The 56,147-nt window shown below is 69.8% G+C and carries 54 protein-coding genes, 2 tRNA genes and 1 rRNA gene (1 of these 57 running past the window's edge); 31 read left to right on the top strand and 26 right to left on the bottom strand.

Annotated features, from left to right (window positions below; all coding sequences use genetic code 11):
• Both ACLQ23_RS10990 and ACLQ23_RS10985 read right to left on the bottom strand, forming a co-directional pair.
• Nucleotides 1-333 carry the 5' portion of a helix-turn-helix domain-containing protein gene (locus ACLQ23_RS10990; protein ID WP_355587163.1) on the bottom strand. Its footprint begins 174 nt before the window's first position, so 333 of the gene's 507 nt are visible here — the first part of the coding sequence; its start codon is at nt 331-333; the stop codon falls past the left edge of the window.
• 46 nt (nt 334-379) lie between these two features.
• The gene (locus ACLQ23_RS10985; protein ID WP_355587160.1) at nt 380-535 is read right to left on the bottom strand and encodes a hypothetical protein; all 156 of its coding nucleotides are present in this window, start codon (nt 533-535) and stop codon (nt 380-382) included.
• 143 nt (nt 536-678) lie between these two features.
• On the opposite strand from ACLQ23_RS10985, the gene ACLQ23_RS10980 reads away from it, so the two are divergent.
• Nucleotides 679-1,221: a YbhB/YbcL family Raf kinase inhibitor-like protein gene (locus ACLQ23_RS10980; RefSeq protein ID WP_355587158.1), complete on the top strand. Its 543-nt coding sequence runs from the start codon at nt 679-681 to the stop codon at nt 1,219-1,221.
• 111 nt (nt 1,222-1,332) lie between these two features.
• On the opposite strand, the gene ACLQ23_RS10975 is transcribed toward ACLQ23_RS10980, so the two are convergent.
• Complete coding sequence (locus ACLQ23_RS10975) at nt 1,333-2,043, bottom strand: class I SAM-dependent methyltransferase (RefSeq protein ID WP_425880619.1); 711 nt, start codon at nt 2,041-2,043, stop codon at nt 1,333-1,335.
• 212 nt (nt 2,044-2,255) lie between these two features.
• On the opposite strand from ACLQ23_RS10975, the gene ACLQ23_RS10970 reads away from it, so the two are divergent.
• Nucleotides 2,256-4,130 (top strand): hypothetical protein, encoded by a 1,875-nt coding sequence (locus ACLQ23_RS10970; protein WP_355587153.1) that lies wholly within the window; start codon nt 2,256-2,258, stop codon nt 4,128-4,130.
• A 30-nt stretch (nt 4,131-4,160) separates the two neighbouring features.
• On the opposite strand, the gene ACLQ23_RS10965 is transcribed toward ACLQ23_RS10970, so the two are convergent.
• Entirely contained in the window at nt 4,161-4,943 is a 783-nt protein-coding gene (locus tag ACLQ23_RS10965; protein ID WP_355588415.1) for an IucA/IucC family C-terminal-domain containing protein, read from the bottom strand.
• Nucleotides 4,944-5,266: 323 nt separating this feature from the next.
• Between ACLQ23_RS10965 and ACLQ23_RS10960 the strand changes: the two genes are divergently transcribed.
• Nucleotides 5,267-6,796 (top strand): peptide deformylase, encoded by a 1,530-nt coding sequence (locus tag ACLQ23_RS10960; protein ID WP_355587150.1) that lies wholly within the window; start codon nt 5,267-5,269, stop codon nt 6,794-6,796.
• Between the two features lie 106 nt (nt 6,797-6,902).
• Here the strand turns inward: ACLQ23_RS10960 and ACLQ23_RS10955 are convergent, their stop codons facing one another.
• On the bottom strand, nt 6,903-8,018 hold the full coding sequence (locus ACLQ23_RS10955) for a globin domain-containing protein (RefSeq protein ID WP_355587148.1): 1,116 nt from the start codon (nt 8,016-8,018) through the stop codon (nt 6,903-6,905).
• A gap of 145 nt (nt 8,019-8,163) precedes the next feature.
• On the opposite strand from ACLQ23_RS10955, the gene ACLQ23_RS10950 reads away from it, so the two are divergent.
• Complete coding sequence (locus ACLQ23_RS10950; RefSeq protein WP_425880618.1) at nt 8,164-8,934, top strand: CPBP family intramembrane glutamic endopeptidase; 771 nt, start codon at nt 8,164-8,166, stop codon at nt 8,932-8,934.
• On the opposite strand, the gene ACLQ23_RS10945 is transcribed toward ACLQ23_RS10950, so the two are convergent.
• The gene (locus tag ACLQ23_RS10945) at nt 8,895-9,614 is read right to left on the bottom strand and encodes a hypothetical protein (RefSeq protein WP_425880617.1); all 720 of its coding nucleotides are present in this window, start codon (nt 9,612-9,614) and stop codon (nt 8,895-8,897) included. The two genes, ACLQ23_RS10950 and ACLQ23_RS10945, sit on opposite strands and share 40 nt — an antisense overlap.
• 163 nt (nt 9,615-9,777) lie before the next feature.
• Here ACLQ23_RS10945 and ACLQ23_RS10940 point away from each other — a divergent pair, with 163 nt between their 5' ends.
• From ACLQ23_RS10940 to ACLQ23_RS10930, 3 genes are all read left to right on the top strand, one after another.
• Nucleotides 9,778-10,416: a hypothetical protein gene (locus tag ACLQ23_RS10940; protein ID WP_425880616.1), complete on the top strand. Its 639-nt coding sequence runs from the start codon at nt 9,778-9,780 to the stop codon at nt 10,414-10,416.
• Nucleotides 10,417-10,868: 452 nt separating this feature from the next.
• Nucleotides 10,869-10,959: transfer RNA gene (locus ACLQ23_RS10935), tRNA-Ser, on the top strand.
• A gap of 35 nt (nt 10,960-10,994) precedes the next feature.
• A tRNA-Arg gene (locus tag ACLQ23_RS10930) sits at nt 10,995-11,067 on the top strand.
• Between the two features lie 526 nt (nt 11,068-11,593).
• Here ACLQ23_RS10930 and ACLQ23_RS10925 read toward each other — a convergent pair.
• On the bottom strand, nt 11,594-14,482 hold the full coding sequence (locus ACLQ23_RS10925) for a WD40 repeat domain-containing protein (protein WP_425880615.1): 2,889 nt from the start codon (nt 14,480-14,482) through the stop codon (nt 11,594-11,596).
• Nucleotides 14,483-14,935: 453 nt separating this feature from the next.
• On the opposite strand from ACLQ23_RS10925, the gene ACLQ23_RS10920 reads away from it, so the two are divergent.
• The 4 genes from ACLQ23_RS10920 (at nt 14,936) to bla (ending at nt 21,055) form a co-directional block, all read left to right on the top strand.
• Entirely contained in the window at nt 14,936-16,108 is a 1,173-nt protein-coding gene (locus tag ACLQ23_RS10920) for an SWIM zinc finger family protein (RefSeq protein ID WP_425880614.1), read from the top strand.
• Nucleotides 16,105-18,696 (top strand): DUF6493 family protein, encoded by a 2,592-nt coding sequence (locus tag ACLQ23_RS10915; RefSeq protein ID WP_425735010.1) that lies wholly within the window; start codon nt 16,105-16,107, stop codon nt 18,694-18,696. Before ACLQ23_RS10920 ends, ACLQ23_RS10915 begins: the two co-directional genes overlap by 4 nt.
• Before the next feature lie 651 nt (nt 18,697-19,347).
• Complete coding sequence (locus tag ACLQ23_RS10910) at nt 19,348-19,974, top strand: hypothetical protein (RefSeq protein WP_425735011.1); 627 nt, start codon at nt 19,348-19,350, stop codon at nt 19,972-19,974.
• 169 nt (nt 19,975-20,143) lie between these two features.
• Nucleotides 20,144-21,055, top strand: coding sequence for a class A beta-lactamase (bla, locus tag ACLQ23_RS10905; RefSeq protein WP_425735028.1), 912 nt, complete (start codon nt 20,144-20,146; stop codon nt 21,053-21,055).
• A 17-nt stretch (nt 21,056-21,072) separates the two neighbouring features.
• Here bla and ACLQ23_RS10900 read toward each other — a convergent pair whose 3' ends face one another.
• The 3 genes from ACLQ23_RS10900 to ACLQ23_RS10890 form a co-directional block, all read right to left on the bottom strand.
• Complete coding sequence (locus tag ACLQ23_RS10900; RefSeq protein ID WP_355587123.1) at nt 21,073-21,993, bottom strand: serine hydrolase; 921 nt, start codon at nt 21,991-21,993, stop codon at nt 21,073-21,075.
• Nucleotides 21,990-22,907: a LysR family transcriptional regulator gene (locus ACLQ23_RS10895; protein ID WP_355587120.1), complete on the bottom strand. Its 918-nt coding sequence runs from the start codon at nt 22,905-22,907 to the stop codon at nt 21,990-21,992. The genes ACLQ23_RS10900 and ACLQ23_RS10895 overlap by 4 nt, the downstream gene beginning before the upstream one ends.
• Nucleotides 22,908-22,993: 86 nt before the next feature.
• Entirely contained in the window at nt 22,994-23,404 is a 411-nt protein-coding gene (locus tag ACLQ23_RS10890; protein WP_355587117.1) for a RidA family protein, read from the bottom strand.
• A gap of 79 nt (nt 23,405-23,483) precedes the next feature.
• Between ACLQ23_RS10890 and ACLQ23_RS10885 the strand changes: the two genes are divergently transcribed.
• Nucleotides 23,484-23,861 carry a winged helix-turn-helix transcriptional regulator gene (locus ACLQ23_RS10885; RefSeq protein ID WP_355587115.1) on the top strand — a complete coding sequence of 126 codons (378 nt, stop codon included), beginning with the start codon at nt 23,484-23,486 and terminating at the stop codon, nt 23,859-23,861.
• Between the two features lie 59 nt (nt 23,862-23,920).
• Here ACLQ23_RS10885 and ACLQ23_RS10880 read toward each other — a convergent pair whose 3' ends face one another.
• Both ACLQ23_RS10880 and ACLQ23_RS10875 read right to left on the bottom strand, forming a co-directional pair.
• Entirely contained in the window at nt 23,921-24,928 is a 1,008-nt protein-coding gene (locus ACLQ23_RS10880) for a hemolysin family protein (RefSeq protein ID WP_355587112.1), read from the bottom strand.
• The gene (locus tag ACLQ23_RS10875; RefSeq protein ID WP_355587110.1) at nt 24,925-26,229 is read right to left on the bottom strand and encodes a hemolysin family protein; all 1,305 of its coding nucleotides are present in this window, start codon (nt 26,227-26,229) and stop codon (nt 24,925-24,927) included. The genes ACLQ23_RS10880 and ACLQ23_RS10875 overlap by 4 nt, the downstream gene beginning before the upstream one ends.
• Before the next feature lie 491 nt (nt 26,230-26,720).
• On the opposite strand from ACLQ23_RS10875, the gene ACLQ23_RS10870 reads away from it, so the two are divergent.
• Nucleotides 26,721-27,683 carry a DUF1996 domain-containing protein gene (locus ACLQ23_RS10870; RefSeq protein WP_355587107.1) on the top strand — a complete coding sequence of 321 codons (963 nt, stop codon included), beginning with the start codon at nt 26,721-26,723 and terminating at the stop codon, nt 27,681-27,683.
• A gap of 22 nt (nt 27,684-27,705) precedes the next feature.
• Here ACLQ23_RS10870 and ACLQ23_RS10865 read toward each other — a convergent pair whose 3' ends face one another.
• Nucleotides 27,706-28,149, bottom strand: a complete 444-nt coding sequence (locus tag ACLQ23_RS10865; protein WP_425880613.1) for a DUF4333 domain-containing protein — start codon at nt 28,147-28,149, stop codon at nt 27,706-27,708.
• Nucleotides 28,150-28,166: 17 nt separating this feature from the next.
• Nucleotides 28,167-28,856 (bottom strand): hypothetical protein, encoded by a 690-nt coding sequence (locus tag ACLQ23_RS10860; RefSeq protein ID WP_425880612.1) that lies wholly within the window; start codon nt 28,854-28,856, stop codon nt 28,167-28,169.
• Nucleotides 28,857-29,088: 232 nt separating this feature from the next.
• Here ACLQ23_RS10860 and ACLQ23_RS10855 point away from each other — a divergent pair, with 232 nt between their 5' ends.
• Both ACLQ23_RS10855 and ACLQ23_RS10850 read left to right on the top strand, forming a co-directional pair.
• On the top strand, nt 29,089-29,385 hold the full coding sequence (locus tag ACLQ23_RS10855) for a WXG100 family type VII secretion target (protein ID WP_425880611.1): 297 nt from the start codon (nt 29,089-29,091) through the stop codon (nt 29,383-29,385).
• A 90-nt stretch (nt 29,386-29,475) separates the two neighbouring features.
• On the top strand, nt 29,476-33,858 hold the full coding sequence (locus ACLQ23_RS10850; protein ID WP_425880610.1) for an FtsK/SpoIIIE domain-containing protein: 4,383 nt from the start codon (nt 29,476-29,478) through the stop codon (nt 33,856-33,858).
• A gap of 99 nt (nt 33,859-33,957) precedes the next feature.
• Here the strand turns inward: ACLQ23_RS10850 and ACLQ23_RS10845 are convergent, their stop codons facing one another.
• Both ACLQ23_RS10845 and ACLQ23_RS10840 read right to left on the bottom strand, forming a co-directional pair.
• The gene (locus tag ACLQ23_RS10845) at nt 33,958-34,605 is read right to left on the bottom strand and encodes a hypothetical protein (RefSeq protein WP_425880609.1); all 648 of its coding nucleotides are present in this window, start codon (nt 34,603-34,605) and stop codon (nt 33,958-33,960) included.
• Between the two features lie 20 nt (nt 34,606-34,625).
• On the bottom strand, nt 34,626-34,928 hold the full coding sequence (locus ACLQ23_RS10840; protein ID WP_425880608.1) for a hypothetical protein: 303 nt from the start codon (nt 34,926-34,928) through the stop codon (nt 34,626-34,628).
• Between the two features lie 202 nt (nt 34,929-35,130).
• Here ACLQ23_RS10840 and ACLQ23_RS10835 point away from each other — a divergent pair, with 202 nt between their 5' ends.
• From ACLQ23_RS10835 to ACLQ23_RS10810, 6 genes are all read left to right on the top strand, one after another.
• Nucleotides 35,131-37,002: a putative T7SS-secreted protein gene (locus ACLQ23_RS10835; protein ID WP_425880607.1), complete on the top strand. Its 1,872-nt coding sequence runs from the start codon at nt 35,131-35,133 to the stop codon at nt 37,000-37,002.
• A 144-nt stretch (nt 37,003-37,146) separates the two neighbouring features.
• Nucleotides 37,147-37,707, top strand: coding sequence for a type VII secretion system-associated protein (locus tag ACLQ23_RS10830; protein WP_425880606.1), 561 nt, complete (start codon nt 37,147-37,149; stop codon nt 37,705-37,707).
• Between the two features lie 77 nt (nt 37,708-37,784).
• The gene (locus ACLQ23_RS10825; RefSeq protein WP_355631165.1) at nt 37,785-39,119 is read left to right on the top strand and encodes a hypothetical protein; all 1,335 of its coding nucleotides are present in this window, start codon (nt 37,785-37,787) and stop codon (nt 39,117-39,119) included.
• Nucleotides 39,120-39,161: 42 nt separating this feature from the next.
• Nucleotides 39,162-39,764 (top strand): hypothetical protein, encoded by a 603-nt coding sequence (locus ACLQ23_RS10820; protein WP_355587098.1) that lies wholly within the window; start codon nt 39,162-39,164, stop codon nt 39,762-39,764.
• A 161-nt stretch (nt 39,765-39,925) separates the two neighbouring features.
• Entirely contained in the window at nt 39,926-40,426 is a 501-nt protein-coding gene (locus ACLQ23_RS10815; protein ID WP_425880681.1) for a sigma-70 family RNA polymerase sigma factor, read from the top strand.
• A complete protein-coding gene (locus ACLQ23_RS10810) occupies nt 40,423-41,157 on the top strand; it encodes an anti-sigma factor (RefSeq protein WP_355587093.1) in 735 nt (244 codons plus the stop codon). The genes ACLQ23_RS10815 and ACLQ23_RS10810 overlap by 4 nt, the downstream gene beginning before the upstream one ends.
• A 133-nt stretch (nt 41,158-41,290) precedes the next feature.
• Here the strand turns inward: ACLQ23_RS10810 and ACLQ23_RS10805 are convergent, their stop codons facing one another.
• Entirely contained in the window at nt 41,291-42,283 is a 993-nt protein-coding gene (locus ACLQ23_RS10805) for a hypothetical protein (RefSeq protein ID WP_355587091.1), read from the bottom strand.
• A 153-nt stretch (nt 42,284-42,436) separates the two neighbouring features.
• Here ACLQ23_RS10805 and ACLQ23_RS10800 point away from each other — a divergent pair, with 153 nt between their 5' ends.
• The 3 genes from ACLQ23_RS10800 to ACLQ23_RS10790 all read left to right on the top strand — a co-directional run bounded on the left by ACLQ23_RS10800 (nt 42,437) and on the right by ACLQ23_RS10790 (nt 44,241).
• Entirely contained in the window at nt 42,437-42,985 is a 549-nt protein-coding gene (locus ACLQ23_RS10800) for a carboxymuconolactone decarboxylase family protein (protein WP_355588413.1), read from the top strand.
• 67 nt (nt 42,986-43,052) lie between these two features.
• On the top strand, nt 43,053-43,601 hold the full coding sequence (locus ACLQ23_RS10795) for a carboxymuconolactone decarboxylase family protein (RefSeq protein WP_355587088.1): 549 nt from the start codon (nt 43,053-43,055) through the stop codon (nt 43,599-43,601).
• A 94-nt stretch (nt 43,602-43,695) separates the two neighbouring features.
• On the top strand, nt 43,696-44,241 hold the full coding sequence (locus tag ACLQ23_RS10790; RefSeq protein ID WP_355588411.1) for a DUF3592 domain-containing protein: 546 nt from the start codon (nt 43,696-43,698) through the stop codon (nt 44,239-44,241).
• Between the two features lie 461 nt (nt 44,242-44,702).
• Here ACLQ23_RS10790 and ACLQ23_RS10785 read toward each other — a convergent pair whose 3' ends face one another.
• Complete coding sequence (locus ACLQ23_RS10785) at nt 44,703-44,933, bottom strand: hypothetical protein (protein WP_355587087.1); 231 nt, start codon at nt 44,931-44,933, stop codon at nt 44,703-44,705.
• A 132-nt stretch (nt 44,934-45,065) separates the two neighbouring features.
• On the opposite strand from ACLQ23_RS10785, the gene ACLQ23_RS10780 reads away from it, so the two are divergent.
• Nucleotides 45,066-46,121 carry an arabinan endo-1,5-alpha-L-arabinosidase gene (locus ACLQ23_RS10780; protein WP_355587085.1) on the top strand — a complete coding sequence of 352 codons (1,056 nt, stop codon included), beginning with the start codon at nt 45,066-45,068 and terminating at the stop codon, nt 46,119-46,121.
• A 46-nt stretch (nt 46,122-46,167) separates the two neighbouring features.
• Here ACLQ23_RS10780 and ACLQ23_RS10775 read toward each other — a convergent pair whose 3' ends face one another.
• Together ACLQ23_RS10775 and ACLQ23_RS10770 are read right to left on the bottom strand one after the other, a co-directional pair.
• Entirely contained in the window at nt 46,168-46,749 is a 582-nt protein-coding gene (locus ACLQ23_RS10775) for a dihydrofolate reductase family protein (RefSeq protein ID WP_425880605.1), read from the bottom strand.
• 119 nt (nt 46,750-46,868) lie between these two features.
• Nucleotides 46,869-47,435: a hypothetical protein gene (locus tag ACLQ23_RS10770; RefSeq protein WP_425880604.1), complete on the bottom strand. Its 567-nt coding sequence runs from the start codon at nt 47,433-47,435 to the stop codon at nt 46,869-46,871.
• Between the two features lie 276 nt (nt 47,436-47,711).
• On the opposite strand from ACLQ23_RS10770, the gene ACLQ23_RS10765 reads away from it, so the two are divergent.
• From ACLQ23_RS10765 to ACLQ23_RS10750, 4 genes are all read left to right on the top strand, one after another.
• Nucleotides 47,712-47,993 (top strand): hypothetical protein, encoded by a 282-nt coding sequence (locus ACLQ23_RS10765; RefSeq protein ID WP_425880603.1) that lies wholly within the window; start codon nt 47,712-47,714, stop codon nt 47,991-47,993.
• A 17-nt stretch (nt 47,994-48,010) separates the two neighbouring features.
• A complete protein-coding gene (locus ACLQ23_RS10760; protein WP_425880602.1) occupies nt 48,011-48,928 on the top strand; it encodes a HupE/UreJ family protein in 918 nt (305 codons plus the stop codon).
• A gap of 35 nt (nt 48,929-48,963) precedes the next feature.
• Nucleotides 48,964-49,812, top strand: coding sequence for a WxL protein peptidoglycan domain-containing protein (locus tag ACLQ23_RS10755; RefSeq protein WP_425880601.1), 849 nt, complete (start codon nt 48,964-48,966; stop codon nt 49,810-49,812).
• 100 nt (nt 49,813-49,912) lie between these two features.
• Nucleotides 49,913-50,884 carry a quinone oxidoreductase family protein gene (locus ACLQ23_RS10750; RefSeq protein WP_425880600.1) on the top strand — a complete coding sequence of 324 codons (972 nt, stop codon included), beginning with the start codon at nt 49,913-49,915 and terminating at the stop codon, nt 50,882-50,884.
• Nucleotides 50,885-50,888: 4 nt separating this feature from the next.
• Here the strand turns inward: ACLQ23_RS10750 and ACLQ23_RS10745 are convergent, their stop codons facing one another.
• The 6 genes from ACLQ23_RS10745 to ACLQ23_RS10720 all read right to left on the bottom strand — a co-directional run bounded on the left by ACLQ23_RS10745 (nt 50,889) and on the right by ACLQ23_RS10720 (nt 55,014).
• Entirely contained in the window at nt 50,889-51,479 is a 591-nt protein-coding gene (locus tag ACLQ23_RS10745; protein WP_425880599.1) for an HAD family hydrolase, read from the bottom strand.
• 19 nt (nt 51,480-51,498) lie between these two features.
• Entirely contained in the window at nt 51,499-52,755 is a 1,257-nt protein-coding gene (locus ACLQ23_RS10740) for an RNA polymerase sigma factor (RefSeq protein WP_425880598.1), read from the bottom strand.
• A gap of 3 nt (nt 52,756-52,758) precedes the next feature.
• Entirely contained in the window at nt 52,759-53,103 is a 345-nt protein-coding gene (locus ACLQ23_RS10735; protein WP_355588409.1) for a YciI family protein, read from the bottom strand.
• 120 nt (nt 53,104-53,223) lie between these two features.
• Complete coding sequence (trpS, locus tag ACLQ23_RS10730; protein ID WP_425880597.1) at nt 53,224-54,282, bottom strand: tryptophan--tRNA ligase; 1,059 nt, start codon at nt 54,280-54,282, stop codon at nt 53,224-53,226.
• Nucleotides 54,283-54,371: 89 nt separating this feature from the next.
• Entirely contained in the window at nt 54,372-54,539 is a 168-nt protein-coding gene (locus tag ACLQ23_RS10725; RefSeq protein WP_355587066.1) for a hypothetical protein, read from the bottom strand.
• 4 nt (nt 54,540-54,543) lie between these two features.
• Nucleotides 54,544-55,014, bottom strand: coding sequence for a PRC-barrel domain-containing protein (locus ACLQ23_RS10720; protein ID WP_355587064.1), 471 nt, complete (start codon nt 55,012-55,014; stop codon nt 54,544-54,546).
• A 156-nt stretch (nt 55,015-55,170) separates the two neighbouring features.
• Between ACLQ23_RS10720 and ACLQ23_RS10715 the strand changes: the two genes are divergently transcribed.
• A complete protein-coding gene (locus ACLQ23_RS10715) occupies nt 55,171-55,416 on the top strand; it encodes an SCO4848 family membrane protein (RefSeq protein WP_355587062.1) in 246 nt (81 codons plus the stop codon).
• 658 nt (nt 55,417-56,074) lie between these two features.
• Nucleotides 56,075-56,147 (top strand): 16S ribosomal RNA (locus tag ACLQ23_RS10710); the annotation flags it as partial.

Genomic DNA, 56,147 nt, shown 5'->3' with positions numbered 1-56,147 from the left:
GCGCTTCAACCACACCTCGGTCATGGTCTCCCGGTGCTGCCGGAGGAGCCGATCGAGATTCTCCCGGGCCTTGCCAAGTACCGCGTCCGGATCGGTAACCAAATTGCCCGCCACCGCCTGGTGCAGCCACAGTGACTTGAGTTGATCGCGCGTCAGCTCCGGCTTGGGGCGCAGCATCGCCTCAACCTGGCTCCGCTCAATCCTCCGATGCATGCCGACCATCACGAACGGCAGATCTCCACGCTCGCAGAGGTTGACCACCTGCTGACGCGACGATCCCAGCAGCTTCGCAGCCTGGCCCGTGGTCAGCAGGTTCCCACCTGTCTTCACCATAGTTGAAGCATGTGCCGCAAACGCTAAAACGCAACTCGTTGGACCGCTACTCGGGTGGGTCGGCGGGCGGCTGGTGCTTCCGGATCGTCTGGTCGGCCAGTCGTTCGACAGCGCGTCGACGCTCCTCGGCGAGCGACCGCTCGTCCGGCTTGCGGAGCGCGGTGACGACGGCGATCAGGAAATCACGCCATATTGATGCCATAAGGTATCCCTGTGGAACATTGCGGCGGCAACAGTATTTTCCCTCACTAGTTCTGTGGCCGGCAGGGCCCATCCGGTCGTCGGCAGCCACCGAACGGGGTATGAAGGGGCAGGAATCTGCCCGCACCGGAAGGACGCGTCCTGATGACCCTGGAACGACCGATCGCCCCGGACCCGTACGAGCTGCTGCCGACGGTGCCCTCGTTCACGCTGACCAGTGACGACGTGCAGAACGGCGAGCCGATGGACGCCCGGCACGCGCACGGCAGCACGGGGGGTGACAACGTCTCTCCGCAGCTGACCTGGTCGGATTTCCCCGCCGAGACGAAGAGCTTCGCGGTGACCTGCTACGACCCGGACGCGCCGACCGGCAGCGGTTTCTGGCACTGGGTGCTGGTGAACGTACCGGCCGACGTGACGCAGCTGCCCAGCGGCGCCGGCGGCGCGGCGGGCACCGACCTCGGCGGCGCGTTCTCCGTCCGCAACGACTACGGCGAGCAGGGCTACGGCGGTGCGGCGCCACCGCCCGGTGACCGCCCGCATCGGTACGTCTTCGCGGTACACGCCGTGGACGTGGACCGGCTCGATCTGACCCCGGATGCCAGCCCGGCCTACGTCGGCTTCAACCTGACCTTCCACACCCTGGCCCGAGCGGTGATCCGCCCGACGTACCAGGTCAAGGAGTAACCCCAGCCCACCTCCCCCCGCGATCTTGCAGTTCCTGTCTCGGCATCCCTGGTGTAAGACGCACAAGGGCGACCGAAGTTCAAGATCGCGGGGTGGGGGCGCGGGGCGGGGTCAGGCGGGGACTCGGGCTACGGCGAAGACGGACTGGCCGAACGGGGGGCGGACCAGTTGTTCGGCTGCCTTTGTCGCGGGGAGCACGAGGGTGTCGTACACCTTGACCATCGGGCCTTCCTTCGGCATCAGGCGGAAGACCTTCGTGGCCATGAAGTAGCCGATCAACCCGAGCGCGTTGGCGTAGTGGATCTTCTCGATGGTCAGGCCGGCGTCGGTCATCGCCGCTCCGAGGGTCTTCTTCGTGTACCGCCGGACGTGCCCGGTGGCGACGTCGGCAGGGCTCATCGCGAACTGGAAGGCCGGCACGATGATGATCACGGCACCGCCGGGGCGGACCAGGTCGCGCATGCTGCGCAGCGCGCCCACGTGGTCCTCGATGTGCTCAAGGACGTTGTACGAGACGGCGGCGCTGTAGTCGCCGCGCTCGTGGTGCGGCAGCAGCATCTGCCGGACGTCGATGCCGGGCTGGGCGGCGAGCCGCTCCTTGAGCTGCACCAACCGGTCGGGGTCGGCCTCCGTGGCGGTGAACCGGGGTAGCAGTTGCGACCACTCCAGCGCGTAGTCGCCGAGACCGCTGCCGATCTCGATCGGGTTGTCACCGAGGTACGGCACCGCCAGTTCGACGAACCAGCGGCGGTGGTTGACGGCCGTCGCCAGACCCTCCAGCACCTCGGACTGGACGCGCTGGTCCCCAGTGATTTCTGCCATGCGTCGATTCCTCACGATATGAACTCGACCCGTGCCTGAACCGACAGAGTGAATCATCCGCTTGGATGGCAGAAGAATCGGGGCAGCATTGTGGCCGAATTGCGGTCGGGGGGTGGGCACGTGATCGGCGGTCGGCGAACCCGGCACATAGTACGGCAGTACCCCGAAACATGTCACGGCAGAGCCATACGCTGACTACCCTATGAATTGTCATGACTACTCCCGAACCGGACGCACCCAGCGACGGACCGGCCACTGTGCCCAGTGGCGGGCCGGGCGCTGCGCCCAGCGACGGGCCGGTCACTGTGCCGCCTGTGGAGGGGGACGGCGGCGACGGGTTGCGCCGCAACGGGAAGTGGGTCGATCTGGCCGCCGTGGTGAGCTTCGTGGCGCTCGCCTTCTGGGTCACTTGCCGCCTCTGGTTGAACCCGGGCAGTGGGGTGCGCGACAACCGCACTGACCAGTCGCAGTTCGAATGGATGTTGGCGCACGGTACGCGGGTCGTCACACGCTTCGTGTATCCATTCCATTCCGATCAGATGAACGTGCCCGACGGCGTCAACCTCATGGCAAATACGTCCGTATTATCCATTTCGCTGCCAATGACGCCCGTCACACTGCTGTTCGGCCCGCGCGCGGCATTCCTGCTCTTTCTCACGCTGGGGATGATCGCCACCGCCGTCTCCTGGTACTTCCTGCTCTCCCGCGTCCTCATCGGCGCTCGCGGGCCAGCCTGGCTGGGTGCGGGCTTCTGCGCGTTCGCGCCGGCCATGGTGTCGCACGCCAACGCGCACCCGAACATCGTGTCGCAGTACGTCGTCCCTTTGATCATCTGGCGGACGCTGCGGCTCGGTGACCCCGGTCGTTGGCTACGCAACGGGGTGCTGCTCGCGCTGGTGATCGTCTGGCAGGCGTTCCTGAACCTGGAGATCCTGCTGATGACAGCGATCGGCCTGGGCGTTGTCGTCGTCGCGCTCGCCATCGGTCGCCCACCCCTGCGGTCGCGCGCCCGGCCGTTCCTCGCCGGCCTGGCCGTTGCCGCCGGGGTCGCCGCCCTGCTGCTGGCGTACCCGCTGTATGTGCAGTTCTTCGGCCCGGGCGCGTACTCCGGGCTGTCCAGCCTGATCCGCGGCTACTCCAGCGACCTCGCCTCGTTCGTCGCGTACGCCCGGGAGTCCCTTGCCGGCAGCCCGCGCACCGCCGGAAACCTCGCCAAGAACCCGACCGAGGAGAACAGCTTCTTCGGCTGGTCCCTGCTGGTGCTTGTGGTCGCACTGGTCTGGTGGCTGCGGCGCTCGGTGGTGGTGCTCGCGTTGGCCGGGCTCGGCCTGCTCTTCACTGTGCTCTCGCTCGGCCGGGAGATCCGCTTCGCCGGTCGGGGCACCGGTATCCCCGGGCCGTGGGCAGCCTTGGAGAACCTGCCGATCCTGCACTCGGTGGTGCCCACCCGCTGGGCGTTGGCCATCACCCCGATCATCGGGGTGCTGCTCGCCTACGGCGCCGAGCGCGTACGCGAGTTGGCCCGCGCACACCCGACGGCCCGGCGGCAGATCCGCTTCGCCACCGCCACCGTGCTGACGATGGCCCTGCTGCCGATCCTGCCCACCCCGCTGCCCGTTGTCCGTCTCGACCCGGTCCCCACATTCGTGACGAGCGGAGCCTGGCGCCCCTACGTGGCCGGCGGGCGCAGTGTGGTGACCCTGCCACTGCCGGACACCACATATGCGGAGCCGCTGCGCTGGTCGGCGGTGACACGCCTGGACATGCCGCTGGCCCGGGGCTACTTCCTCGGCCCGGACACCCGCCCGAGCGCGGACCCGCCGAAGGTCGCGCTGTTCAGCGCCCCGCCCCGCCCCACCAGCAGCTTCTTCTCCACAATCAGGCGTACGGGGGCGGTGCCGCCGATCACCCCGCAGAGCCGGGTGGACGCGGTCGACGACCTGCGCTACTGGCGGGCCGGAGCGGTAATCCTCGGCCCGCAGGAACACGAGGACGCGCTGCGTCGGGGGATGACCGAGCTGACCGGGATCCAGCCGGTCTTCACCGGCGGCGTGTGGGTGTGGGACGTCCGGTCGCTGACCGACTGAGCGGGCTCGGGCCTGGCGGAGGCAGCGGGCTCAGGGCTGGCGGACGCAGCAGCCCTGGCAGACCTTCGGGCTGGGCAGCGTGAAGGCGAGGCAGCAGGTGCGCCGTTGCACTGTCGGCTCGCCGGCCGGGCCGGGCACCAGCTCGACCAGGTCCGCCAGGTCGAGTGCCCCGAGCACCGAGTCGATATTCTGCACCGTCGGGCCGGGCAGGGCGTCGGCGGCCCGCAGGAGGCCGTGCGCGATGCCGGAGGCGACCGAACCGAGCAGGGTCCGGGTGCCCACCCGAACCTCGGACTGGATGGCCGTGATGAGCGGCGCCAGGTGCGCGTCGAGCAGGGAGGCGCGCAGCTCACCGAGCAGTGCCGTCTCGTCGGCGACGACGCGTACCTGCGGAAGGCCGGCAACCGCCAGCGGGTCGTTGGGCAGCACCGCCACTGTGATGCTGCGGCGCAGACCGAGCGTGATCAGGGGCCGGTGGTCCTCGAAGTGGATCAGCACGTCGGACGGGTCGAGCAGTGGCACCCGCCGGGCCGAGGCCCAGCCGAGCACGGCCGGCAACGCCGTCCAGTAGCTGTAGGACTTCCAGGCCAGCGCGGCGCAGGCGTGCGGGGTGCCGCGCCACCGGACGCTTGCCGCTTGCAGCAACTCCGGCAGGCGGGTGCCGTCGATAAGCGTGGTGGCGGGTGCCCAGACGAACTCGTCGTCGACAAGCAGGCCGCGGGCGAGCCCTGGGAGGTCGTCGGTGCCGAACATGGCCCGCAGTGTGGCGGTGACGGGGGCGAGCGGCGTGGCGGTCATGTCCCGCCTCGGCATCACCGCTGTCACCGTGTCATCCCCCTGTCCACGCGACCGAGGAGGACCTCGGCGGACGGCAGTTGCGCCCTGAGCTAAGGCTAGCCTAACCAACCAGGGGGTGTAAGGGAAGCCTCACCTTGGCCCGGGCGGGAGGCCCCGGTCACGCCGACTCCCAGCAGGAGCGGCGCTCCGCCGTACTACCCGGCGCTGCTCGTCGAAAACGTCGACCTCACGCCCGCAGCTCGACGGGTGCTTGTCAAGCGGAGTGTCGCCAAGTTGCCAGATGCGTGTGCGCCTCGCCACAGAAAGTGAGAATGATACTCCCGGCCACGAGGACGCCGATGACGACATCCCCCCTCGAACGGGCTGCCGACTCCTTCGCGGCCGAACTCGCCCGGCAACGGACCGGGCGCGGGCTCTCCAAGAAGCAACTCGCCGTCCTCATGGGGTTCGACCCGTCCTACGTCAGCCACGTCGAAGGGCGCCGACACCGCCCCACCGAGGACTTCGCCCGCCGGGCCGAAGCCGTCCTGGAGGCCAGCGGCGCGATCTGGCAGCGTTTCCGGGAGTACGACAACCTGCGGCACGCCCGTACCGGCCACCCGCACCGCGAACCCCCCTCGCCCGGCCAGTGGCTGCCACCTGGCACCGGCCTGATCGTCGAACGGGAACTGGCAGCCCTCACCCACACCGACGACGGCTACCGGTGCGTCATCCGCCGCGAGTTGTACAACGCCGGCACCGAGCCGGTCACCCGCTACCTGGCACGCGTGGCGGTCGACCGCTACCCGAACGACCCCGGCCGCTCCAACCGGCACCACCGCGAGCACCCCCTCACCTTCGCCGAACTGCAACTCCAGGCCCGCCGGGACGACAGCGTCGGTGACCCCGAGCCGATGCACTGGCGGGCGAAGCACGACCGGGACGCGTTCAAGGAGATCTGGCTGCTGTTCGAGAACGGTGAACGGCGCTTCCCGCTCTACCCCGGCGACCGGGCCACCATCGAGTACGCGTACAGCGTCGGCCAGGAGAAGTGGGGGCCCTGGTTCCAGCGGGCTGTCCGGCTGCCCACCCGTCATCTCGCCGTACGGCTGGACCTGCCGGCGGCGCTCGACCCACAGGTCTGGGGCGTGGAGACCTCGCTCTCGGCGGAGGAGGGCCCCCTGCGGACGGCGCCGCAGCGTCGCGACGCGGGCGACCGGGCGCTCTTCGACTGGCAGACCGACGACCCCCCGCTGAACGCCCGCTACCGGATGCAGTGGCGCTTCCGCGCCCGCCCGGACACCGACCCGGACGTCGGGCCCAACGGCGTCCGGGTCCGGCCCAGTGACCGGATGCGGGGGATCGGCATCGTGCAACGCGGCGACGACCTGCTCCGCCAGCGGGTCCGGCAGTTCGACCTGCCCGGCGAGGAACAGGCCGCCCGGGACATCGTCGACCGGCTCACAATGGCGCTGGCCCGGCTCGACGAACTGCACCCGTTCAGCAAGGGCGTAGGCGTCGCCGCCCCGCAACTCGGCATCGGCCGGGCCGCAGCGGCAGTCCGACCCCCCGACCGTTCGGCGGAGCCGGTCATCCTGCTCAACCCCCGGGTGGTCGACGCCGACCCGGAAACCGACGAGCAGTACGAGGGGTGCCTGTCCTTCTTCGACCACCGCGGTCTGGTGCCCCGGCCGCTGCGCCTCGACGTGGAACACGCCCAGTGGGACGGCAGTCGGATCATCACCTCGTTCGAGTTCGGCATGGCCCGGCTCGTCGCCCACGAGATCGACCACCTGGAAGGTCGGCTCTACGTCGACCGGATGGCGCCCGGCGTGCCGCTGGTGCCGGTCGAGGAATACCGGGAAACCGGGCGTCCCTGGCGGTACTGAGCAGGGCGTCCCGGGCGGTGCTCAGCGGTTCGGTGCGACGACGGGGGCCGGGGCGCGTGCCCCAGGGGGCAGGGGCACGCGCCCCGGCTATGGGGGGAGGAACGTTCTAAAGGTCGCCGAAGGTGTCGTAGCGAATGTTCGGCGGCGGCACCCCGTCCGCTGCCAGCACCCGCAGCGCGGACCGGACCATCTGCGCCGAACCGGAGACGTAGCAGTCGTGCGTCGTCCACGGCCCGTACCGGGCCACCACGTCCGGGATGTCACCCACCTCGCCGTCGAAATCGCTGTCTTCGCTGCACGCCGCCGTGACCGACAACCACGGGTGTACGGCCACCAACTCCTGCAAGGCGGCCAGCCCGTACAGGTCAGTCGCCTGTCGTGCGCCGTAGAAGACGTGCACCCACCGCGTCCGGTTGTAGGTGGCCAACTCCTCCACCAGAGCCTTGATCGGCGCCAGCCCGACCCCGCCGGCAACGCAGAGGATGTCCCGTTCCGAGGTGCGGTCCAGCGTCATCGAACCCATCGGCGCGGCCAGCCGCAGCAGATGGCCCGGCCGCACCCGGCGGACGAGCGCACCGGACACCCATCCCGCGCCCGGGCTGCGAACGTGGAACTCCAGCACGTTGTCGTCGTTCGGGGCGTTCGCCACCGAGTAGTTCCGCCACACCCTCGGGTGGAAGCGCGGCAACTCCAGGCTTACGTACTGACCGGCCCGCCACGACAGCGGATGCTGCAACGCCCGGCAGGTCAGCACTGCGGTGTCCGGGCCGTACCGCTCATGGGTCAGCACCTCGGCGTGCCAGAACGGCGGGTTGTCGTCGTCGGCGGCACCGGCAACCATCTTCGCCGCGATCGCCGCGTACGCGTCCCGCCACGCCTGGTCGTACTCCAGGTTCCAGCCGTCGCCCGCCGTGCTGCGCAGCGCGTCCAGCAGCGCGACGCCCATCGTCGCGTAGTGCTTGTCGTCGACGTGGTACTTGCGGTGGTCCCGACCCAGCGCCCGCAGGAACTCATCGAAGCTCTCCGGGTCGTCCACAGTGTGGATCGCCGTGATGATCGCCTCCAGCAGGCGGTCACCCTGGCCGGTCATCTGCACCGGGAAGAGCTGCCGCAGGGCCGGGTCGAGCAGGAACAGCCGGGCGTAGAAGTGGCCGCTCAGCCGCTCCCGGTCCTCCTCGACCAGGGTCCAGCTCTCCTTCAGCAACCGCGCGACATTGTCCACCGGGTGCTCCTTCTCCAGACGTCAGCGGATCGGGCATCCATAGAATCTCCACGGAGCGTGCACACCGGTCGCACAGAATGTGCGATCGGCTCACGCCGGCCGGTCGGCCGTACCTGCGGTGCCACCCGTCGGGCAGAGTGGTGCGGTGACCGTTGAGCTGACCCGCCCGGTGTCCCGCCGAGTGTTGGGGACCGAGACGCTGCTGGTTCTCGGCCTCTCCCTCGGCCAGTCCGCGGTCTACGCGGTGGTGTCGATCATCGCGAAGCTGACCGCCGAGGGGCCGCTCTCCAAGCAGACCGCCTCGCTGAACACCTCGGCGTCGGCCCGCCCCTGGCTGGACCTGACGTACCAACTGCTCGGCATCGTCTTCGCGCTGCTGCCCGTGCTGCTCGCCGTACACCTGCTCAGCCGCGATCCCGGCGACCCGGCGCGGACCCTCGGCATGGACGCCCGACGGCCCGGCCAGGACCTTGCCCGGGGCGCCGGCCTGGCCGCGCTGATCGGCCTGCCGGGGATCGCCCTGTTCTGGGTGGCGGCCCAGCTCGGCATCAACGCCACGCTGGTGCCGGCCGCGCTGCCGGACCTCTGGTGGACCGTTCCGGTACTGATCCTCGCCGCCATCCAGAACGCACTGCTGGAGGAGGTGATCGTGGTCGGCTACCTGGTCACCCGGTTGCGCCAGCTGCACTGGCGGCTGGTCACGATCATCGCGGCCAGCGCGCTGTTACGCGGCTCGTACCACCTCTACCAGGGCTTCGGCGCGTTCGTCGGCAACGCCGTGATGGGCGTCGTGTTCAGCCTCTTCTACCTGCGGACCCGGCGCGTGATGCCGCTGGTCATCGCGCACACGCTGCTCGACGTGGTCGCCTTCGTCGGCTACGCGCTGCTGCCCCGTGAGTGGTTCGACTGGCTCTGACGCGGCCGGTAGGCGGCCACCGCCCGCGCTGCCAGCCGTTCGGCCGCCGCCGAGTCGCCCAGCGCTGCGGCCAGCACCGCCGCACCCGGCAGCAGCCGGGACGCCAACCGCAACGCCAGCCACCCGCCGGCCTGCGCCGTGAGCGGTGCGGCCAGCCGCCACGCGGCCTCCGCCGCCCTCGGCCACGCCTCCTCCACCGGATCGCCCGCTGCCTGAGCGGCGGCCAGCGCGGCACGCGCGCTCTCCGGATCCGGGTGCACCTGGGTGAGCACCAGCAGGTCGACGGCCCGGTCGGGATGCGCCGGATCCTGCCCGTACGCCGCCGCCAGGTGCAGCACCAGGTTCGACTGGGTCCAGAGCACCGACACCAACTCCGCCACCGGCGCGAAGAGCCCCGCGAGCGCGGCCGTCGCCCCACCCGCAGCCGCCGCACCGACGTACCGCCGGGTGGCCAGCCGGGCCAGCCCGTCAGCCGGAGCGTCCGGATACCGCGCCCGGAGCCGTTCGGCCCACTCGGCGGCACCCGGGCCGAGCGCCGGCACCGCCGCCAGGGCCAACAACTCCGGCGCGAAACCCGGGTGGTCAAGCACGCGGGCGGTCACCGCCCGAAAATCCCATTCCGAGGTACGCCCCAGAGTCGGCACCCTCTCGTGCGCGATCTGCTGCGTGGGCGTGTGCACGACCTGCTGCCCGGCTGGCGCTTGCGCGGCCTGCTGTGGGGCTGGCTCCTGTGGGGTCTGCTGTGCTGCGGGCTCGCTGCCCGTGGCGGCGCTGCCGGGGAGGGCGAGAGGCTCCGCGACGTCGGGACGTGGCTGCTCGGTGGCAGTCTCGGGTGCTGCCGACGTGGCTTTCTTCGACGCGGCACTCTTGCGGGGGCTCGCCGCCCGCTTGGCCGGTGTGGATGCCTTCGTCGGTGTGGCTGCCTTGGCGGGCGTGGCTGCCTTGGTCGGCGTGGTCGCCTTGCTGGGCGCGACTGCCTTGGTCGCCTTGGCGGGCGCGGTTCGCTTGGTCGGGGTCTCTTGTGCGGCCCGCTTGGCCTGGTTGACGTGGTCGCTCGGGGTGACCTGCCTGCTCGAAGAGGTCTGCTCGCTCGGGGCCGCCGCTGGTTCGGTCGGAGCGGTTGCCGGCTCGGTTGGGCTAGGCGGAACCGGCGGCGCGGTCGTCGTGCTCGGGTCGCCGGCCGACGTCAGCGGCTTCTTCCGAGCGGGAGCCTTCCGCGCGGAGGTGGAGCGCGCCTTCGGTGCCCGCGCCGGACCGGTGGAAGCCTCCGCGCTGCCCCCGGGCGCTGACTCACCCGCAGTGCGTGTCGTCGAGCCGCCCGCATCGGCGGTACCCGCTTCATTCGCCTCCGCCGCAGGGGCGTCGGCCGCAGGGGCGTCGGCCGCAGAGGCGTCCGCGCGGGTCGGGCCGTCGACGTCCGCCGCCGGGCTTTCCGGCGCCTGGCCGCGGCCTGACGTCGCCCGTTCCGCCGGCCCTGCCTGACTGGCATCCGGTGCCGAGGCTTGCGTGCTGGCGATCGTGCTGTCGGGCGCGAGAGCTGGCGAGCGCCTCGGCTGCCGGGGCAGGGGGCGCTCCGGCTCCGGTGGCTGGAACAGGACCGTCGGGGCGGGCCTGGTACGCCTCGGGCGCTGCTCACCCGACGTATCCCCGGCCGCCGCAGGCCCCGACGGTGCCTTCTCCACGGCCTGCTCAGCGGCCGTCGGCGGAGTGAATGTCGCCCGCGGAGAGCGCCGCCGCGCTCGGTCAGCAGGCTCTCGACGGGTCGGCTCGCTGGGCGGCTGCTCCTGCATATCGATGGAGCGTAGTCCCGATCACGCTGCCGCACAGCTCGGAACACGGGCTCCAGGAGCTGCGGCAGACGTACCCTGGAAGTCGTTTTGCTCCCGGTGGGTGGGGACCTGTATCCTCGGGCGCGGTGGTCTGCGGGCCACCTGGGAGACTTCGCCTAGTCTGGTCTATGGCGCCGCACTGCTAATGCGGTTGGGGTCTTAAAGCCCCTCCCGGGTTCGAATCCCGGAGTCTCCGCGCGAAAGTCAGGTGTGTACACTGGCTGAGCACGAGCGCCCGTAGCTCAATGGATAGAGCATCTGACTACGGATCAGAAGGTTAGGGGTTCGAGTCCCTTCGGGCGCACAGAAAGATCGAGGCCGTGACCTGCGGAAACAAGGGTCACGGCCTTTTGTTTCCCATTTATAGCGTCTGCAATCCCGCATAGTGGGATTGCAGCGTTGAGCGGGCTTCGCCACGCGATCGGGGGCGGACCCGCATCCCGTGGTTACTTTCGTGACGCTTGCCGGGGTGCTTGTCGTCCCGGTGCCGTTGCTGGCTGCTGCACCGGAAAGGCGACAGCGCCGCGGCCAGCGGCAGACCGGTGACCGGGCGATGCTCGTGGGATCGTGCACGTACTCGAGTCCGCCGGCTCGTCGGGCAAGCTTCCCACCTCGTTCATGGTGCGCTGGCAGGTCGCGCACTGCCGGCTCGCGGAATAAGGCAGCCCGCGTCTACTTGTAGATCATCGGGTTGTCTGCCGGCCTGGTACCCGCTGTCGGCGCCCTCCGTCATGGCCGCCGGGTTGACACTGGGTTCCCTCGCGGGACGTGATGGCGGCCGCTTGTTCTCGCCACAACACCCCGTGCCACGAGTTTGGCCTGAGGGCGGCTCAGCCTGGAAGCGGAACCGGCCTGATATGCAGGCTGTTCGCGTAGTCGACGGAGGCGATCGCCAGGCCGCCAGCGGCCTCGGTCACGGCAACGAGTCTGACGGCCTCACCCTTGTGTCCTTTGTAGGCGTCGCCGACCTGCCGGAGTTCGTCGTCGAGTAGCACGACACCGCGCGCGTGGCCGGAGGCGATCCAGGTTCGTCCGGCGGCGGTTGTCAGCGCCACGGCGGTGCAGCAGTGGTGTTTGTGATTGTCGAAGTCGTGGAGGAGTTCTCCGGTCACGGCGTCCCGCAGTTGTAGAGCGTCCATGCCTGCCGGGTCGTAGTCGAAATCGTCGGCGGCGACGTCCAGGCCCTGGATGAGCGCCGCCCGGTCGTTCAGCATGCCGAGCACGGCGACGTCAGCGCCGTCTTCGAGTTGTAGCGGCTGCCTTATCCGTTCGGCGGCCCACACGTCCCATAGCGCGGCCATGGAATCTCCCAGGCATGGCTCGTCGTCGGCGATGTCGCCGTGCACCATCGCCAGTAGTTGTTCGCCGGTTGCGGCCATCGACAGGGATCTGACGGTTTGGCCTACCGGCACCTGGGTGAGCAGTTCGGCCGTCACGATGTCCCAGAGTCGCAGCGTCTGGTCCGCTGCGCAGACGCCGAGCAGGCAGCGGCTGCCGGTGTCGACCGTGGCCGCCGCGTACATCGCAGGACCGCCATGGTGCAGCGGATCACCCAACTTCGTGCCGGAGTTGGCGTCCCAGCGCTGCACCAGCCCTTGGCCGGTGACACCTACCAGGATGTCGCGACCGGGACCGCCGAAGGCCACTGAGGTGACCGTGCCGCCGGCATCGAGGGAGTCGATGATCCGTCCGGTGGCCGCGTCCCACAGCCGGATCGTTGCGTCCTCGGAACTGGACGCGAACACCGGCTCACCGCGGCGGGTCCCGGCGGCCAAGGCGGTGATTCTGCCGGTGTGGCCGGTGTCCACCGGCGCTGCCTGCAGGATCCACATGCGCGGAGCGCCCTTGCTGGCCACCGAGATCAACACCTGCTCACCGGCCCACAGTGCGGGCAACAGGGCGGTGATCTTGCCGGTGTGGCCGCTGAACGGAATCCCGACGGCCTCGCCCGTGGCGGCGTCCCACACCCGGATAACCTGATCAGTGCCGCCGGCGATCACCACCTCCCGGCCGGAGATCTTCGCGAAGGCGATAGCCAGCACCCATGCGCCCGCGTGCCCGGCACTGGTGGGCGCCGGCGGGTGAGCGCGTAGCCTCGGGGCGACCTCCTGGCCGGTGACCGGATCGAAGACGTGCACCGCACCGTACCCGTCTCCGGCGGCCAGCACTGTACGGCCACCGAGGCGCCCGGCGGCGAGAGAACCGATGATCCCCATGCCTGTGGTCTCGATGCGGCCGACCATCTCGCCGGTGCGGGCATGAAAGAACTCGATCTGCCGGTCCCCGCGCATCGCCACCGTGGGCAGCCCGTCGAGGTCGACGAACGTCATGGGGCAGTCGAACGTGACATCGTCCTGTCTCGGCGGTAATTCGCGGGAGAACAGCGTCTCGTCGGTCTGCGGGTCCCACATTCGCAACGTCAGCGCGTACGAGGGTCTGGTGCGGGTCAGGACGGCGAACACCGCGCGGCCGTCCAGCCGGCCCGGGGTGATCGTCTGTACGTCGGCACCGGGCAGCGCGGCAGCGACCACCGGCAGGCCGGACTCGATGTCCCAGATCACGCCGGTGGCACCGCAGCGGAGCACGGACCCCCGCCCGCCTATCTCGGCGAATGACGCGGCGCGGATCTGCACCTCTTCCGGGATCCAGTTGTTGTAGTACGGGCTGGCGACCGTGGCGTCCGTCGTCATGTCGAACACCCGCAGCGCGCGGCCGTTGGCGGCCACGACCGCAGCGGCCCGGCCGTCGAGCACGCCGAGCGCGAGTGCCGTGCAGCCGCCGAAGCGGGCCGCCAACCGCCGCCCGTCGGCGGCCGGTACCCACAGGTCGGTGCCGTCCCGGCCGTGGTATCCCCACTGCACCAGGACGCTGATCTCACCGTTGTCGACCAGCACCGCGATGTCCTCGATCGGCCAGTCAGCGGCCGCTTCGGCATCCCACAACGCGGGCAGGTTCACTGCCTCGCCGGCGGTGGCGTCCCAGACTATGAGTGGATCAATGCCACGTCGGCCGGTGGTGAAGAACACCCAGAGGTGCCCGTCCACCTCCACCGCCGCCTTGGCACGATCACGGATGTTCGGCAGCGGCACCTCGAACGGATCGCCGACAATGGCACCGGTCAGCGCGTCCACGAGCATGAACCGGCTCTGCGGGAAGTCGTAGCACAGCAGCAGAAGCCGTCCCTGGTGGACCGCGTGCATCATCAGGAAGCCGCGAGCGTTGCCCTCGGTGATGAGGCTGCCATCCTGCGCGTCGTAGACAGCTGCACCTACGGCGACGACCCCCCGGCCGTCCACCGTGGCGACCGCAACCCGCGACTGCGCCCGCATGGGCGGAAACTGCACGTCGAGGAGCTCACCCGACCAGAGGTCACGTAACCGCAACACCCCGCCGAACTTGTCACCGTCCTCGGGATGCCGCATGAGAAGCGCCATCACCGCCTGGTCGCCGCACATGCCCACCGCCACGCTGTGCGGTCCGTGCGCGCCGTGCATCCCGGACCGGTCCGGGATGCGGGCCCCGGTCTCCACGTCGATGGCGGCGTAGTGGGAGCCGTCGGGGGTCGGCAGACCGGCGCAGACCAAGGTGGGCCTTCCTGCCACGGTAACCAGTGCCGCCGGGCCGACCTCGTCGTAGGCGTGCAATTCGTCGAAGCCCAGGGGGGTTCGTAGCACCCGATGTGGTGCGGCCCTGTCGTCCAGTTCCCAACCCTGCGACATCCCGTTCCCCTTCATTCACGAAGATCGACGGGTCAGCTTTCCAGATCACGCAACGTGACCATGAGCTAGAACACTCTTCCGCCAGGGGTATGCGCCGCCACGGGATCCAGGTGGCCCGAGCCGCGGGCGGCTTTGACGGCGAACTGCGGATCACGGATGAAGATCCAGGACCGGTACTGCCACGGTTTGATCGTGTCCCGGGCGAGGATCCGGCGGACCTCCTCGCTACTGGCCTGACCGGCGTAGCGGTGTTGATCTATCCTGCTCGCCGTGACACAGTCGTCGCATTCGAGCGCCTATGTGCGACCCTCGCAGGTATCGTCCGGGTCAGACGGCGGTCGGGTTGCTCTGGAGACCTCTGGCGGCCGGACGCCGCGGGGGACCGCGGCTCATCCCCACTTCTTCTCCGGCTTCCTGACTGACGCGCGGAGCGCTGCAGCCGGGCTGCTCGCTGTGGCTGACGTCGCCGCCACCCGCTACTACCAGCCGGCGTTGAGGAACTCGCTCGATCCGGTCATCACCGGCAACGGGGATCGGTTGCGTTTCGAGTCTTTTTCCGGCTGTTGCGGGGTCTACGCGCGGCTGGACCTGCTCGCTGACGGGATGGACGGCGGCGACATCGGGCACGGCACGTCGAACTTCGACATCAACGATCCGCTTCGGCTCGCGTTGTCGCGGATCGCGCCGAACGATCCGCTGCACTTGCGCGTCGGCCCGGACGAGCTCGCCGTCACAACGCTCAGCGGGCCGCTGGTGGAGAAGAAAGTGCCCCTGCCGCAGCGCTGGGTACGCGGTTTCGCGGAGACGCAGGTGATCGCCCCGACGTTCGACCTGCGGGCCGAGGTGTCCGCCGCCGACGCGGTGCGGTTAATGCGGTCGCTGCCCACCCGTGGCCGGGCCGGCGAGTTGTGGGTGGTGCCCGCTGGCCGGACGCTGCGGACGACGTCGCGCCCGGCGCCCGGTGCGGTCTGCCTGCCCGGACCCGCTCGGCTGGCAGCGCTGAACCGCATGCTGCGGCACGCCCGCACCCTGCGGCTGTACGGCCCCGCAGTCGCCAGCGGCAGCCCGCCGTCTGCCAGTGCCTGGGAGGTGGAGCTTGCCGGCACGCGTCTGACGCTGATGCTCTCCCCGCATGTTTCGCGCGGCTTCTCCGGCGAAGGCGCCGTGCTGGACCTCCTGGCTGGCCCGGAGGCGCAAGCCGATGCCGACCTGCTCAGCGTGCTGCTCGCCTGGGAACCGCGGATCGACGTCAGTGACCTCGCCGTGCAGGCCGGGCTGACGACCGACCGGGTGCGCGCGGCGCTCACCCAGTTGGGGACCGCGGGCCGGGTCGGCTATGACACCGCGGAGGCTGCGTACTTCCATCGTGAGCTGCCCTACCACGCGCAGCAAGCGGAACTGCACAACCCACGGCTGCGCGACGCGCGGGAGCTGGTGCGTGGCGGCGCGGTGACGCTGGACGCGACGACAGCCACGGTGCGTTCCAAGGACAACGTCTATCTCGTCAACCACACCGGGCGAGTCATGGGATGCACCTGCCTTTGGTGGGCCGAACACCGCGGTGGGCGAGGTCCGTGCAAACACGTACTCGCCGTACGCATGACCATCAGAGGAGATCAGCGATGAGCCCTGAACGACAGCGACTTCTCGACGCGGTCAGCGCCGGCGACAAGCAACAGGTCCTGCTCCTGGTCGGCAAGATGGACGACGCGACCCGCAAGATATGTCTGCCCGCCGTGACACAGGTCCTGCGCGAGGTGCCCCGCGGCACGTACCCTCCGGTCTTCGGCGCTGCCGAACTGGCGGGCCTGGGCTGTCAGCCCACGCCGGCCGCGGCCGCGCAGTGGGTCAGGGCCACGAGCCGCAGACGGCCTCCCGGAACCAGGTACCCCGAGTCCTCCTCGGACGTCCTCGCCGGACGCGATCCCGGCTGGCTCGGCGAGCTGGCACACCGGCTGGCCGCGGAGATGGATCAAGAGGGCGTGTTCGCGGGCACACACCCGCTCTACGAACTCGTGCAGAACCTGATACGGATGTCGGATTGTGCGACGCCGGCCACGGCCGGCTACGCCGTCACCCGGCTGAGATACAGCCGAGGGCTGGCCGATCTACGCGCCGATCCCGACATGCCGGTGCTGATACCGGTGGCCCTGGACGTCGATGGATTCGGAGCGCGGATCCTCCAGGATGATCAGTGGTTGTCCGACCTGGTGGCCCTGGCCGAGTCCGGACATCTGGACCGCGCGGCACTGATCGACAAATGCGCCGCCCGGTTGCTGCGTGGTGGGAGACCCAGCGAAATCCGCGGATTCCGGCGCCTGCTGGAACGCCTGGAACTGACCGGCGACGAGATCGCGGACCGGGCCGGTGACTGGGCACGCCTGGCAGCCGACGCCGACGCCCCGGTCGCCGGCGACGCACTGGCCCGACTGCGCCTGCTGACCGACGCCGGTCGGCTGAACCCCACCTTGCTGGCGGACACCGCGCAAGACGTGTTGGCCCGGCCGGAGAAGGCACTGGTCAGCGCACAGCTCAAGCTGCTGGACCGTGCCGTCCGCCACGACCGCTACGACGCGGCTCCACTGCTGGTTGCCGCGACTGTGGCGTTCGGGCACGAGGAGCACGCCGTGCAGGACCAGGCGTGGAAGCTCGTGGCCCGGCACCTGCGTACGGTGAATCAGGCGGTGCGATCGCAGATCGCCGAGGCGGTCGCGGTGCTCACGCCCGACTTGCGCCGGCGTGCGACCGATGAGCTCGGCGGGCCGGCGCCCACCGCCGGGCCGGTGCGGGCGCGGTATCGGGAGACACTGCCGCCTGTGGCGGTGCCCGAACTGGCCCCTCCCGTACTGGAGTCATTGCCGGAGCTGGTCCAGGAGGTGAGCGCGATCCTGGCCGCCAAGCGTCCCTCCACCACTGAGTCGGAACGGGCTCTGGACGGCCTGGTCCGGTTCGCCAACCGAGATCGGGCCGCGCTGACGGACGCGTTGAGCACCATCGCGTACGTCAGGAAGCCGCCGACCTACGTGGCGGGCATCGGTGTCGTCGTGCTCGTCCTCGCAGGCGAGCTCGACGGCGTGAAACGTCCGCTCGTCCCCAGGGAGGTGGATACCCCGGTTCGAGAAAGGCAGTGCGCGCATTGCGCATTCCGCCTCGTGTGGCGGGCCCGGCTCTTCGAGGTGGCGCGCCGCATCACGACCGATCCGCCGCCGTTTCTGCTCGCCACGCCCACCTGGCACACCGGCGTGGTGGACGCCGATGTGCTGCTGGAGCGGCTGACCGAGTACGCGCGACGCGGCTTCTCGGCCGGATCCGCCGACCTCGAGCAGGCTCTTCTGCGTACCCGGCTACCGGAGCAACCGGAACGCGAGCGGCTCGCGGCAGCCGCCGCGGGATTGGGCACGGCGGACGGCACGCGGTTCGCAGCCTGGTTGTCGTCCGGCGGCCTGCGACCGGTGGCGGAGGAATCCTTCGGTTCGGCCCTGCCCGCGCTGCGGTCAGGTTTCACCGAACCGTTCCGGCGAGTGAGCGGGCGGATGTCCCGGGTGGACGGCTACGACCAGGAGGGGCACGACCTGCCAGGCAGATGGGGGTATCTCGATCTGGTCGGCCGCGGCATCGACCTACCCCAATGGGTTGCCACCGTCCCCGTGCAGCGAGAGTACGTCGCGGAGCAGATGCTCACGAGCAAAGCATGCGAGCACCTCGACAAATACGCCCGCGATCTGCACCGGCTCGTAGCGGCCGACGGGCCGGCCGGGCCGGCCCTGCACCGGCTCATCGCAGACGCACTGGTGCGGGCCAGCCCGCAGAACTGGGCCGGTGTCATCGACGCACTGTTGCAACTGGTCGCCCGAAACGAGTTCGACGCGACGCAGTGCGGACAGTATCTGGGCCGCTGGCAACAGGGCAGCGACTCCCGGCCGCCCGAAGTGCTGGATGTCCTGAGTGAGATGGCACGCACCGGTGCGTACGCCACCGTCTGGCAGATCCTGGCCGGCGCCCTACCCGGTCTGCTTCCCGAAGGCCGGCGCCCACGCCGCCTCGCGGCGCTGCTGTCGCTGGCCGCCGACTGCGTCAGCCGATGCGGAGCAACAGGAACGCTCCCGGAGTTGGACGCCGTCGCCGACAGCAAGGCCAGCTCGCAGACGGTCAAACAGGCCCGGCGCCTGCGTCAGTGCCTGACCGCAGGCGCCAGCCCTCGCATGCCGTCATGAGCGTCTGCGCATCGGCCGTCGATCCGGGTCCTCATCAACCACCCCCAGCGAGACGAAAGCGAGGAAGGTGATCATGCCGGCAACTGATTGCTTTACCAGCGCGGGGCCTTAGGTTTTGCCATCGACACAGACGGCCCGGTCGTGAGCTGCGATCGCACGCCCGGGCCGCGCTGAGAAAAGGATCAGGGGAGGTCGATCGGGCGCAGGACCCGGTCGATGCCGTGCGCGATCTGCGGCGGCCGACCGGAGTCTCTAAAGGTGATCTTGGATCAACGGTTCGTCACCCCGGATGCCATCGCACGGTGTTGACGCAGTCGTGGGCAATGCGCTGCCGCCGCTGTCGACGTCGTATCACATAAAGGCCCAGCCAGCGTTGTGCTTGTCGGTGGAGGTCGGATCTGCCGGATCGGCGTCCCGGCGCGCCGTTGTAAGACGGTGGCCGTCGGCGTGCGGAAGGTCCACCCCGGCGACGTTGGTCACGGGCGGAGGGGCGGATCTGCGATTCGGCATCACGCCTCGCCGGCAGAAGCGTCGGACCTGTCGATGCCCGATATACTGCATGCGGCAACGTGGCTACCTGTTGGTTCCCCTTCCGGTCCAGCGAAGATCGCCTCGCGCAGAGGCCGGGGTGCCAGCCGAGCTTCACCGCTGGTGCCCTTGCGGACCGCCACCTGGCCCGCTGTCGTCGCGTCCCTCGGCGGCGTCGACCTGATCAACCTCGGCTTCGGCGGCAGCGCGCTGCTCGACCCGTTCACCGCCCGCGCCATGCGGGACACCCGAGCGGACCTCATCAGCGTGAAGATCGGCATCAACCTGGTGAACGCCGACCTGATGCGGCTGCGCGCCTTCACCCCGGCCGTGCACGGCTTCCTCGACACCATCCGGGAGGGCCACCCCACCACGCCGTTGCTTGTCGTCTCCCCGATCTACTGCCCCATCCACGAGGACACCCCCGGACCGGGCGCGTTCGACCTCACCGCCCTCAGCACCGGACAGCTGCGGTTCCGGGCCACCGGCGACCCGGCGGAACGGGCGAGCGGGAAGCTCACGCTCCGTGTCATCCGCGACGAGCTGGCGCGGATCACCGCCCAGCGGGCCGCCGACGACCCGAACCTGCACCACCTCGACGGCCTCGACCTCTACGGCGCGGCCGACTTCGCCGAGCTGCCGTTGCCCGATCAGCTCCATCCGGACACCGCCACCCACCGACGCATCGGCGAACGCTTCGCGCAGCGGGTGTTCAGCGCCGACGGTCCCTTCGCGGGACCCAGCTCCTGACGGACCGGGTGAACCGGTGGGGAGGGGACCCGTCCGTGAGACGCTGGCGATGCCGAATGAGCATGAACACCGCCGGTTCCGTCTTCGACCGCATGCCGTACCCCTGTCAAGGTCGAGTCCTGTCCGTCCGGCGCCACCCCGCGCCGGACCTCACGACCGACAAGGAGTGATCATGGTGCGTGCGACACGCCGTCTGGTGGGCGCGCTGGCAGTGGTGTCACTGGCCGCCTGCGGTCCCGCCGATGCCGGAGGGCAGCCGACGCGGACCCCTGCGGCGACGGTGAGCCCGTCCACCGCCGCCGCTGACCGGGACCAGGAGTTCCGGCGACTGGAGGAGAGATTCGACGCGCGGCTCGGGGTCTACGCGATCGACACCGGCACTGGCCGGACCGTGCAGTACCGGGCCGACGAGCGGTTCGCGTACGCCTCGACGTTCAAGGCGTTGGCAGCCGCCGAGGTCCTCGACGAGACCACCGACGCCGAACTGGAGCAGGTGGTCCGGTACTCGGCGGACGATCTGGTGACCTACTCGCCGATCACGGAGCAGCACGTCGCCGACGGCATGACGCTGCGCGCGATCGCGGACGCGGCCGTGCGCTACAGCGACAACACCGCCGGCAACCTGCTGCTGCGCCAGCTCGGCGGGCCACAGAAGTTCGAGAAGGAACTGCGCGAGATCGGCGACAAGGTCACCGATCCGGAGCGCTACGAGACCGCGCTCAACGAGGCCAGGCCGGGTGACCGGCGGGACACCAGCACCGCGCGGGCCCTTGCCGGTTCCCTGCGGGCGTACGCCGTCGGCGACGTCCTCGAATCGGCGGACCGCGACATCCTCAACGGCTGGCTGCGGGGCAACACCACAGGCGGCGAACTGATCCGCGCCGGTGTTCCCGACGGCTGGGTCGTCGGGGACAAGACCGGGTCCGGCGGCTACGGCACCCGCAACGACATCGCGGTGATCTGGCCGCCGGATCGGGCACCGATCGTCCTCGCTGTGCTGTCCAGCCGCGACAAGAAGGACGCCGACTACGACAACGCCCTCATCGCGAGGGCAACGGAGGTCGTGATCGCAGCGCTGTGACTGCGGTCCCCACCTGACTAACTCCACCAGGGCAGGGTGCCCGTGCGGAGGTGGTCGTGCAGTGTCCGGGCGACCTGCGCCATCGTCGCCTCGCTACCGGGCTGCGCGACGGCGGGCACCCGGGAGGCGGTGAGCGCGGCGACCGCGTACGACTGACCGTCGGCGTGGTCCACCACCCCTACCTCGTGGCGCAGGTGCAGCAGGGTGCCCGTCTTGGACGACCAGCGGGACGCGTCGGAGGTGAAGTCCGGGGCGAGTCGCTGCCGGTGCAGGTTGTCGCCCATCAGGGCGCGTACCCGATCGGCAGTGGCTTCCTGGATCGTCGACGGGCGCCAGAGGGCGTGCAGCAGGTCGACGTGGGCCCGGGCCGATCCGGTGTTGGCGCGGGTGACGTCGAGTTGGGCGACCGGGTGGCCCTGTCCGGGGGTTCCCGCGCTGATGGCGAGGGAATGGGCCAGGTGTACGTCGTCGGGGTCGAAACGTTCCGCAGGCGTCTCGGCGAGGTCGCCGACCCGGTGTCGCACGGCGATGCCCTCGATGCGCAGTCGCCGCAGCTCGACCGCGACCTCGGCCGGCGGGACGAGGTCGAACAGCGCGTCGGCGGCGACCCCGTCGCTGATGGCGGTGCTCAGGTAGAGCAGGTCGTCCACGGCGATCCGCGCGGGGTGGCGGAAGCGGCTCAATCCGGTCGGGCCCGGTGTGGTAATCCGACCGGGCGGGACGTCGACAGGCGTCGCCGGGTCGAGTTCCCCGCGTGCGATCCGTTCGAGCACGGCGACTGCCAGCGGCACCTTCACCAGTGACGCCGCCGGGTACGGGGTGTCCGCGTCGAAGCCGATCTCCTCGCCGGTGTCGAGGTTGCGGACCAGGAACGCGCCGTGCAGCCCCGCCTCGTCGAGCAGGTCCTGGGCGTTGCGGACGACTGCGGTGGCGCTCACGCGGGATCTCCCGTCGTGCCGGCCCTGGCCGGCTCTGGATGGCCGTCGGGCGCGCCGAGGCATCGCGCGATGTCCGCGTACAGGACCGTGCTGAGCTGATCGAGGTCTTCGCGTACGCCAGCGGCGACGTCGTAGCCGCGCAGGAGCCGTGGGCCCGCGAGGGGGCACCAGTGCAATCCGAAGTCCTCGGCCTGTTGACGGGAGCACAGCAGCAGGTCGGGGGAGCCGAGGGCCGCTGCCGCGGCGTCGACGAGGGACGGCGCGACCGCCACCTGAGCCGGCACCAGGCCGGCCGACTGGCCGGCACGGGTCAACGGGTCCCGCAGGTGGGCGACGTCGTCCTCCGGTTGGATCAGGATCCGCCGGCGTGCCTGCGTGCGGGCCCGGCCGCTGCGCAGCGTCTCCAGGAACACCGTCGGCGCCGGGAAGGGGGTCCGGGCGGCCAACCCGAGCGGCACCCGCCAGGACGCCGCCGCCTCCGGAACCGCCACGATTCCGGCACCGACCTCAAGGGTCTGACAGAGCCGGGCTCGTTCCGACGGGCCGGCCGGCCGTACCTCCAGGTGGATCCGCTGCCGCCGCGCCGCGACCACCAGATCGGCGAGGCGGCGCGGCGGGCAGATCTCGGGTACGGCGACCCGCAGCGGACGCAACAGTGCCCGCTCGGCGTTGTCGCCCATCGCATCGGCGAGGTCGACCAGGCGCCGGGCCGACGGCAGCATGTCCTGCCCGAACGACGTCAGCCGCACCGCGCGGGACGACCTGTCGAACAACCGCGCCCCGAAATGCTCCTCCAGGGCGGCGATGCGGCGACTGGCGACCGACTGGGGAATACCCGCCGCAGCAGCCCCGGAGGTGAAGCTGCCGTGGCCGCTGACGGCCACGAAGGCTCGGCAGGCGGCGACCACATCCACCAACCGAACGTATCGCGGCCGTGTGCCGCCCTGAACAGCAGCCGACGGGCGGCGTCTTCTCGCGGAGCGTCGCGGGTCATCAGCGTTTACTGCGCGATAGCGGTCGCCTCCAACTCGACGAGCACGTCGGGCTCGAAGAGGTAGTCCACGCCGATCAGCGACGCCGGCGGCAGGGGCCAGGGCAGGCCGAGCTCCTCGACGACCGACTCGATCCCGGCCATGAACGGCCCGATCTTCTCGGGTGCCCAGTCGGTCACGTAGAAGGTCAACCGGACCACGTCCTCGAATGACGCGTCGGCTCCGGCGAGGGCCCGGCCGGTGTTGCGCAGCGCCTGCGCCACCTGCCCGGCCAGGTCGCCGGGAGCAACGGCTGTGCCGTCGCCCAGGCGTGCGATCTGACCGCTCACGTGAATGTGACGGGACCCGGTAGCCACCGCCACGTGAGCGTAGGGCGTGTGCGGCTGAAGACCGTCGGGGCTGAAGCGGGTGACAGACATCGTTTCTCCTCTGGTGGAACCAACTCGGTTTACTATTGATACCTAGTCGATGAAGGACACTGCAAGGAGACCTGGTTTCATGCGCGATACCACCACCCCCCGAGCCGGCGAGCTACGTATCGACGCACCCCACCGCGAGTTGCTCGACCAGGTGTTGGACAAGTGGTCGCTCAGCGTTCTCAACGAGCTGTGCGAGCGCCCGAGCAGGTTCAACGAGCTGCGCCGGGCGGTTCCGGCGGTGACGCAGAAGTCACTAACGGCGACGCTGCGACGGCTCGAGCGCAACGGGATCATCGAGCGCCATGTCGTGGCTACCCGCCCGGTCGCCGTGGAGTACCGGATCACCCCGTTGGGGAAGACCCTGCGTGCACCGATCGACACCATCCTCGAGTGGGCGGACGCGTACATGCCGCAGATCGAGCACGCCCGCACGGCGTTCGACGCCCAGATCGAGTAACGGCCGGTGCCGCGGGTGCTCGACGGGTTTGCTGGAGGGCGAACCCGTCGAGCACCGCGTCATCGGGCGGGGGCGCGGAGCAGTCGCTCGACCACGTCGGTGAGGGTGGTCACCGCCGGACCGTCCGGTGTGGTGACCACCACGAGGTGGTGGCGGGTGTTCCGCATCCTGGCCAGGGCTTCGTAGACGAGCGTCGAGCCGTCCAGCACGAGAACATCGCGCATCACCTCGCCAGCGGTCCGGTCGTCCGGCTGGTCCATGGTGTCGCGGACGTGCACCACGCCGACGGCCGCACCGTCACGCAGGACCACCACCCGCAGGTGGCCGGTGGCGCGGGCCGTTGCGCGGACGGTGAGCACCGTGTCGGCCGCTTCGACCGAGGTCAGCCCGCGCTCCGGGCCGGTGAGGTCGGCCAGGGTGAGCTGGTCGAGATCGAGGGCATCGGTGAGTTGCGCGGAGTACGACGCGTCGAGCGCGCCGACGTTTGCCGAGTGCTCGACCAAATGGCGCAGGTCGGCGGCGTTCTGGCCGGTGGCGATGGTGTCCCGGGGCTCGACGCCGACCCGGCGCAGGCACCAGTTCGCGCTGGCGTTGAGGGCACGCAGCACCGGACGGGTGAGCCACATGAAGCCGCGCATCGGGATCGCCAGGAAGATGGCGGTCTTCTCCGGGTGGGCGATCGCGTACGACTTCGGTGCCATCTCCCCCACGACCAGGTGCAGGAAGGTGACGACAAGCAGCGCCAGCGCGAACCCGACCGCGTCGGCCGTCCAGCCCGGCGCGCCCCAGGACAGGAACACTGGGGTCAGCGCGTAGTTGACGGCTGGCTTGGTGACCGCGCCGAGGCCGAGTGCGCAGGCGGTGATGCCGAGTTGGCAGCCGGCCAGCAGCACTGTCAACTCGTCGAAGCTGCGCACCGCCGCCCGGGCCGACCGGCTGTGCTCGGAACGCGCGTCGAGGCGGTGCCGGCGTGCCGCCAGCAGCGCGAATTCGGCTGCCACGAAGAAGGCACTGAGCACGATCAGCACAACGGTGACGGCCACCACGACCCAGGGGTTGCCGATCACCGGTTCTCCTCCGTACGCAGGCGGACCAACGACGGGACGTGCCGTTCCAGCTCCATCACCTCGAGTGTCAGGAACACCGCGTCGAGGCTCAGCTCAGCCGTGGCGCCCGGGGCAGGTAGCTCGCCGATCAGTTCGATGACCAGGCCGGCGAGGGTTTCGCTGTCCGATTCGGGTAGGTCGTGCCCGATGGCGCGTTCGACCTCGTCCAGGGGCAGCTGGCCGGAAAGTTCCCAGGTGCCGTCCGCCGGCCCGACCGGCAGCGGGGCCACAGTTGTCTCGTCGTGTTCGTCCTCGATCTCCCCGACCAGTTCCTCGGCAAGATCCTCGACGGTGACCACGCCGGCCAGTCCGCCGTGCTCGTCGAGCACACAGGCGAGCTGGGCGCGCCGCTCGGTGAGGGTCTGCACGACCCGCGGCAGCGGCATCGACGTGGGAACCAGCACCGGTGGCCGCATGATGTCGGCGACTGTGCGCGCAGCGTCGCGGTCGACAGCGAGCAGGTCGGCGAGGTGCACCACTCCGATCACGTCGTCGCGCTCGTCGAGCACCGGGTAGCGCGAGTGGCCGCCGGCCATCGTGGCCCAGAGTTCCCCGGTGGTCAGGTCGGGCTCCACGACATCGACCCGGGCCCGCGGAACCATCGCGTGGGCTGCGTCACGGTCGGGGAAGTCGAGCACCCTGTCGAGCAGCATCGACAGCTCGGCGGGGAGATCACCGGAGTCGCGGGACTCGCTGACGATGTATTCGAGGTCGTGGCGGCTGGCTGCGTGTTCCACGTCATGCACCGGCTCCATGCCGAACAGGCGCAGCAGGGCGTTGGAAGACTTGTCGAAGAAGGCGATCATCCAGCCGAACACCCGCAGGTAGACCTGGGTGGAGCGGGCCAGCCAGACGGCCACCGGCTCGGGTCTCGAGATGGCGAGGTTCTTCGGGAACAGTTCGCCGAACAGCATCTGTACGAACGTCGAGAGCAGCAGCGTGCTCACAGTGCCGACGACGATGCCGACACCGGTCGGGACGCCGACGCCGCCGAGGGCGGTGCCGAGCGACTTGCCGACCAACGGTTCGGCGACGTACCCCACAAGCAGGGCGGTGACTGTGATCCCGAGCTGGGCGCCGGACAGCATGAACGAGGTCCGCCGGGTCACGTCCAGTGCCCGACCCGCCGCCTTGTCACCCGCCGCCTCGCGGGCCTTGAGCCGCGACCGGTCGACGGCCATGTACGCGAATTCCTGCGCCACGAAGTAGCCGGTGGCAGCGGTGATCACCAGGATCACCAGCAGCCCCAGGAGGAGACTCAACACCCACACGTCGTCGTGCTCCTGCTGTTTGTCGCCCCAGATGAATCAGGCCCGCGCCAGCGGGCCAAAGGTCTCAGGCGGTGGTCTTCGCCCATCAGGTCGTGCTCCTCCTCGTACCGACAGTGCCGGAAGCTTGGCACGGCTTTCTGGACGCAAGCTGGTAGCTCCGCTGCTAGCTGACCAGGAAAAACCTGCACCGATCGCCGCCAGCCGAAATCAGCCCGCGCAGCCCGATGTGAGCTGCACGGCACCTGCGAACTCTGCCCCGGGCGCGCCGTCATTACCTGAGCGACGACGCATACGCGCCTGATCGGAGACGCCAAGTGATGGCCTGGATCATTCACAAGCTCGGCCTGACCCCTGCCTTTCCTCACCCGGTCAGATCACATTCCCGACCGTCGACGGAAGGGCCGCCCGCGACCGGCCTGGGCTCGTACGACGTGGTGCGACAGGGGTATGCGAAGGGTCGCGTGACAGCGCGGCATCGGGCCGTGACCGTGACGCTGGCACTGGAGTTCGTTCTCGTGCTGCTCGGCTGCGGCGCGGCCTGGCAGGTCGCAGCCGGAGTCGGGGCGCCTCAGGCAACGGCGACCGGGCTCCTGGGCTCCGATTTCGTCGACATCAGCTTCGTCGCGCCGGGCCCGGCCTCGCCCGCCATGGTGCCCGGCGCGGCGACCGGTACCTACACCTGGGACTGCGGCCGTAACGAGAACGGCCACCGCAACACCGCAAACATCGTGATGGCGCCCGGTTTTCCCGGGCAGTCGCATCACGTGCACGACTACGTGGGGAACCTCTCCACCGCTGTCGGCTCGACGCCGAAGACCCTCTCGGCTGCGAGGACGACGTGTGGCAACGGTGACCGGTCGACGTACTTCTGGCCGGTGCTCCGGACGGTCGAGCCGGTGGACGTCGGGGAGCACGCCGGCCACGGCGGCGAGATCCAGGTGCCTGTCGACGTGACGCTCACGTTCTCCGGCAACCCCCGAGGGAACGTCGTGCCGATGCCGCGGCAACTCGCCGGCACGGTGGGGGACGCAGTGGCTTTCACAAACGGCACCCAGAAAGCAGCAGCGACCTGGACGTGCTCCAGCACGCCGGAGCGCCGCACCACCGCGTACCCCCGGTGCCCGGCCGGTGATCAGGTGCAGCGTGTCTTCGACTTTCCGAGCTGTTGGGACGGGCGGCAGGTGGACAGCGAAAGCCACCGTGCGCACCTGGTCTTCCCGTCCCCTGACGGCTCCTGCGCCCGCAACACGTTTCCGGTGCCGCAGCTGCGACTGACAGTGGCGTACGACATCGCGCCGGATGCCCGGTTCCGGATCGACGCCTTCGAGGGCCAGAACAACAGCCCCCTCACCGATCACGCGTTCTTCGTCAACCTGATGCCGGAGCCCCTGATGGCGAAGGTCGTGGACTGCCTCAACAGCGGGCGGAGCTGCCAGGACGATTGACCGTACGCCGGGTGGTCGTACCTCACTGGGGACGAGCGACCTCGAACCGGCCGTCGGAGGACACCACCGTGACGGTGATCGTCTTCGGTCTTCCGGCGACCTGCGCGGAGCAGGAGAAGCGGCTGCCCAGAGTGACCGGCCGGCCGGGCGGGCAGGTGACGAGGTCCGCGTCGAGCAGGTAGTCGTCACGCAGCACCGACAGCACCCCCTGCTGCAACGCCGCTGTGTCGAAGACCTTCTTGTTGAGGAAGCCGGGCCAGGCCAGGCCCAGCACGGCCACCAGCGCCACCACTGCCACGACCGGGCCGGCCACGGCGATCACGAGTCGCCGGGAGAAACGCCGCCGGCCCTCGGAGGGCGTCGTCGAGCCGGTGGACGCCGGCCCCCACTGCGCCGGTGGTGCCGGTGCCCAGCCAGGGGCGGGCGTCGGGGAGTCGCCGTCGGATCCCCGGTACGAGCTGGTCATCGTCGTCTCCTCCGGCTTCAGGGAGCGGTGGGCGTGGCGACCACCTCGGGCAGGGACGTGGTGCGGCCCCCGACCGGACTGATCGCGAACCAGGTGCCACCGACCCCCTGGCCGTTGATGTCGCCCGGCTTGGCGTCCTTGTCGAACAGGTAGACAGGCCAGCCGCCGATGGTCACCTGGCAGGTGCCGTCGGCCCGCTCCACGTAACCGACGAGTTTCGGGTTGATCCCACTCGGGTAGATCTGCCCGCCCCCCTTGACGAGCAGGGGCGGCCACGTCTTCGCGCAGTCGCCGTTGCAGTTCGACTTCGACGGCTTGGCGGTGTCCTTGTCGAACCGGTACAGCGTCCGGCCCTGCCCGTCGGCGACGTACGTGCCGATGTCGTCGGACGCTGTCGCGTTCAACTGGATGATGTTGCTGCCCCGCCCGGTGTCGGGTGCGGGCGTGAGCGGGACGTCGGACGGGCCGCTGTAGATCCGTACGCGACCCTGGGTCTTCGCCACCGTCGGCGCCGGCTGCGGGGCCGACGGAGCGTCGACCACCTCCGGTGCCGTGTCGGCGCCGGCGGCCGGGCTGGGTGCGGCCGCCTGTGACGCGGCCGCTGTGGCCGGCGCGGCTGGCCCGGTCACGGCGTCATCGCATGCGGTTAGGACGGCCACGCTTGCCAACGCGATCGCCGTCCGCGCGATCCGGCTGTGCAACAGCATCTCTGCTCCACCTCGTGTTCGACAGGACCGTGCCCGTACGCCCGGTCCGGCACCCACACGGCGCGGTCGGCGAAGTGGTTCACCGTGGGGATCGGACGAGTCGCCCGTCACGAGGTCGAACCCTGCGCTGAACCATTTCGGGCCAGTGTTCGTGTGGGTGGCGGCAACAGCGAAGGGCGGCCCATCAATGGCAGCCCGGAGCTGGCGAAACGATGACACGAGGGAGCGCAACGTGGCCACGTACCACATCGTCAGCGAGGACATTGAGGAGTCTTCGACCTGGCTGAAGCAGAACATGCAGACGCTGCTCGACGGAATGAACCAGGCCAAGAGCAAGATCGACACCTTGATCCAGGGTGGTTACAACACCCCGGCCGCGCAGCAGAAGTTCGGCCCGTACTTCGACGAGTACAAGGGCAGCGTCGACCAGACGCTGAACGGCATGGAGGGCATCAGCCAGTACCTGACGCAGGTCAGCACCGCGTTCTCCGACACGGACAACCAGACCGGGGCCAGCCTCGGCCGCTGAACGACCGGCCGGACCCGGGGCCGCGTGGTGATTCGCTCGCCACGCGGCCTCGACCGTTTCCTCCGCCGGACCATCCGACCAGGAGATCTCGTGCGCCTGCAGCTCACCGTTGCGGATCCGTCCACCGCCGTCATCGACTACCAGGTCGAGGCTGCCCCCGACACCACCGTCGGGGAACTCGCCGAGGCGCTCGCCGCGCGTCGGCCGGAGCCCGCCGACACACCACCGACGATCTTCGTCGCTGGTGCGCCGCTGGACCCGCGACTCACCCTCGCCGAAGCCCCGCTGCGGCAGGGCACGGTGCTCGGCCTGGACCGCCCGGTGCCCGAGGCGTCCGCGCAACCGCCGGGTCTGATCGAGGTACGCGTGGTCAGCGGCACCAACGCCGGCGCGGTCCATCAGCTCGACCTCGGTGAGCACACAATCGGCACCGCCAGCACCAACCGGATACGCCTCACCGACCCCTCGCTCGCCTCCGTCGTGGCATCGGTGCGGGTCACCCCCGACGGAACGTGCCGTGTGCGACCGGCCGGACCCGGCCTCCTACTCGACCGGGTCGAACTCGACGACGAACAGGTGTGGCCACCCGGCAGCCAGGTCGCCGTCGGATCGTCCCTGTTGGAGCTGCGCAAACCGGTCCGGGCGGAGGCCGCACTGCAGATCTCCGAGGACCGCACCGGCCTGGACTACAACCGCCCACCCCGGTTGCTGCCGGAGGCCCGCACCACCCAGTTCACGCTTCCCACCCCACCGTCGCCCCCGGAACGGCGACCGCTCGTGCTGATCACGGTGCTGGCACCGCTTGTCGTCTCCGGAGCCGCGTACCTCATCACCGGCAACCCGCTGACGCTGCTCTTCGCCATCCTGTCGCCGGTGGCGCTGATCGCCGGTCAGATCGGTGCCCGACGCCAGGGAAAAGTCAGCTACCGTACGCGGCTCGCCGACTACGAGGCCAAGAGGGAGCGGATCAGCACCGATGCGCAGGAGGCACTGACGGCAGAGCGGCTGGCCCGGCGGGACAACTTCCCCGACCCCGCCGCCGTACGCCTGATCGCTGTGGGACCTGAGCGCCGCCTGTGGGAACGACGACGCACCGACCCCGACTTCCTCGAACTGCGGGCCGGCAGCGCCGACCTCCCGTCCGAGGTGGTGCTCCGGGATCCGAGCCAGGACGAACACCGCCGGGAGGTCAGGTGGAGCGCCCTGGATGTGCCGGCGACAGTACCGCTGCGCAAACACGGCGTGGTCGGCATCGCCGGTGACGCCGCCGCCCGGGTGACGGCCCGCTGGATGGTCGCGCAGGCGGCCACCCTGCACAGCCCCGAGGACCTCCAGATCTACCTGCTCGCCGGAGCGGGCGACGAGGAGGGCTGGTCGTGGGTCGGCTGGCTACCGCACGTGGCGCCGCGCGACGGCCAGGGCACTATCGCCACCGTCGGGACCGACACCCAGACCACGGCCCGACGGGTGGCCGAACTGGTCGCCATGATCTCCGCTCGCGCCGCCGAGCGGTCCGACGCGGCGTTCCGCGACATCCTGGTGGTGCTCGACGGGGCGCGCCGGCTGCGTTCCCTGCCCGGGGTGACGCAGATCCTGCGGGAAGGACCCGCCGTCGGGGTGTACGCGATCTGTGTCGACGCCGAGGAGAAGCTCCTGCCGGAGGAGTGCCAGGCCGTCATCGCCGAGCAGACCGACGGCTCGCTGCTGGTGACCCGTACGCTCGCCGCGCCGATCCCCGGCGTACATCCGGACCTGCTCTCGACGGAGTGGCTGCGTACCGTGGCCCGCGCGCTCGCCCCGCTGCGCGACACCGGCGGCGCTGACGACGGCGCGGTTCTGCCGGACGCGAGTCGGCTGCTCGACGTGCTCGGCATGGAGCCGCCGGAGCCGGACGCGGTGGCGGCCAGGTGGACCACCGGAGGCCGGACCACCGAGGCGGTGCTCGGCGTCTCGCTGGACGGACCGTTCGCACTGGACCTCAAGCGGGACGGGCCGCACGCCCTGGTCGCCGGCACCACCGGATCCGGAAAGTCGGAGCTGTTGCAGACCCTCGTCGCCTCGCTCGCCGTCGCCAACCGGCCGGACGCGATGACCTTCGTGCTTGTGGACTACAAGGGCGGCAGCGCGTTCAAGGACTGCGTCCGGTTGCCGCACACCGTCGGGATGGTCACCGACCTCGACACGCACCTGGTGAGTAGGGCGCTGACCTCGCTCACGGCCGAGCTGCGGCGGCGGGAGCACATTCTCGCCGAGGCGGGGGCGAAGGACATCGACGACTACGTCGACCTGCTGCGCCGCGAACCGACACGGACCCCGATGCCGCGACTGTTGATCGTGATCGACGAGTTCGCGTCGATGGTCCGCGACCTGCCGGACTTCGTGACCGGGCTTGTCAACATCGCGCAGCGGGGTCGGTCGCTCGGCATCCACCTGGTGCTGGCAACCCAGCGTCCGGGCGGGGTCGTGTCGCCCGAGATCCGGGCGAACACCAACCTGCGGATCGCGCTGCGTGTCACCGACACCAGCGAGAGTCAGGACGTGTTGAACGCCCCCGACGCCGCCTCGATCCTGAAGTCGACGCCGGGCCGGGCCTTCGTACGCCTCGCGCAGTCGTCGCTGGTGCCGTTCCAGGCCGGGCGGGTCGGCGGGTTCCGCCCGGGTGCCCGCGTCGACGTACGGCAGCCGCCCTGGCTCGCACCCGTCTCGTGGACGGACCTCGGACGGCCCGTGCCCAGCCGCCCCGGGGTGAAGGCGGAACCATCCGCCGAACTCACCGACCTCGCCGTGCTTGTGGAGGCCGTCCGGAGCGCCAGTGAGCAGCAGCAGTTGGCCATCCCGCCGCAGCACAGCCCGTGGCTACAGGCACTGCCGGACACGCTCACCGTCGACGCCCTTCCCCCGCCTCGCGGCAGCGGCTACCACCTGGCCCCGGTGGCGTACGGCCTTGTCGACCTGCCAGCCCAGCAGGAGCAGGCGCCGCTGGAGCTGGACCTGGGGACGCTGGGGCACCTGCACATCATCGGTTCGTCGCGCAGCGGCCGATCCCAGGCGTTGCGGACGATCGCCGGCACCGTGGCCCGCATCCACTCCACGGCCGACGTCCACCTCTACGGTGTCGACTGCGGCAACGGGGCCCTGCTCGCCCTCACCGAGCTGCCGCACTGCGGTGCTGTGGTGCAGCGTACGGAGGCCGAACGGCTCGGCCGCCTGTTCACCCGACTCGTCGCGGAGTTGGGGCGCCGTCAGCAACTGCTCGCGTCCACCGGCTCGGCCGGGCTCGTGGAGTACCGGGCCGGCGTGGCCGGGGCCGACCGGCCGCCGCACATCCTCCTGTTGCTGGACCGGTTCGAGGTCTTCGACAAGACGTTCGCCGACTACGACAACGGCAACGTCATGGCGGCCCTCCTGACTCTGCTGCGCGAGGGCGCCGGCGTCGGCATCCACGTGGTGCTGGCCGGCGATCGGAGCATGTTCACCACGAGGATTTCCTCGACCACGGACGACAAACTGGTGCTCCGGCTGAGCGAACGCCACGACTACAGCATGGTCGGCATCAACTACCGGCAGCTGCCGGACGAGATCGGAACGGGCCGGGCGATCCGGGCGGTCGACAGCGCGGAGGCGCAGATCGCCCTGCTCACGAAGGACAGTTCCGGCCAGGGGCAGGCACGCGCCATCGCCGTGATCGCCGAGGCGGCGCGGCTGCGGGACTCCGAGGTCGGCGACGCCGCCCGCCCGTTCCGGATCGACGTACTGCCGGACGAGCTGACCCTGGCTCAGACCAGGGGCCTTGCGCGGCCCGGGGGCCCACTGTGGACGATGCTGGGGGTCGGCGGGGACGAACTCTCGGCAATCGGCCCGGACCTGGGGGCCAACCCCACGTTCATCCTGGCGGGACCGCCACGCTCGGGGCGGAGTACGACGCTGCTCACGATGGTCGCCGGTCTGTTGGCGGAGGGGACGCCAGTGGTGATCGCGGCACCCCGTCGCTCGCCGCTGCGGGACCTCGCCGGCCTGCCCGGCGTACTCGACCTGGTGACGAGCGAGAACTTCACCTCCGCCGGGCTGGCGGCGGCCCTCGACGGCCGTGCTGGACCCGCCGTGGTCGTCCTGGACGACGCCGAGCAGCTGCTCAAGTGCGATGCCGGCAGCGACCTCGGTGAGATCGCGCGGCTCGGAACGGAGAGGGGTCTCGGCCTGATCATGGCGGGTTCGATCGACGGGCTCTCCAGCGGCTTCGGCGGCTGGCACGTCGACGCCCGCCGGAACCGGCAGGGAGCGCTGCTCAGCCCGCAGGGCCTCGGCGACGGTGAGCTGATCGGCGCAAAGCTCTCCCGCGGCCAGCTCGGCGGCGGGCGGCCGGGCCGGGTGCTCGCGCATTTCGGCGATGGCAAGCTGCATCTGGTGCAGGTGCCCCGGACCGAGCCCGCTGCGCTGCGGGAGCTGCTGGGCGGGGCCGGCGAAGCCGCGTAGACGCCACCGGGCCGGACTCCGCTGGTGAGGCCGGGGTACCGAAACGCGATCGGGGGGACACCCCCCAGGTGTCCCCCCGACGCGGGCCGGCAGCATCCCCTAGCTGCCGACCTCCCCCACGGAGGCCGCCGGCGGCGTGAGCGCGGCGGCCTCCCCCTCATAGGAGAAAGCAAGCGTCGCGGTGATCGTGGCGAACAGCTCGAACAGCTCCTTCGCCTCCGCGATGTTCGGGCTGGAACCGGTTACCACCAGCACGTTCGCGGTGCCCGGCAGCGGTACGACGGTGTGCATCACGGCGCAGCGCATTGTGGCGCCGTCCTGGGTCACGTTCTGAATGCCGTGGACCCGGCCGACGGTGCCGATCGTGGGGATCTGTGCGGTGCTCACCCGACGCCACGTCCCGTCGGCGCGGACGGGCTGCACGACAGCTGTCAACGCGCCGAGGATGTCCCCGGTCGCGGGCGGGTTGACCACCGACACCAGAACCGTTGCGGTGAGCGGGCCGTCCTCGTACACCTGGAAGGTGCCGGCGGCGTGCACCGCGCCGGCGTTGCGAGCCTGCCGCACCGACCGGCGTAGCTGCTCGGCGTACTGGCCCGCCTGCTGCTCGGTGAATCCAGCCTCGACGGCCCGCGTCCACACCTCGTTCGCCACCCGGTTCTCGCTCGCCTCGTCGTCGACCGAGAAGTCGACCCAGTCCTCCGGCGTACGCAACTCGAATCCGGTCGGGACAGTCGCTTCGGTCATCGACGTGACTCCTCCGCTTGTCAACTCGTCGCCCTCGCAGGGTTCTCCAGGGCGGCGACCGTCTGCTCGTCGGTCTCGCGGAACGCGTCGGCCACCGCCTTCGCGGCGTCGCGGACCCCGTCGAGGTCCTTGGCGATGACGTACCGTCCGTCACCCCACCGCTTCTCGAACTCGCGCGCGGCGCCTTCCAACTCGCGCTGCCCGAGCGTGTCGACGACAGCGCCCATCGACCTGATCGACGCGCTGTCCATCAGCTCCTTGGTGCGTCGCAGCAGGTCGTGGACCCGCTCCAGTTCCGCACCGGGTACGTCGATCACGCTCATGCCGGCACCTCGGTGCCGAGCCTGATCCGCTCGCTCATCCCCGCTTCCCTTCCCGGCCGGTCAACCGCTTCCCGCCGTACACGGACTGTCGGACTGATCGGTTCAGCCCGGCTGAACCGATCCCGCATCCGCTACGTGTGCGAGTCGGCTTCCGGCGTCGACCGGAGCGCGGGGCTGATCGGGTGCGATGGGGAGGTTGGGCATGACGCGTCCAGGGGACGCCGAGTGGTCGGTGCTGCAACTCGACTCCGATCCGGTGCCGGGTGATCCGGAGTCCTTCGCGGAGATCACGCGGGCCTACCAGGAGTTGGCCACCGCCACCCGGGAGGCGCACGACCTGCTGGCCTCCGGCGGCCGGATCGACGTGGGCCAGGGCAAGGCGATGGAGGCGTTCAGGGATCTGGTCGGGCAACTGCCGGGTCGGCTGGACCGGATGGCGCATTCCTACTCCACCGCCGCGGAGACGTACCTGAGGTATCTGCCGTCCCTTGAGGAAGCGCAGACGATGTCGCTGCGTGCCCTGGAGCAGGCGCGGCAGGCCGCCGGCGACCAGGGCGCGGCGCAGGCGGCACTGGTCTCGGCGCAGACGGCGCTCACCACGCTCGGTGCGGATCCGGAGGCCGGCCAGGTCGCCAGGGATGAGGCGACCGACGAGGCCACCGCTGCGCAGAACCGCGCCGACGACGCTCAGCAGGCCATCGACCAGGCCAAGGCGTTGCTGGGTCAGGCCACCGCGCTGCGCGACCAGGCGGCCCGGACGGCAGCCGAGACGTTGCGGCAGTTGGCGAAGGACGCTCCGCAGCGGTCGCTCTGGGAGAAGATCGTCGAGGCGTTCGAGGCGTTCATCGACTTCCTCCGCAGCACCGTCATCGAGTGGATCACCACGATCCTGGACGTGATCGCGACGATCGCGTCGTTCATCTTCCCGCCGCTCGGCGCGGCTCTCGGCCTGCTGTCCGGTGTACTTGAGTTCGCTGGAGCCGCGCTCAGTGGAGACCCAGCCCTGATCGGGTTGGCCGTCGGTGGCATGGCCCTCGGTCTGGTCCCGGGCGGCCGCATCGCCTCACGGGTCATGAAGTTCGCCGCCAAAGGCACGGTCAAGGACGGCGTCAAAGCCGGCACCAGACAACTCACCAACGCGAAGAACCCAGGCGCAACCGGCGCGAATGCCCTGGATGTGGGTGCGACGAGCTATGGCCCCGGCAAGGCGATCAAGGGCGCATTCGTGTCGGCCGGGCAGAACCTGAACGACCTGGGCAACGTTGTGTCGGCACGGTTCAGGCCGCGCCCCCCGGTGAACGAGAGCACCATCGTCGGCAAGAACAGTTGGGGCATCAGGACGACTTTCGACGTCAAGGACGTCCGGGCCGACCCGGTTCTCGACTTCCGCGGCCGGCAAATCGGTGTGAGTTTCCCGCTGAGCGACCGCGACAGGCAGAGCCGCGACAGGTGGGCGGCCATCGAGACCAACCTCGCCACCGGCCGATACGAGGGCAAGAAACTGGCCCCCGACGGTCGAAAAGTTTTCAAGAGTGCGCCTGGCGACATGCCAACTGAGGCGGCGGGTAGGTCGCGCGATGAGGTACAGCCGGAATTCGAGTTCGATCAGCTTCGTCGCGCGCCCTGGGACGGGGAAGCGAACGACCCAATTTTTGTCATGGCGCACAGTGGTCCGAAGGACGTTGGGCTGCAGCTGAGCAACGGCAAGGTGGTCAACGTACCGGGTGGGGAATTCGCCAAGGTGTTACACCACAACACGGTGTTCCAGAGCGCGACCGGGGCTAATCCCGGCAGTTCAATTACCATGATCGCCTGCAAATTCGCTGCGCCGGATGGCAGCGCCGCCCCAGCGTTCAGCCGGGTGATGCGTGACCTCGGTAATGATCGGCAGATCTACGCCGCGACCGACACCGTGTGGACCACTCGCGCAAAGGACTTCGGCAACACCCTCAATCCCAACGTCACTAGCGCGGATTTTGCCACCATTGCGGTTTCCAGCAGCGGAAGTTTCCGCCCGCTGGTCTCTACAGGCGACCTGCCCCCTCCGCGGCTTCCCGACTTGGACTTCGGCTAGCAACTGCCCGACTTCAGCCGCTAAGCGTCTGCGGACAGAGCCAAATGAACAGCAGACAGGACAGACGGACGGATCGTCCGTGGGCGCATTCAAGGGGGTGGCCAGGTGAGCAAACAGGACGAAACTGGTTTTGAGCGTAACTGGATGCTGCTGCTGGACAGTGAGTGGTCGCCGCCACCGGAGGCTGACGACCGGGCCGGGGCGGTACCGCCGGTGGAGTCGATCGTCGGCGGTTGGCTCGTCAACGACGAGGGAACGGTTGAGGCCTTCGAGCCCAACCCGCTCTATCTGCCCGTCGGCGAGGACGCGCCGACCGGACCTGTCGATGCGGCGGTGAAGCTGGTCGTGGCAGGGCGTGCCGAGCCGAGCATTGTGGTGCTCGCGATACGTGACAGCCTGGTCGAGGTCGCGGTCGACGACGAGGAACGCGTCATCGTGGCCCCCGCTCCCGACGGGGTGCCGTGTGTGTGGGTCACCACGGGGGCGGCGGACCAGCTTCGGGTGTCAGCACCAGGCTGGCTGCAGGTCAGTAGCGCCGAGTTGGTGGAGCTGCTACCCGAGGACGTCGACGTGCTGCTCAACCCGGGCGGTTCCGCCTCGATGCGGCTGTTCGCCAACGTGCTGCGCGAGGCCGTCGTCGGAGCAAACGAGCCCGGCGAATCCGGGGCGGGCGCGGAGCTTTCTACGGATTTGGGGCCGAGATGAACCCGTCGGTTCCGAGTGCGTGTTCGGCTCGGCCGAATCCACCCCTGCGGCTCATCAGTGCGAGTTACGGCTTCGCCGTGAGCGGGGTATTCGTGCGGCGGCTGCTCCGTACCGCCTTTGCTTGTGCGTCGCGCACGGCGGGGGGCGGGTTGCTGGCCGTCGCTGCTGTGTTCCTGCTCCTGCCGCTGAGTGCAGGCACGGCGAGCGCCGTCGAGCCGTCGGTGCCGTACTGGGTGGTGCCGGGAGAACCTGGCGCGGTGAGCGGCCTGACGCTGCCCGGGGTCGCCGACCGGGTGCTCGGCGACAGCCAGCGCTGGCCGGAGATCTTGGAGCTCAATCAGGGGCGTATCCAGCCGGACGGCGGCGCGCTCATGGGCCCGGCTCAACCGATCCGCGCCGGCTGGGTGTTCGTTCTGCCCGAGGGCGCGACCTCCGGTGAGATACGGGTCGGCACGCCGCCGGCGGCCAGGCCAAACGAAGGGCAGCCCGAGGCACCACCGGTCGACCGACCACTGCCGGTGGCGGACGGCGGCGGGATCCTGGGGCTCCGACCGGTCACAGCCACCTTGGTCGGTGTCGGCACGGTGCTGCTGACGCTCGCCGTACCGATGCTGATCCTGCTGGTCCGGCCTCGCCGCGCCGCCGAGACGGCGCGACCGGCGTCGGACCCAGGCTCACGGCAGGTGCTGGACCGCGCCCTGCGGCAGCTCACCGGGCAGGCCGCCCAGGCCCAGGTGTACGCGGCGCTGATCGGTCCGGAGCAGGTCTCACTGCGGCTGGCACCCGCGCTGCCGGACGCGCCGCCTCCGTGGCGGGCGCGGCAGCAGGGTGCGATCTGGGAGGCGCCGAGCTTGCAGTTCGACGATAGCGACGATGGCGGCGACGGGTTGCCGCTGCTGGCCACCGTCGGCACGATCGAGGGTGAGTTGGCAGTTGTCAACCTGGGCCGGGCACCGGGAATCGTCGCGCTCACCGGGGATCCGGCAGCTGCCATGCGCACAGCCCGAGCCTTCCTCGACGAGATCGGCTGGCACGCCGCAGCCGCGTCCCTAACGGTCAGCGTTGTGGCCCCGCCGTCGCCAATGTGGCCGCCATCGGAGCAGGTACGGGTCGTTCCCGACGCGGGTCCGGTCCTGACGTCGCCCGGTGACGGCGCGGCCGGTCAGCCCGACGTGCTGCACGACCACCTGGTGCTTGTCACCACCACGCTTGCGCAGGCGGAGCTGGAGCAGCTCGGCGCGCTTGCGGCCGCCTCGGTCGGTACAGCGGCGGTAGTGGTCGTCGGCGACGTACCGAACGCCGCCTGGCGGTTCGAGGTCGATGCCGACGGGACGCTCGACGTCGGTGTGCTGGGGCTCGACCTCGACAGCCCGGCACCGAGTGGTCGGCTCGTCCCGAACCCGCGCCGCTGACCCGTCTTCCCGGCCCGAACACGTCAATCGATTGGTGTGACGATGATGGCACTGACCCCCCGTACGCTGGCCGGTTCTCTCGCGCTGACGGTCGCGCTCCTGGCCTCCGGGTGCACCACCACTGTCACCGACCCGGTCGGCGTACCCCAGCCGGAGGCCGGCGGGCCGGGGCCGCAGCCCGCCGCGGCGCAGAGCCCGCAGGGGTCCGCCGCGCCGGACGACCTGGGGCAGCGCAGCCGGGACGGGGGTTACTGGCCGGCGTCGGTGCAGCTCGGCGAACACCCGGAACTCGGTCCTGTGGTTCTCGACGGGCAGGGCTTCACGCTCTACCGGTTCGACCGGGACAACGCCGAACCCTCGCAGTCGAACTGCACGGATAGTTGCCTGACCAGGTGGCTGCCGGTGCTGGTGAACGAACGGGTGAAGTTCAAGGATCTTGACCCGTCCCGGCTCGGCGCAGCGGCCCGCCCCGACGGAACCCAGCAGGTGACAGTGGGTGGGTGGCCGGCCTACCGCTTCGTGGACGACCGGGTGCCCGGCCAGATCTCCGGGCAGGGCGCCGACGGGCTCTGGTTCGTCGTCGCTCCGGACGGGGGCAAGGCCGCCGCACCGATCGGCCAAAACCCCGAAAGTTCACCCAGGTGAGCATAGGAACACATGCGCTCCTGGCTGCCAATATCCGGAGGTACGGCAGGCATCCTGGTGACCCGGACGCACCGCTGGTCACGCCGGCGCGGGGTCAACAGAGGACGGTACGAATGGCGGGGCTGAGACCCGTTCGCCGACGGGAAGTAGCGGACGAGGCGTTGGTCCGAACCCTCTACGAGGAGCACGGCCGGGCCATGCTCGCGTACGCGACGCAGTTGACCCGCGACCGTGCTGCCGCGGAAGACATCGTCCAGGAAGCGCTGGTGCGAGCCTGGCGCCACCCCGACAGCCTGGTCAACGGCAAGGGGTCGGTACGGGGGTGGCTGCTCACAATCGTTCGTAACCTCTTCACCGACTCGGTGCGCGCCCGGAAAGCGCGCCCGCAGGAGGTGCCGGAGAGCCCGACAGACGTCGCGGTCGAGCGGGACCACGCCGACCAGGTGGTCAATTCGATGGTGGTGGTGGACGCTCTCAACCGCCTCTCGCAGGAGCACCGCGAGGTCCTTGAGCAGGTGTACCTACTCGGGAGTACAGTCGCGGAAGCCGCGAAGGCGCTGGGTATCCCGCCAGGCACGGTCAAGTCACGCTCCTACTACGCACTCCGTGCGTTACGCGACAGCGCGGGACGCTCGACCGGGGTGGAACGGTCTGCCTCATGAAATCGGACAGCTTGATGCCGGCCGGTGACCACGTGGACATCGGCGGCTACCTGACGGGCGAACTCGACCCGGAGCAGCTCCGGCAGGCGGACGAGCACCTGGCGGACTGCGCGGAGTGCCGTACCGAGGTCGAGTCCCTCAAGGAGTGGCAGACCGCGCTCGGAGCCGTACCCGAGGCGATGTTGCTCGACGGCCCGCCGGAGGGCGGCGACCTGCTGTTGCAGCGGACCCTGCGCCAGGTGCGCAGCGAATCGGCCGGGCAGCGCCAGCGCCGCGGGCTGCTTCTGAGCGCCGCCGCTGTGGTGGCTCTCGCCGCCGCGACAGCCGGCGGCGTCCTGCTCGGCCGCAGCACCGGTGACGCGCCCGACACGCGCGCGCTGCCGGTCCCGCCCGCCCCGTCGACATCGGTGTCCGCCGCCAACCCCGCCACCCGGTACGCCAGCACGACCGACCAGGGCACTGGTGCCCGACTCACCGTCGCGGTGGTTCCGGCGGCTGGCTGGGTACGTGTCAACGCTGCGGTGTCCGGAATCCCGCAGGGGGAAAGCTGCCGCTTGCTGGTTCTCGGCAAGGACGGCAGCACTGTGCTGGCGGGCAGTTGGCTGGTCTCCGAGGACGGGGCGGCCGGGGGCACCACGCTCGACGGCAGCGCCCTGATCGACCCCGCCCAGGTCGACGGTGTGCGCGTGGAGAACACCGACGGCAAGGCGTACGCCGTCGCGAAGCTGTAGCGGCGCGGGCACGGCACCTCGATTGGCAGAGGCCGACAGGGCGGGTGCCGGCCACGGCTCGACAGGTACGAAAACGGGTGTGCCCCCGGCTCCTGGCCGGGGGCACACCCGTTTGTCGAGCGGGAACCGTCGGTCAGCTGAAGCGGACCGAGACGATGGCGTTGTCGAAGCCGATCGTCGCCAGGTCGAGGACATCGCCGTCGATGACCTGGGACCGGCCGGTGCAGTCGCGGCCAGCCCAGACCTTCAGCGAGCCGGAGGCCGCGACGGAGGAGGCGACGCCCGGACGGGCCAGGTTCTGGCACCCGTTGCCGGCCACGCCCTGCGAGGCGCCGTTGTCGCTGAAGTTGGCCTCGTCGAAGAAGACGGCACTGGTGGCGGGCGGAGCGGTTTCGTTACCGGTACCCGGGGTTTCCTGACCGCCCTCCGGCGCGCCGGCCTTGCCGCCGGCCGGGGTCACGCCGAACCAGGTGCCTCCGACGCCCTGTCCGAGGGTGTCCCCACGCTTGGTGTCCTTGGCGAAGCGGTACACCGGCCATCCGCCGATGGTGACCTGCCGCGTGCCGTCGGCGCGCCGGACCGTACCGACCTTTGACTTCTTGATCCCCGCGATGAAGATCTTGCCGCCCGGTGCCACCGTGACCGGCGGCCAGGTCTGGGCATACTCGCCGTTGCAGGTCGAGGTGGGCGGGTTGTTGCTGTCCTTGTCGAAGCGGTAGAGCGTCAGCCCCGCACCGTTGACGACCACCGGGTTGAGGTCGCCGGCCCGGCTGGCCGTCAACTGGACCCACCGTTGCGACGACTGCCGGGCCGCGCCCGCGGCGACACCGCCGTTCGGCACCGCCCAGTCACCGGTGTTGGCTGCCGAGTTGTTCGACTTCGCGGTGCCGGAGAGCAGCGCCAAGTCGCCGCCCGTAGTGTCGTTCGCGGGTGCCGCGGCCTCGCCACCGGTCGGTGCGGACGCCCTCGCCGGGGCAGGCGCCTCGGGGGTCGAACTGCACGCCGTCAACGCCAGGGTGCCGGCCGCCATGAGGGCGACGAGGGGCACCAGGTGCTTGCGCATCATTTTCGGGATCTCCCAGGTTCTCTCCGCTTCCAGTACGTCCGGAAGCCGTTCGGCATCCACACGGACCCCACTCGGAATCGGTTCAGCCGGGTTCCGCCCCGACCGCCTCTGGTGCAATAGCTGAGAGTCACCGCACGAACACTATTGAGGTGCAGTGATAGATCCATTAGGTTCGATCGCAGTCCAGCTTCGACGTTCCCGGAGGGTGACCCCATCGCACACATCGATCTAGGGGTGGACGAGACCGAACTCCCCGGCATCCGTGGCCCCCTGCGCTTCCGGCCCGAGACCGGCGGACCGTTGCTTGAGCTGGTTGAGGTGCTGCTACGCGGGCCGCATCCCCTCTCACCGGGGGAGCGGGAGTTGATCGCCGCGTACGTCTCCGGGCGCAACGAGTGCACCTACTGCTGCTCGGCGCACTCGGCGTACGCGGCGGCGCAGCTCGACCAGGGCATGACACTTGTCGACCAGGTTCGCGCCGATCCGGACACCGCCCCGATCTCCGCGAAACTGCGTGCGCTGCTGCACATCGCCGGCGCCGTTCAGGTCAGTGGCCGGGAGGTCACCTCCGAAATGGTCGCGGCGGCCCGCGCTGAGGGCGCCACGGATCTGGAGATCCACGACACGGTGCTCATCGCGGCGGCCTTCTGCATGTTCAACAGGTACGTCGACGGCCTCGGCACGCAGCCGGCTGCCGACCCGCTGTGGTACGCGCAAGCGTCCGACCGCATCGTCAACATCGGTTACCGCCAGGTCGTCTGACGACGACGTCCCGGCGTCACCGCACCGAGCCCTGCCTACCTACGAGCAGAACCCGGAGTTGCAGGTAATGGCACACATCGACCTGGGCGTGGACGAGACCGAGTTTCCCGGGGTGCGGGGCCTGATGAAGTACCGGCCGGTGACCGGGAAGCCGATGATGGAGTTGGCCGAAACCCTGCTGCGTGGGCCGCTGAGTCTGCCGACGGCTGACCGGGAGTTGATCGCCGCGTACGTCTCCGGCCGTAACGAGTGCACCTACTGCTGCTCGGCGCACTCGGCGTTCGCGGCCGCCCTGCTCGACGAGGGCATGACGGTTGTCGACCAGGTACGCGCCGATGTGGACACTGCCCAGGTCGGTGCGAAGCTGCGCGCTCTGCTGCACATCGCCGGGGCAGTGCAGCGCAGTGGCCGGGAGGTCACCTCCGAGTTGGTCGAGGCGGCCCGCACCGAGGGCGCCACCGACGAGGAAATCCACGACACGGTGCTGATCGCGGCGGCCTTCTGCATGGTCAACAGGTACGTCGACGGCCTCGGCACGTTCGCCCCGAGTGATCCGAAGTTCTACGACGAGACGGCCCAGCGGGTCACGAGCGTCGGCTACCGCAACATGGCCTGAGCGCCCTTTTCGACCCGCGCCCCGCGTAGCCGGGTGCGGCAACAGCCGTACCCATGGACCAGTTGTTTGGTAGCGCCATGATGCTTGCGTGAACATGTGGCGACGCTCGTCGGCCTGGGCGAACCTCGGATGCGTATTGCTGGTGGTGGCCGGCGGCGCGTTGCTGTGGCTGCCGTTCCACACCCAGTTCGAGCTGGACGAGTGGGCAGCCGAGCTGAGGGCGAAGGGCGTACCGGCGCGGGCGGTTGTCGACGGCCGGGTGACGAAGGAAGGCGGCAATCGGGAAAGCCCGTCCACCACGATGTATTTCCGGTACGACCTGTCCGGCCGGACGTACGAGCGGGAGGTCGGCTGTGTCGAGGTGTGCCGGTCAGCCGGAGACGAGGTGTCGATCTGGGTGAATGCCGCCGACTCCGGTGATTTCGTCACGGACTTCGGCCAGCTCAGCGGGCATCGCGGTCGCGTGCAGGGAGTGCTGGGGGCCGTGGGGTTCGGGATCCTGGTCATTGCGGTTCCTCTGCTGCTGTCACGCATTCCGTTCCGCCGTTGGTTGCCTCGGCGTACCCGGCCTGTCACCCCGGCACGGAGTGACGGCAGATTCACGGGCCGTTCGAAGCACAAGGGGTACGGCCGGCGTTGACAACGCCGGCGGGACGGTGAGCCTCTACCGCCCGTCCTGTCCACAGTGTGGAAAGCGGGCGGAAGGGCGATGGCAAGGATGTATTGCCAGGCTTTACGGCATCGCGTCGAAGGCGGCCCGTAGTTCGCGGGGAACCGCCAGGCACGCTTGAGCTCTGAAAGAGGTGAACCATGATCCGTGTGATCGAGAACATCGGATACAAGGCGCTGTCGCGTCTCGTTCCGACCGCCTCGGCCTCCGCGTACCGCTGCCTTTGTACAGCCGATTCCTGGTGGCGCACAGGCGGGGGGGAGATTTGTTACTGCACGCCGGACTGCAGGTCGATCAGGTGCTACTACGGATAGTCGCCGGTAGCCGGAACAGGTAGGACACGGCCGAGTTCCGTGCGGGGCGTGTGATACGCGAACGGGTGGTGAGCAGTGCGCTCACCACCCGTTCGGCCGCTTGTGGGGTGGGGTCCGTCAGAGTTCGCCGGCTGCTCGGCGGCGGTCCGCCTCGGCGTCCGCCGCACCGACCGGGGTGCCGTCACTGTCGCGGTGGGCGCCGGACAGGTCCACGTCAGCTCCGGCTCGGGCGGCGTCGGCCGCAGCGTCGTCCGCTCCGACGACGGTCCCGCCAGCCTCGTTGCCGGCGTCATCGATGAGTCGTTCAGGCGCGGCCAGCCCGATGGGTGCATACCTGGGGTCGGTCATCTCGATCCCTCCTTGGGTCACGGCTACCTCTATCCGCTACCCAGATCGCAGGCGGGCACACCCAGAGGCGTAGACATCGACGAGTATCGACGTATGGTGATTGGGTCACCTCTCCTCTCCGAAGGGGCTGCCATGATCCCGTCAGCTCTCCCCGTACCCCGGCTTGGCAGCCGCCTCGCCGCGCTCGTCGCAGCTATCGCGGTGGTAGCGGCCGGCGGCGCGGTGGTGACCGCGCGCCCGTCGGACGCCGCGCCGCCCGGCGCCGCGGTCCCGCTGGCCGCCGCTACCCCGACCGTCCCACCGGCCGCCTACCCCAACCCGGGAGTGGTGACGGGCAACGTCGGCGTGCACGACCCGACGATGGTGCGCCGGCCCACCGGCGGCTACCTGCTGGCACACACCGGCGACAACATCGCCCTGAAGACCTCCACCGACCGGACCGCGTTCCGCAACGCCGGCAGCGCTTTCCCCGGCGGTGCCCCGTGGACCACTACGTACACCGGCGGCAGCCGCAACCTGTGGGCGCCGGACCTCACCTACCGCGACGGCCGGTACTGGATGTACTACTCGGCCTCCACCTTCGGGTCGAACCGGTCGGCGATCTTCCTGGCGACAAGCGCCACAGGTGAGTCCGGCAGTTGGACCAACCAGGGCCTGGTGATCGAGACCCGCACCTCGGACAACTTCAACGCCATCGACCCGAACCTCTTCGTCGACTCCGACGGCCGGTGGTGGCTGAGCTTCGGCTCGTTCTGGTCAGGCATCAAACTGATCGCGCTCAACCCGGCGACCGGTAAGCGCGCCGACAACACGATCCACAGCATCTCCGGCCGTGGTGGCGGCGCCATCGAAGCACCGGTGATCGTCAAGCGCGGCTCCTACTACTACCAGTGGGTGTCCTTCGACCGTTGCTGCCAGGGCGCATCCAGCACATACCGGGTCATGGTCGGCCGGTCGACAAGCGTCACCGGCCCGTACGTCGACCGCAACGGCACCCCGATGAACGCGGGCGGCGCCACCCAGGTGCTGGCCAGCCACGGCAGCATCCACGGCCCCGGTCACCAGGCCGTCATGGCGGACAGCGACGCCGATGTGCTCGTCTACCACTACTACGCGAACAACGGCACTTCGCTGCTCGGCATCAACCTCATCGGCTACGACACCGCCGGCTGGCCGTTCGTCTACTGACCTGCCCGCAGCGCCACCGCCGCTGTCCGCCCGTGTGGCGTGGGGGTCACGCCACCTCGTACTCGAGCAGGAGCACGCCCGTGCTGGTCGGCACGCAGGAGGTCAGCCGCAGCGGCCTCGGCTGGGCCGTCTCGCGGAACAACCGCTTGCCGGTGCCGAGCAGGAGGGGGTGCAGGAACAGCCGGTATCCGTCGACAAGGTCGTTCGCGACGAGGTCCTGCACGAGCACGCCGCTGCCCAGAACGGCGATAACGCCGTCGCCCTGCGACTTCAGGTCGGCGACCGCCGCCACGAGATCTCCGTCGAGCCGTCGGGCGTTCGACCAGGTGAAATCGGTCAGAGTACGGGTGGCGACGTACTTCGCTGTCGCGTTGAGGTGTGCGGCCATCGGGTTGTCGTCGGGCTGACTCGGCCAGAACCCGGTCATCTTCTCGTAGGTCCGGCGACCGAAGAGGTACGCCGTTGTCGACCGCAGCCCTTCCAGTGCGGTGGCTGTCTGAACGTCGTCGAAGTACGGCGCTGCCCAGCCGCCGTGCTCGAACCCTCCGTCGCGGTCCTCGTCCGGCGACCCCAACCCCTGCATGACCCCGTCCAGCGTCACGAACTCGATGACCACCAGCTTGCGCATGACGGCACCCCTCAACTCGGTGGGCGACACCGCGTTCGCCCGCTCGCCCTCTACACGAACGCAACGCGCGCCGATCGACAGTCGATCCGGCCGAGTTTCCGATCGGGCGGGACCCACCGTCAGAGCCAGACGACGATGCCGGTCAGGTCGTTGAGCACTGCGGCCACGCCCGCCCGGATGGCGGCGGCGCACCGCTCGGCCGTGAACGAGCCCGGGTCGTACGTCGAGGACATGCCGAGCCCTTCGCCACGGAACGACGCGCCCGACCAGTCGACGGCTGTGACGTTGTGGGTGGGCTCGGCCAGTTCGGCGCCCACCACGAGGAACTTCTCGTCCAGGTGGTTGGGGGTGACCATCGCGAGAGCGTCGACGAGGTCGTTGCCCGCGCTGACGACGAGGTCCGGGCCCATCTCCATGGCCTTGACGATGCTCGGAACGGCGTCGTGGGCGGTACCGACCGTGATCGTGCGAAGGGCGACGTCCTCGTCGTCGGCCCAGTTCTTGACCGCCGTCACGAGGGCCTTCGTCGGCTCGTCGTCACCGGCGGTGAGCAGGACGACCCGGTAGTCCTTCGGCGGGTGGACGCCGGCCCACGAGCCGGGCTGCGGCGTGATTGTCGCCTCCGGTGTGGGCTTTGCCGAGGGATCGACGAACCCTGGACCCAGGGTGCCGACGGCGCTGGGCACGGGGCGTGGCTGTGACCAGTCGTCGCTGGAGTCGCAGGCGGCGACAAGCGCGGCGGTAGCGACCAGGATGGCAACGGCCCGAAGCGGGGGCGCAAGGCGGTCGTCCTTTCGAAGGTGTGGCGAGGCGCGCGTACTGCTTCGTATTCCTATCTCAATTCCGGCCGCCGACAATCGGCGTGCTGCCCTGCCGGTTATTTGTTCTCCGGCGGTTCGTCGACGGGCGGTTTGCTGTTTACCCACGACATGCAACGTGCACTGGCCAACCGAGGGAGTCGCATGTCAGGGCACGTCCGCCGTACCGTTGTCGTCGTTGCTGTCGGAATCGCTCTGGCGGTGTTTCCGTTTCTGGGCGTCCAGGCGGCGTCAGCGCACGGTTTCTCGTCCACTGTGTACGCCAGAATATTCGCCGGAGACGAGGGTCACGTTCGCACGGCTGTGGAGCTCGAATACGACCTTCTCGTCGTGTCGGCCGCCGATGCCGGCGACGACGATCCGCTCTTCAGGGCCGGCACCGCCGCCTTCGAGGCGGGCGACACGGGGCGCAGGCATCGGCGCTGAAGGCTCACACCGCGACAGTGCTGAGGTACGTCGCCGACCGCTTCTCGGTCGACGCGGGGGGTGCGGCCTGCCGGCCCGGTCAGGTGGGCGACCCGACGATCGGCGAGCGCGAGGGCGTGCCGTACGCGACTCTGGTGCTGGACTGGACCTGCACCGGAGGGGCCGACGAGCACGAGGTGCGCAGCGGTCTGTTCCCCGACGGCGAGGGCTACGTCAAGGGCACCAAGACGGTCGTCACCTACGAGATCGACGGTCGCTCCGGCAGCGCGGCGCTCGACGCCGACCATCCCTCCTTCTCGACGGCGCAGGCCTGGTACGAGCGGTTCGGGGAGTTCTTCCTGCTCGGCGCCGAGCATCTGCTGTCCGGCATCGACCACATCCTGTTCCTGCTGGCGCTCATCGCCGGGTCGCGGCGTCTTCGGGAGATCGTGCTCGCGGCCACGAGTTTCACAGTGGCGCACTCGGTGACGTTCATGCTGGCGGCCCTCGGCCTGGTCGAGGTGCCGGGGACGATCGTGGAGCCGGTCATCGCGTTGTCGATCGCCGTCGTCGCCGGCTGGCACCTGTGGGGAATCTGGCGGCGTGGTGAGCACGCCGGCGACCTGGAGACTCCCGGGCACGGTCACTTCAGCCTGGACCGGGCCGGCTGGATCCGCCTCGGCGTGGTGTTCTGCTTCGGCCTCGTGCACGGGCTGGGTTTCGCTGGCGCGCTCGGCATCGACGAGGCGTGGTCGTGGACGCTGCTGTGGTCCCTGCTGGTGTTCAACATCGGCATCGAGGTCGTCCAGTTGGGGATCATCGCCGTCGTCTTCCCGCTGCTGCTCGTGCTGCGCCGTCGTACGCCGAAAGCCGGCGTCTGGGTGACCGGCGCTGTTTCGGCAGGCGTGTCCATTATGGGGTTGGTCTGGTTTGTGCAGCGCGTTTCCGGGTCGTGAGCAGAGCTGATTAGTTCGGGAAGTGCAGCCATCTGGTGGCCAACCGCGGCACCGCTGCACTGAAGCTGTCCGTGTACGCCGCCGACGGGTTCACCACCGACGCCGGCCAGCTCGACCTGCTGACCAGGGACAAGAAGTCCGTCGCGATCGGCGCCTGGGCGCACGCCGGCACCGACAGCGTGGTGATCCAGCCCGGAAAGACCGCGCAGGTCCCGTTCCGGATCAGCGTTCCCGGCAACGCCAGGCCCGGTGACTACGTCGGTGGCGTCCTCACCGCGCTGACCCAGGCCAACCAGGCCGAGGGCATCAACGTGGACCGTCGCCTCGGCATCCGGATCAAGCTGCGCGTCGGCGGCGAACTCACGCCGAACCTCGCCATCGAGGACTTCCACGTGCGCTACGACGGCACGCTCAACCCGTTCGGCACTGGCGACGCGACAGTCTCGTACCGGATCCACAACACCGGCAACGCGGCCCTGTCCGGCCAGCAGGACGTCTCGGTCTCGGGCCCGTTCGGCATCCTGCGGGTACGGGCCGACGAGATCGCCGCGCCACCGGAACTGCTTCCCGGCGAGAGCTGGGACGTGACGGTGCCCGTGCACGGCGTGACCCCCGCGGTCCGGCTCGCGTCGACCGCAACCGTCACACCCCTGCTCACCGACGTGTCCGGCTCCACCACCTCGCTCAAGCCCGTCCAGGCCACGGCGCACGGATGGGCAGTGCCCTGGACGCTGACGCTGGCAGTGGTCGCCCTGATCGCCGTACTCGTGGGTGCTCTCCTGTACCGGCGGCGCAGCCGGTCCCAGCGCAGGACGCGGGAGGACGCCCGGGTCCGGGACGCCGTCGCCAAGGCGCTGCGCGGTCAGGGCACGCATACGGCCTGACGCCCGGCCCCTTGTGGGTGAACACCGCCCAGCCGAGGGCCGGCAGCATCGCGTAGCCGGCATGCTGCGACGGATGACGCCGGCACGGAGGGGATTCCAGATGATTGACGGGGATGTGCCAGAGCGGATGCAGGTCGCGGCCCTCGACGAGTTCGGTGGGCCGGAAGTGATCACCCTGCGGAAACTGCCAGTGCCGGAGGTCGCCGCCGACGAGGTGCTGATCAAGGTGTTGAGCGCTGGCGTGGGCGTGTGGGACGTGTACGAGCGGCAGGGTGTGCTGGTGCCCGAGGGCACCGCGTTTCCGATCGTGCCCGGTTCCGACGGCGCCGGGACGATCGTCACAGTGGGCAGCCAGGTCACCGGCATCGCGGAGGGCGACCTGGTCTACGTCTCCGCCACCACCCGACCCAAGGGCGGCTTCTACGCCGAGTACGCGGTGGCGAAGGCGGAGTACGTGGCGAAGGTGCCCGACGGTGTGCCGGCCGAGCACGCCGGTGCCCTGTCCACGGACGCGCTTACCGCCCTGGCGGGGCTGGACGCTCTCGGCCTGCCGTCCGGCGCCTGGCTGCTGATCTTCGGGGCGAGCGGCGGTCAGGGCCACCTGGCGGTCCAGTTGGCCAAGCGGCAGGGGCTCAACGTGATCGCCGTCGCGTCCGGCCCGGACGGGGTGGCTCTGGTGACCCGGCTCGGTGCCGACGTGTCCCTCGACGGCCACGGCGACACCACCGAGCTGCTCGCGCGGATCCGGGACGCGGCACCCGACGGGGTGGCAGGCATCCTCGCGATGGCCGGAGGCGAAACGCTCGACCGCCTCACCGAGGCGCTGGCCGACGGTGGCGCTGTCGCGTTCGCCCACGGCGTGCGACCGGAGCCGAGCGAACGGCCCGGCGTGCAGGTCCGCGCGTACGACGGTGTCTCCAATCCCCGCCAGATGCAGCGCCTCAACGAACTGATCGAGGCGGGGCCGTTCGTTGTGCACGTCGCCGAGAAGTTCCCGCTGGGCAAGGTGCGCGAGGCGCACCAGCGCCTGGAGACCTCCTACCTGGGCAAGCTGCTGCTGACCATCGCCTGAGACGTCAGGCGGTGCGCTGCTGCGGCACGCGTACCGACGCCATGCCCGCCGCGGTCGCGGCCTGGATGCCCAGGTCGGTGTCCTCGAAGACCAGGCAGGAGTCCGGGGGTACGCCCAGCTGCCGCGCCGCGAGCAGGAACGCCTCCGGGTCCGGCTTGGCCCGCGTGTAGTCGTCAGCGCAGACAAGCACGTCGAAGCGGTCCAGCAGACCGAGCGCGTTGAGCGAGGCGGTGACCGACGCCCGGGTGCCGCCGGAGACGACGGCGAACGGGACCCGCCGGTGCGCGTCGTGGATGTGCGCCAGCACCTCCGGCACGGCGGCCAGCTGCGGCAACAACTCCTGGTAGTAGCGCTCACGGTTCTCGATGACTGTCGCCACCGGCATGCGCAGGCCGTGCTGCTCGTTCAGGGCCACGACGATGTCGATTGCCGGCCGCCCGCCCCACGCGTAGAACAGGTCCTCCGGGAACTCGCAGCCCCACTCGTCGAGGGCATGCTGCCAGGCCAGATAGTGCAGCGGCATCGAGTCGATGATGGTGCCGTCGCAGTCGAACAGGTACGCGGCGAACTCACCCGGAGGCAGAGGCAGACTCACCGGGAAAGGGTACAGCGCTTCAGTCGTCCGCCACGGACGCCAGCCGGCGCAGCAGGTGCGCCCGTTCCGGCTCCGTGCCGACAAGTGCCAACGCGCTGCGGTACGACGCCGCGGCCTCGTCGTTGCGGCCGAGCCGGCGCAGCAGGTCGGCGCGGGTCGCCGGATACAGGTGGTAGCCGCGCAGCCGTGGATCGTCGGCCAACCCGTCCAACAGCGCGAGCCCCGCCTCCGGCCCGTCCCGCATCGCCACGGCGGCAGCCCGGTTGAGCGCCACGACCGGCGAGGGGACCATGGTGAGCAGCACGTCGTAGAGCGCCACCACCTGCGGCCAGTCGGTGCTTGCCACGTCGGCGGCCTCGTCGTGCAGCGCGGCGATCGCCGCCTGCACCCCGTACGGGCCCGGCTGCCCTCCGGTGAGCGCTACCAGCACCAACGCCCGACCCTCGTCGATCATCGCGTGGTCCCAGCGGGTGCGGTCCTGGTCGTCCAGGAGGACGACCTCGCCGTCCGGGCCGGTCCGCGCGGCGCGCCGGGCGTCGGTGAGCAGCATCAACGCCAGCAGCCCGGCGACCTCCTGCTCGCCGGGCAGCAGCCGGCGCAGGATCCGGGCCAGCCGGATCGCCTCCTCGGTGAGGTCGGTCCGCTGCAGGTCCGGGCCGGAGCTTGCCGCGTACCCCTCGGTGAAGATCGAGTAGACGGCCTGAAGCACCGTGGGCAGCCGCTCGGGCAACTCGTCGGCGCCGGGCACCCGGAACGGGATACGTGCGTCCCGGATCTTCCGCTTGGCCCGGACGAGTCGCTGGGCCATTGTCGTCGGCGGCACCAGGAAGGCACGCGCGACCTCGGTCGTGGTGAGACCGGCGAGGAAGCGCAGGGTGAGCGCCCCGCGATCCTGGGAGGGAAGGGCCGGATGCGCGCAGGTGAAGAAGAGCGCCAGCCGGTCGTCGGGCAGGTCACGGTCGGCATCGGCGGGCGGAGCGGGCCCGGCCCGCTCGGCCTCCGCCTGGAGCACCGCGAGCCGGGTCGCCAGCACCCGGTCGCGACGCAGCCGATCCACGGCGCGGCGGCGGGCAGTGGTGAGCAGCCACGCGCCGGGCCGGCTCGGGACACCCTCGGCCGGCCAGTGCACCAACGCCGCCTCGATGGCCTCGGAGGTGACCTCCTCGGCCAGGTCCAGGTCGCCGAACCGGTGCACGAGCGAGGCGAGCAGCCGTCCGCGTTCCTCCCGGAACACCGCCTCCACGGACGAGCCGACGGCTGCCCCCTCGCCGCGCACGTGTCAGACCCCGACCGGGATCTCGGCGATCGGACGCACCTGCACCGACGCGCCGCCGGTGGCTCCGGGGCTGCGCGCCGCCCACTTCAGCGCCGCGTCCAGGTCCGGGACGTCGATGATGTCGTACCCGCCGAGCACCTCGCGGGTCTCGACGAACGGCCCGTCGGTGATCGTGCGTTCGCCGTCCGCGCCGACCCGCACGCTCGTGCACGTCGTCAGGTCCTGCAACGGGTGCCCGGACACCCAGATCCCGGCATCCTTCATTTCCCGCTCGTAGCGGATCCAGTCCTCGAAGGTGCACTGATCGCCGGCCTCCGCGTCGGTGGCGGCGCTCATGTACAGCAGCATGTACTTCACGTTTTGGCTCCTCTCGGTGCGGCAGGGTCGCCGTACAGCATGACGACGAACGAAGCCCGAGGATGTCGACACGGCAGTCGGAGAACTTTCGCGGCCCGCCCTCCGACGGTCTCAGGCCGGGGCGTCCGTCCGGCGCCGGCTCCGCTCGGCCCGCCGCCGCACCTGCTGGTACGCGCCGGTCAACCCCATCGCCCGGCGTACCTCCACCAGGGTATGCCGCACCACCTGCCGGGTCCGTTCGGTGCCCTCGACGATCAGCCGGTCGACCAGCCCACGGTCCGCCTCGATCTCCGCCCGCCGCTCCCGGATCGGCGCCAGGAACCGCTCCAGCGCCACGACCAGCCGTTCCTTGACCTCCACGTCACCCACCTGCCCGGCCCGGTACCGCCGGGCCAGGTCCGCGACCTCGTCGCGGTCCGAGTTGAAAACCTCGTGGTACGCGAAGACGGGATTTCCCTCCACCGATCCCGGTACGTCCGCCCGTACCCGGTTCGGATCCGTGTACATCCCGCGCACCTTCCGGCGCACAGTTGCCGGGTCGTCGGAGAGGGCGATCGTGTTGCCCCGGCTCTTGCTCATCTTCGCCGCGCCGTCGGTGCCCACCAGACTCGGTGTGTCCGCCTGGATCAGCTCGGGCACCGGGAAGACCTGCCCGTACAGATGGTTGAACCGCCGGGCGATCTCCCGGGTCACCTCGACGTGCGCGGCGTTGTCCCTGCCGACCGGGACCACCTCACCCTTCACGCAGAGGATGTCAGCGGCCTGGAGCACCGGATAACCCAGCAGCCCGTACGGCATCTCCTCCCTGCCAGCGTCGCGGGCCATGTCCTTGAGCGACGGCACCCGTTCCAGGCGCGGCACGGTCACCAGGTTCTGTAGCAGGGTGTTGAGGTCGCCCACCTCCGGGATGGCCGACTGGAGGTAGAAGGTTGCGCGGTCCGGATCGACGCCTGCGGCGAGGATGTCGGTCACCATCTCCCGGGCGTTGCCGGAGACCTTGTCGATGTCCTCGCGACGGTTGCGTGTGGTGAGCATGTGCAGGTCGGCGATGATGAAGAAGCTCTCGTACCGCTGGTGCAGCCGCACCCGGTTGGCGATGCTGCCGACGTAGTGGCCGAGGTGCAGGCGGCCGGTTGGCCGGTCGCCGGTGAGCATGCGTGGGACGGACATGATGGTGTGCCTTTCGTGCGGGAAGGTGGGCTACGCGTGGGCGCGCGTCGAGCGGGGCGAATCCGCCCCGCTCGGTCGGCGGGATCGACTCAGCGAGCCGTCCGCCATCGCGCGCCGGCGCGGTAGCGCAGACCACCGGCACGGAGGACATCCAGGAGCTGCTCACGGCCGTCGCCGGAGCTGGTCGGGAACGCGGGCACCACAACGGTCAGGAGATCGTCGACCGTCTCCGATGTGCAGCTGCCCGTCTGGACCACGGGCTCAGATTACCCGCGGCTGCGACCCGGGGGGCGGAACGTACCTGTCGCTGTAGTAGTTGCCGACGCGTTCCCGGTACTCCTGGTCAATCTGCTCCGCGTCGAAGGGCGGAGCGTCCTTGATCTCCTGCCGGGTCCTGTCGACGTGCACGACGCGTTCCTGGTGGTCCACCTCGGCCACAGTGCCGGCAGGCAGCAGCACCTTCTGACCGAAGATCCACGGTCCGGTGTCCACCACCAGGTACCCGGCATCGGCCTCGTCGCTCGCCTCGTCGATGGTGCCGATGCGCCCGTCACTCGCCTGCACCTGGTAGCCCACCAGGTCCACGGGCGTTCCGGGTCCGGGTGCGTCCGGGCGGCCGTCCCCACCGTCCTGACGTTGCGGCGGTGTGATCGACGGGGTGGTCTGGCCGTACCCGCCAGCAAGGGCGGACGGGTCACGCCAGGCCCAGGGATTGAAGATCGAGGGTTGCATGGGCACCTCCGGTGGACGGCGACAAGCTGTCCCCTCTCGCAGTGCCCACCGGGCCGTCTCCGGAAACGAACGCGTAGCCGACCGTGCGCCCGCGTCGTCGCCGGCCCGCGTCCGTGATCAGGCTGTTGAGCAGGGCCGCTGGCATACTCGACTGCCATGGTGTTGTCACGGGGATGGGCTCTCTTCCTTGTCGGCGTCGGGATCTGGACCTGGGTGATCTGGCCGAGGTTCGCTGTCGCCATCTGGCAGGACCCGCGCTCCTGGGCGTCCGGCACGGTGGCCGACGGCGCCGGCACGAGCTTCCTCTGGGTGCACGTGCTGCTGATCGCCGCGTCCCTGGTCATCGGCACGACAGTCGGTGTACTGGGCATCCGGGCCTGGTTGGTCGCCCGCCGGCGGTAGGCGTCCTTCGCTGGGGCGTGAGTGTGACGCGGACCGCTACCCACGGATTTGACGATCAAACCCACGGACGCGTAACTTTCTCTCTGCCAGCGCGGAACGGGGCAAACGGGACGAAAGTTCCGAAGCGCCGAAACGTACTGGCACCGAGTCAAGCAGGGGTTCGCTCCTGTGCGACGCGGTCCGGGCGGGGCTCGCCGGATCAGCCGCGAGGCGGATTTGGCGCAGCGAGACCGACCGGGTAAGGTTCACCCCCGGCAGGGCACCGGGCAAGCCCGCAGGAAACTGCGGCGGCCGGCCTGCCAAATCCGACGATCTGACGCAGCGGTTCGCTGCTGCGTGAGCGCGCCGGGACCAACCCGTACCAAGCACGACAGACCGGGACACACGGTTTGACACGGCGCAGACGGTGAGGTAACGTAGTAAAAGTGCCCGGCGCGAGAGCGGCGGGCATCGGAACGAAAGCCCCGAGATGGGGCCCCGGGATCGGGGCCGTCTGACCGGTGTGTGGTTGTTCTTTGAGAACTCAACAGGGTGCTTTGTAAAGCCAGTGCCAATTATGATTTATACCCCGGACTGGTCGGAGCTTTGGTTTCGGCTGGTTGGGATTCCTTTGGCAACATATTGTTTGTTGTCAGGGTTTGCTGTTCAACACAATTTTTTGTTGGAGAGTTTGATCCTGGCTCAGGACGAACGCTGGCGGCGTGCTTAACACATGCAAGTCGAGCGGAAAG

The organism is Micromonospora sp. DT41 (assembly GCF_049841715.1).
Classification (GTDB): domain Bacteria; phylum Actinomycetota; class Actinomycetes; order Mycobacteriales; family Micromonosporaceae; genus Micromonospora; species Micromonospora profundi.
Note: the sequence above shows the minus strand (reverse complement) of the source record. Positions and strands in the feature narration are given on the sequence as shown.

Bases quoted from the DNA above. Each gene is read 5' to 3' on its own strand.
- ACLQ23_RS10885 (WP_355587115.1), top strand. From the start codon at position 23,484: ATGCGCGATACCACCACCCCCCGAGCCGGCGAGCTACGTATCGACGCA.
- ACLQ23_RS10845 (WP_425880609.1), bottom strand. From the start codon at position 34,605: ATGACCGAAGCGACTGTCCCGACCGGATTCGAGTTGCGTACGCCGGAG.
- ACLQ23_RS10780 (WP_355587085.1), top strand. From the start codon at position 45,066: ATGATCCCGTCAGCTCTCCCCGTACCCCGGCTTGGCAGCCGCCTCGCC.
- ACLQ23_RS10715 (WP_355587062.1), top strand. From the start codon at position 55,171: ATGGTGTTGTCACGGGGATGGGCTCTCTTCCTTGTCGGCGTCGGGATC.
- ACLQ23_RS10775 (WP_425880605.1), bottom strand. From the start codon at position 46,749: ATGCGCAAGCTGGTGGTCATCGAGTTCGTGACGCTGGACGGGGTCATG.
- ACLQ23_RS10965 (WP_355588415.1), bottom strand. From the start codon at position 4,943: ATGCCGAGGCGGGACATGACCGCCACGCCGCTCGCCCCCGTCACCGCC.
- ACLQ23_RS10830 (WP_425880606.1), top strand. From the start codon at position 37,147: ATGCTGCTGCTGGACAGTGAGTGGTCGCCGCCACCGGAGGCTGACGAC.
- ACLQ23_RS10720 (WP_355587064.1), bottom strand. From the start codon at position 55,014: ATGCAACCCTCGATCTTCAATCCCTGGGCCTGGCGTGACCCGTCCGCC.
- ACLQ23_RS10890 (WP_355587117.1), bottom strand. From the start codon at position 23,404: ATGTCTGTCACCCGCTTCAGCCCCGACGGTCTTCAGCCGCACACGCCC.
- ACLQ23_RS10785 (WP_355587087.1), bottom strand. From the start codon at position 44,933: ATGACCGACCCCAGGTATGCACCCATCGGGCTGGCCGCGCCTGAACGA.
- ACLQ23_RS10925 (WP_425880615.1), bottom strand. From the start codon at position 14,482: ATGTCGCAGGGTTGGGAACTGGACGACAGGGCCGCACCACATCGGGTG.
- ACLQ23_RS10820 (WP_355587098.1), top strand. From the start codon at position 39,162: ATGATGGCACTGACCCCCCGTACGCTGGCCGGTTCTCTCGCGCTGACG.
- ACLQ23_RS10840 (WP_425880608.1), bottom strand. From the start codon at position 34,928: ATGAGCGTGATCGACGTACCCGGTGCGGAACTGGAGCGGGTCCACGAC.
- ACLQ23_RS10765 (WP_425880603.1), top strand. From the start codon at position 47,712: ATGTCAGGGCACGTCCGCCGTACCGTTGTCGTCGTTGCTGTCGGAATC.
- ACLQ23_RS10795 (WP_355587088.1), top strand. From the start codon at position 43,053: ATGGCACACATCGACCTGGGCGTGGACGAGACCGAGTTTCCCGGGGTG.
- ACLQ23_RS10810 (WP_355587093.1), top strand. From the start codon at position 40,423: ATGAAATCGGACAGCTTGATGCCGGCCGGTGACCACGTGGACATCGGC.
- ACLQ23_RS10790 (WP_355588411.1), top strand. From the start codon at position 43,696: ATGTGGCGACGCTCGTCGGCCTGGGCGAACCTCGGATGCGTATTGCTG.
- ACLQ23_RS10980 (WP_355587158.1), top strand. From the start codon at position 679: ATGACCCTGGAACGACCGATCGCCCCGGACCCGTACGAGCTGCTGCCG.
- ACLQ23_RS10735 (WP_355588409.1), bottom strand. From the start codon at position 53,103: ATGCTGCTGTACATGAGCGCCGCCACCGACGCGGAGGCCGGCGATCAG.
- ACLQ23_RS10915 (WP_425735010.1), top strand. From the start codon at position 16,105: ATGAGCCCTGAACGACAGCGACTTCTCGACGCGGTCAGCGCCGGCGAC.
- ACLQ23_RS10865 (WP_425880613.1), bottom strand. From the start codon at position 28,149: ATGACCAGCTCGTACCGGGGATCCGACGGCGACTCCCCGACGCCCGCC.
- ACLQ23_RS10750 (WP_425880600.1), top strand. From the start codon at position 49,913: ATGATTGACGGGGATGTGCCAGAGCGGATGCAGGTCGCGGCCCTCGAC.
- ACLQ23_RS10985 (WP_355587160.1), bottom strand. From the start codon at position 535: ATGGCATCAATATGGCGTGATTTCCTGATCGCCGTCGTCACCGCGCTC.
- ACLQ23_RS10960 (WP_355587150.1), top strand. From the start codon at position 5,267: ATGACGACATCCCCCCTCGAACGGGCTGCCGACTCCTTCGCGGCCGAA.
- trpS (WP_425880597.1), bottom strand. From the start codon at position 54,282: ATGTCCGTCCCACGCATGCTCACCGGCGACCGGCCAACCGGCCGCCTG.
- ACLQ23_RS10970 (WP_355587153.1), top strand. From the start codon at position 2,256: ATGACTACTCCCGAACCGGACGCACCCAGCGACGGACCGGCCACTGTG.
- ACLQ23_RS10975 (WP_425880619.1), bottom strand. From the start codon at position 2,043: ATGGCAGAAATCACTGGGGACCAGCGCGTCCAGTCCGAGGTGCTGGAG.
- ACLQ23_RS10860 (WP_425880612.1), bottom strand. From the start codon at position 28,856: ATGCTGTTGCACAGCCGGATCGCGCGGACGGCGATCGCGTTGGCAAGC.
- ACLQ23_RS10835 (WP_425880607.1), top strand. From the start codon at position 35,131: ATGACGCGTCCAGGGGACGCCGAGTGGTCGGTGCTGCAACTCGACTCC.